A 56938-nucleotide genomic window follows, 5' to 3' on the forward strand; every position below is an offset into this window, starting at 1 on the left:
ATCGGCCTCGCGCATAGCGGCCTCCCGCACCCGCTGCTCCAGCGCCGCCAGACGCTCGGCGTCGGGATGGCGCAGATCTACCGTGAAGGTCACGCTCTCCGGCACGGCGTTGACGGAGCCGGGCGAAGCCTCGATCCGTCCCACGGTGAAGCGCGCTTGCGGATCGCTCGGCATGACTTCGCCATGCAGCGCGGCGAGCAGCCGTGTCGCCGCCGCCAGCGGATCGCGCCGGAAGTCGAGCGGCGTCGTGCCGGCATGGGCGGCCTGCCCGGTGAGCGTGACCTCCAGCCAGACCGTGCCCTGAATGCCCGTCACCACGCCGACCGGCACGTCCTCGCGCTCCAGGATCGGCCCCTGCTCGATATGGAGTTCGAGATAGGCGGCGATCGGGCTGCCGAGCGGCGCGAGCGGAACGCCCGGCAGCGCCGCCAGCGTCAGCGCCAGCTCGTCATCCAGCCGCGCGCCGTCGGGCGCATGGGCCTCTCTCCATTCGGGCGCCATCTGCCCCTGCGCAAAGGCCTGCGAGCCCATGGCGCCCGGCGCGAAGCGGCATCCTTCCTCGTTGGTCCAGCTGACCAGCTCGACCGCGCGACCCGTTTGCGCCCCGACGTCCTCCAGCGCTTCCAGCACCTCGAAGCCGGCGAGCACGCCCAACGCGCCGTCGAAGCGCCCGCCGGTCGGCTGCGTGTCGAGGTGGCTGCCCAGAAGCAGCGGCGGCAGGGCGGGGTCGCCTCCCTCGCGGCGCAGAAAGAGATTGGCCGCCTCGTCCTGGCGCAGCGAGAAGCCGCGCGCGAGGGCGAGGTCCGCCAGGAGCGCGCGCGCCTGCCGATCGCCCTCGGTGAGCGCCTGCCGGTTCACCCCGCCGCGCGGCGTGGCGCCGATCTCGGCGAAGCGCGCGAGGCGCGTGGCGAGCCGCTCGGGGCGGATCGCGGGCCGCCCGCTCATCGCTTGAGACCGGCCGTGAAGCGCTTCACCCGTTCGGGATCGACCGGGTTCCACCAGACGCCCTCGTGCTTGAGAGAGCTGGCGACGATCACTCCGTCCGCGACCGAGAGAATGTCGCCGAGATTGTCCTTGGTGACGCCGCTGCCGACCAGCGTCGGCAGGTTGGCCGCTTCCTTGATCATGCGGATATAGGAAAGCTCCGCCACATGGCCGGTGCGCTGGCCGGTGGCGATCACCACGTCGGCGTCGAAGAACACGAGATCCTTGACCTGCTCCTCCACCGGGCGGTCGGCGACGATGGCGTGAGCGCCGTGCTTCACATGGGCGTCGGCGAAGATGCGGATGCCCTTGGCGCGCAGCTGGGCGCGGTAGCGCATGGCGCGCGCCGCCTCGCCCTCGACGAAGCCCTCGTTGGCGACATAGGCGTTGGCCCATTGGTTGACGCGCACGAAGGAGGCGCTGGCGGCGCTGGCGATGGCGAGCGCGGGAATGGCGGCATTGGCCAGCACGTTGATGCCGATCGGGCGCCCCAGCTCGCGGCGGATGCGGTCGGAGACCACCGACATGTGGGCCGCCGTCTCGGGGCCGATCGCGTCGGGCTTGGAAAAGGGCACATCGCCGTGGTTCTCGACGATCACCCCGTCGCAGCCGCCATGGAGATAGGCGCGCGCGTCGTCGAGGCCGCGCTGGTAGATCGTCTCCACCGCCTCCCCGTCGAAGCGTGGGCTGCCGGGAAGGGGCGCGAGATGCACCACGCCGATGATCGCCTGGGGCCGGCCGAAGATCGCCTGAAGCGTATCCCCGGCGGCTTGGCCGATGGGTTGGCCAATGGGGTGAGATGGGGTGCTCATGCGTGTTCTCTTTCAAGCAATGTTTGAAATTCCGCCGGGCTCGGGCCGCAGCCGAACGTGCCGGGCCGGGTGACGGCAAGGGCCGATGCGGCGACGGCAAGGCTCACGGCCCGCCCAAGCCCCTCGCCCAGCGACAGGCGAGCGGCCAGCGTGCCGCAAAAGACGTCGCCCGCGCCGCTCGTGTCGAGCGCGCGGACCGCGGGTGCCAGAGAATGGCGCGGCATGGGCTCCTCGCGCGTCTGAGCCAGCACGCCGTCGGCGCCCAGCGTCACGATCACGGTTCCCGCGCCCTCGGAGAGGAGCCGGGCGATCATGCGCTCGGGCGCCTCCTCGCCCGTCAGCATCTCGCCCTCGACGCGGTTCACGACGAGGACATCGGCAAGGTCGAACGGCACCGCCTCGCCCTCGGCCAGCGGGCTGGCATTGAAAACGGTGGCGAGGCCCAGCGCGCGGGCGCTGTCCAGCACGGCCCGCGTCGTAGGGCCGAGGAAGTTGCCCTGAAGAACCAGGAAGTCGCCGGCGCGCGCCTCGGCGCGCCAGCCGCTTTCGGCGGCCTCGAAGCGCCGCGCGCAGGCCACGGCGCTGACGATCTGGTTCTCGCCCCCGCTCTCGACCAAGATGGTGGAACGGTCGGTCGGCAGCGGCAGCACCGCGAGCCCCCGGTCGGAGAGCCCGTCCTCGATCAGGCGGCGGCGCACCACGCCGGCCTCGGCATCGTCTCCGACCCCGGCCCAAAGCGTGGTCCGCGCCCCGGCGCGCAGGGCGGCGAGCGCCTGGTTGGCGCCCTTGCCGCCGAGCGCGACCTCGGCCTCGTCGGCGTTCACCGTCTCGCCCGCCCTTGGGAAACGGGCGAGGCGAAAGGTGGTGTCGAGTCCGACATTGCCGACGACATGAACCGCCATGGCTTTTCCGCCTTACTTCGCGGTTGCCCAGTCGAGCATGGCGGCGAAGAGCTTGGCGTAGCCGTCCCAGCGGATGAACTCGCCCGGCAGCCAGTGCGGGCCGACATCCGAGGTCCAGACCACCGAACGGCCTTTGCCATAAGTGCCGGTGACGAGCAGCGGCTGCGAGCCGTATTCGTCGGACACGGTCGCCAGGACCTCGGCGCCGGGCTTCAGCTCAACCTCGTTGTAGCCGAGGAGAACCGGCCAGTCCGTGCCGAGCCCCGCGAGGATCGGGTGCGAGGCCTCGCCGGTGACCACCGGCGCGAAGCCCTCGGGCACCTCGACGCGGTCGTCGAAGCGAAGGCAGGTAACCGGCAGCACGTCCTCGACCGGCGTGCGGGCATAGCGCGCGCCGCCATTGATGCCCTGGAACGAGTAGTAGCCGCCGAACATCAGTAGCGCGCCGCCCTGATCGACATAGTCGCGCAGGAGCTTCAACCGGTTCGGGGTCGTCTTGGAATGGATCCAGGTGTCGGGATGGAGCAGCAGCGTGTTGGCGCCGATGTCCGACAGGATCACCGCGTCATAGGCCTGCAGGGCCTCCATGGTCTGCGGGAAGTCCTTCTGCGCCTGATGGGCCGGCATGAAGGTGATGTCGTAGGGGCTGGTCTTCAACGCCTCCAGCAGTTCGTCCGCGCCCTGGTGGTAGGTCACGGTGGGGAACTGGTCGAAGCCCTTGATATGGGTCGCGGTGGAGACCCAGCTTTCGCCGGCCAGGAGCACCTTCTTGCGGGACATGGGAATTTCCTTAAGGGGGATGGAAGATCAGGCGGCCGAGAAGACGGCCCGCGGATTGTCGGTGAGGATCGCGTCGATCACGGCTTCGTCGACGCCGTGGCGCTTGAGGCGCGGCACGAAATGCCGGAGCACGTGGGCGTAGCCGAAGCCGCCGTAGCGGGTCAGCATCATCTTCATGAACACGTCCTGGCTGAGCAGGATGCGGTCGGAAAAGCCCTCGTCCACCAGCTTTCGGATCGCCCGCGCGTTCTCCTCGTCGGAGGGGGACTGGGCGTCCTGGTCGGCATAGTAATAATCCATGCCGATCATGTCGTATTCCAGGAACGCGCCGCGCCGGGCGAGACTCGTCTGGTAGGGCAGGTCGTCGTGGCTGGGGTTCATGTGGCAGAGAACCGTGTGCCGGAGATCGGCGCCCTCGCTCTCCACCACGTCCAGCACCTCGTGGGCCAATCGCTCCCAGCCCGGCAGGTGGATCGACAGCGGAACGCCGGTGCGGGCCGAGGCTCTCGCCGAGGCGCGCAGCGACTTTCGCTCTTCCGGCGTGAAGTCCTTGGACACGCCGATCTCGCCGATGATCCCGGCCATGATGTCAGGCCGATCCGCCGTGCCGCCGACATCGCGCATAATGAGCTCGGCCACCTCGTCCACGTCCATGCTCTTCAGCCAGTCGGGATGGCTGAACTCGAGATAGAAGCCCGAGCCCATGACGATCTTCAGCCCGCTCATCCGGGCGATGCGGCGCAGCTTCTCGGGCTCGCGGCCGATGCCGAAATTGGTGGGGTCCACCACCGTGTGCCCGCCCAGCGCCTGGAACATCTTCAGCTCGGACAAGGCGAGGTCGCTGTCGTCGAGCGAGACATTGTCCCGGTTCATGTACGGGTTCATGCGCAGCTCGCCGATGATCTCGATGCGAACGGGGCCTTCGTTCAGCACGGGATCGGGCGGGTGGCAGGGGCAGCGCCAGCTCTTGGCGCCGTCGAGCAGGATGTGCTCGTGCATGAGCGTGACGCCCATCTCGGCGACTGGGATCGGCCCGTCCACCGTCATCACATGGCCGGAGCGCACGCCGATGCCGACATCGGGGGAGCGCGCGGCGCGGTCCTGAAAGTCGAGCGCCATCGGATCAGCGCCCGCGCGCCGCGCCGCGGAACAGGCGGAAGTTCAGCCAGATCGCGACGAGGATGATGCAGCCGGTGATGATCGGCGTGAGGAAGGGCGACATGTGCGAGAGGATCAGCCCGTTGCCGATCACCGCGACGGTGAGCGCACCGAGCACCGTGCCGACCATGGTGCCGCGCCCGCCGAAGAGCGAGGTGCCGCCGAGCACCACCGCCGCGATCACGTCGAGCTCGAAGCCCTGGCCGGAATTGGACGAGCCGGAGCCGAGGCGCGCGGCGAGCACGATGCCGGCGAGCGCCGCGGCCGTCGAGGAGAGCATGTAGACGCTGAGCAGCGTGCGGCGGGTGTCGACGCCGGCGCGGCGCACCGCTTCCTTGTTGGCGCCGATGCCGGTGACATAGCGCCCGAAGCGCGTGCCGTTAAACACGAGATAGGCGACGAGAAGCGCGGCCAGCGCGATCCAGGCCGGGATGGGCACGCCCAGGAACCAGCCGCGTCCCATCTCCACGAAGGGGCTCGTCGGCTCGATCGGGATCGAATAGCCGCCGGTGATGAGGAGGGCGACGCCGCGAATGACGGAAAGGCCGGCCAGCGTCACGATGAAGGCGGGGATGCCCTCATAGGCGATGAAGAAGCCCTGCAGCGCGCCGATGGCGCAGCCGAGCGCCAGCATGGCGAGGATCACCAGCGGCCAGGGCACGCCAAGCTGCAGAAGCGCCGCCGACAGGGCGCAGACCAGCGCCAGCACGGAGCCGACCGACAGGTCGATGCCGCCCGTGGTGATGACGAAGGTCATGGACGCCGCGACGATCAGGAGCGGTGCCGACTGGCGCACGACGTTGAGCAGGTTCGGCGCCGACAGGAAGGCGCCCGTCGTAAAGGTGAAAAGCAGGCAGACGAGAATGAAGAAGATCGCGATGGAGCCGACCGCGCCATTGGCGATGAAGCGATCGCGCAGCGTCGCTTTTCGCACGCGCGGAGCGGCGGAGGCGTGCAAGGGGGCGTCGTCGCCGATCGTGCCGCTCGGGTTCATGGCTGGGCTCCCTGCTGGTCTTGGGCCTGATCCTGCGCGCGGGCCGAACGGGCCTGGAACTTGCGGCCGACGATGAGGTTGACGACCTCTTCGATATTGGTGTCCGCGATGCGCCGCTCGGCGACGTTGCGGCCCTCGTACATGACCTGGATGCGGTCGCAGACGAGAAAGAGGTCCTGCAGCCGGTGGGTGATGAGGATGACGCTGACGCCGCGCGCCGACACGGTGCGGATCAGTTCCAGGACGGCTTCGACCTCGGCCACCGCGAGCGCCGCCGTCGGCTCGTCCATGATGAGCACCTTGGGCTCGAAGGACGCGGCGCGGCCGATCGCGATGGACTGGCGCTGGCCGCCCGACAGGTTCTCCACCATCAGCTTCGTGTCGGCGATGACGATGCCGAGCCGCTCCAGCATGGCCTTGGCGTCGGCGTGCATGCGGCGCTTGTCCAGAAGCTGGAGACCGGCGATGCGTCGGCGCGGCTCGCGGCCGAGGAAGAGATTGCCCGCGACGTCCACCGTGTCGCACAGCGAAAGGTCCTGGTAGACCATCTCGACATGGGCGGCGCGCGCGTCGGCGGGGGAGGAAAAGCTGACTGCCCGCCCGTCGATCTCGATTGTGCCGCCATCGGGTACGACCGCACCGGACAGGACCTTGGAAAGCGTCGATTTGCCGGCGCCATTGTCGCCCACGAGGCCGAGGACCTCGCCGGGCGCCAAGCGCAGCGACACGTCGTGCAGGGTCTGGATCGGCCCGTAGCGTTTGGAGATGCCGGTCATGCGGACCCGGTCGGGGATGGCTGTCATGGCCTCGTTCCGGCTGGAGGAAAAGCGAAGGATGAGTTCGCGGGGGCACGGAGCGCCCCGGACGGACAGGCGGGGCAGGGCGCCCCGCCGGCCCCGACGGCTTACTTGAACATGCCCCGGAACTGGTCGACATTGCTCTTGGTGACGATCGTCACCGGCACGTTGATGATGGGCTCGACCGTCTCGCCCTTCTTCAGCTTGGCCAGCGCTTCCACCGCCGCCTTGCCTTCGCCGGCGGGGTCCTGCTGCACCACGGCGGCGACCCAGCCCTCGTCGATCCCCTTCACCGCCTGAGCGGTAAGGTCCCAGCCGAAGACCTTCACGTCGCTCTGCCGGCCCTGGCTTTCCACGGCCGAGACCGAGCCGATCAGCGCCGGCTCGCCGGTGGCGTAGAGCGTGGTCATGGTCGGGTTGGCGGTCATCAGGTTTTCGGCGGCGCCGAGCGCCACGTCCTGCACGTTCTGCCCGTCCACCGTGTCGAGGAAGGTGACCTTGGCGCCGCTCTCGCCGACAGCCTTCTTGAAGCCATCGAGCCGCTGGTTCTGGATGAAAGAGTTCAGCGCGCCGACGACGCCGACGCTGGCCTCGCCCTTCATCTCGGCCTTGACGTAATCGGCATAGTGTTTGCCGATCGCCTCGCCCGCCTTCATGTTGTCGACGCCGACGAAGGAGACGTTGTCGCCGTTCGGGATCTGCGCGTCGATCGCGATCACCGGAATGCCGGCTTTCTTGGCCTCGGTGATGGCCGGCTTCACGCCGTTCACGTCGATGGCAATGAGGATGATGCCGTCGACCTTCTGGGTAACGTAGTTTTCGATCGCCGTGTTCTGCGCGGCGGGCACGTTGTTGGCGTCGAAGATCACGAGTTCGGCGCCCGCTGCCTTGGCCGCCGCCTTGGCGCCGTCGTTGATCTGGTTGAAGAACAAGGCCTGCTGGTTGATCGTCACCAGGGCGAAGGTCTCGGCCTCAGCGGCCGTCGCACCGAGTCCGGCGAGAAGCGTCAGGGCGGCGGCGCCGCCGGCGAGGAACTGGGAGAGGCGCATTCCAGGTCTCCTTCATGGGATGGGGCCGCTGCGGGCGCCCGCGCCCCGATCGGCGCCGCTGTAGAATTCAAGAGACTTGAATTCATGTCAACCGAATTGCTGAGACTTCGCGCATATTTTGCATCTGCACAATAATCTTGCAGTGCAAGGTCAGCGACCGGGCAGCCGCGCCGCGATATCGGGCAAAATCCCGCCCGCGATGCCTCAGAAGGTCGGCGGCGTGTTCACCCAGAAGATGCTGGCTCGCTCCGCTCCCATGTTGCGATAGTGATGCGGCAGGTCGGACCGGAAGGCGAAGGCGTCGCCGACCTTGAGATGGAAGGTCCGGTCCTCGACCATGAGTTCCACCTCGCCGGCCACGATATAGCCGACCTCCTCGCCGGCATGGCTGATGGGCCCATCGCTCCCGCCGCCGCGCTCGATATGGTGGATGTTGCACTGGAGGAGATGGCCGGGCGAATAGGGGATGACGCGCTCCAGCGAAACGCCTTCGCCCTGGCGCGTCGGATCGAGCGCGATAAAGGGACGCTCGCCGGCGCGGAAGATGATTCCCTCGTCGCCGTCCACGTCCTCGAACATGCGCCCGATATTGGTGTCGAGCACGCCGACCAGCTTATGCAGCATGGGCAGCGAGGGGGAGGCCTTGCCGTTCTCGATTTTCGACAGGAGACTTTCCGAGCAGCCCGCGCCGACCGCCAGTTCCTTCAACGTCAGGCCGCGCGTCTGGCGCGCATGCTTCAACCGCACGCCGAGCTTGGCGGCATTGGCCTCGCCTGCCGATTCTCCGGCCCCGCCCTTGGATAGTTTGGTCGAACTCACACGCTTGCTCCGCCCCTGCAATCTGGCCGAGTGGTCAACCCGGCTAGACCCAACATCGCGCGAAATGTCTGGTACGACAAGTGACTAGAAGTAAGTGCAAGCAACTTGAAGCGCAAAAACAGCATGCTGCAGCGCTCTCGGATGGCGCGCGAGCGTTGAAAGCCCGTCCCCAGATATCGGTAAAGGCCCCGTCCGAGCCGGACCTCATGCGTACCGAAGCGAAGGAAACGGATGGCCGAGGCGTGTCGCACGATTGACGCGACGAGATCGGAACGCTGCCTTTCCTACCACCGCAAGGACCACCGACCGAACGAGCCTCTGCCTTTACCGCGCTTGCCCCTCTGCCGGGCAACGGGCATCGTGTCCTCGACGGGCGGCGCGGCGCCGCCGCACTCTTCTCCTTCATCGACCAGGATCGACCGGGCCGCCCCATGCGCATCTTCACCGCCTCGCTCGCCACGGAAACCAACACGTTCTCGCCGGTCCCGACCGATCTCCATGCGTTCAAGGCGGCCTTCTATGCCGGGCCGGGCGAGCATCCCGACACGCCGACGCTGTGCTCCTCGCCCGTGCCGATCCTGCGTCGGCGCGGCCGGGCGGAAGGTTTCACCGTGATCGAGGGTACGTCCTGCTGGGCCGAGCCCGCCGGGCTGATCCAGCGCCAGACCTACGAACACCTGCGCGACACGATTCTGGCCGAGCTCCAGGCCGCGTTGCCGGTGGACGGCGTCGTCCTCGGACTGCACGGCGCCATGGTGGCGCAGGGCTATGACGACCCGGAGGGGGATTTTCTCGAACGCGTGCGCGCCCTGGTCGGGCCGGACGTCACCGTCGCCGCCGAGTTCGACCCGCATTCGCACCTCACCCCGCTGCGGGTCCGGCAGCTCGATCTTCTCGCCGCCTTCCTCGAATTCCCCCACACCGATTTCGAAGAGCGGGGCGAGCTGGTGGTGGATCTCGCCTTGCGCACGATCCGGGGCGAGATCAAGCCAGTGATCTCCACCTTCGACTGCCGCATGATCTCGATCTACCCGACGAGCCGCGAGCCGATGCGCGGCTTCGTGGACCGGCTGAAGGCGATGGAAGGACGGGACGGCATTCTCGCCGTCTCGGTGATCCACGGGTTCATGGCGGGCGACGTGCCGGAGATGGGCACAAGGATCGTGGTTGTCACGGATGGCGACAAGGTCAAAGGTGAGGCGCTGGCGGAGCGGCTGGGGCGCGAACTCTATGCGCTTCGCGGCACCACGGCGATGCCGATCCTCGACACCGAAGCCGGCCTCGACCATGCGGGGGCGATCCGCGTCGCGCATCGCGAGAAGCCCGTGGTGGTCGCCGATATCTGGGACAATCCCGGCGGCGGCGTGGCGGGCGACGCGACGCATGTCCTGCGCCGTATTCTGGAGCGGGGCGACTTGGGCAAGGTGGCGCTCGCCACGATCTGGGACCCGATCGCCGTGTCCTTCTGCCACGCGGCGGGCGAGGGGGCGGAGATCGACCTGCGCTTCGGCGGCAAGTCCGGCCCGCATGGCGGCCAGCCGCTCGACGCGCGGGTGCGTGTCCTCCGCGTCGAGGAAAGCGGCTGGCAGAGCTTTCGCAACAGCCGCGTCACGCTCGGCCGCGCCGCCACGATCCGCCTGATCGGAACCGAGATCGACGTGATCCTCATCACCAGCCGGACGCAGACCTATGAGCCCGACATCTTCAGCAATATGGGCGTCGACTTCGCCGCCAAGGACCTGCTTCTGGTGAAGTCCACCAACCATTTCCACGCCGGTTTCCAGCCGGTGGCGAGCGAGATCGTCTATGTCGCCTCGCCGACCTCCTACCCGACCGACCCCGCCACGACGCCCTACCGTAAGGCCAGCCTCCAGCTCTGGCCCCGCCTGAAGGACCCGCTCGGCCTCGACGGCTGACGGGGAACGCGCGGGTTAGGCCTCCGTCACCGCCAGGACCACGAGGCGAGGGGCCGTGCAGAGAAACAGCTGAAGCCGGCGGCCGGAGCGGGTCGTCGCGCGCCGCAGCGGGAGATCGACGGCGATGTCGCCATAGTCGAGGATTTGCCCGTCCAGGGGATAGACAGCCTTGTAGACGGCTTCCTTGGCGCAGAACACGAGGCGCGCCGCCAAGAGGTCGGCGGGTTCGGGAAGCCGATCGGCCCCCGTCACGACGAGCGCGAGCAGATCGGGCGACAAGGGCTCGGGCGGCTCGACATCGACGCCGAGCGAGCCCACGGCATCGATCCGGCCGAGCGCCGCCACGGCCATCGTCTCGTCATGGGCGAGCGAGCCCGTCAGCCCGCCTGGCCAGATCGGCGCGCCGGAGGGCGCGCGGAGAATGGCGGCTTCGCCCAGCCCATGCGCCTTCAGCAGTTGCCGCGCCGCCCAGCGCACCGCGCCGCTCGCATCCCGCCGAGCAGGCTGTCTAGCGGTGATCGAGCCGGCCTCTTCGGGCAGGAGATGCGCGGCGTCTCCCGCGCGCAGCGCGCGGCAGGCGAGCCGAATGCCGGGCGGTGCGAGGCGGTCGAGCGCCGCCTGGAGCGCCGCCGCGTCGGGATTGGGAAAGGCGCCCGGCCCGGCGCTCACGTCAGATTTCGGGCCAGACGAGCCGGGCGATCATCTCGCCGTCCTCGTCCAAGCCTTCCTCGACGAAGCCTGCCTGCCCATACATGTGCCGCGCTGCCGCATTGCCGGGGTCGTAGCAGATCGAGATTTCCTGGATGTGCGCCAGGGCGCGGATTTCGCCGAGCACGGCCTGGAGGGCGGCCTTGCCGAGGCCCCGTCCCTGCTCGGCGCGGTCGATCATCAGCCGATAGATGCGCGCTTCGGTATCGCCGGAGGGCGCCTCGTACATGAGGAAGCCGACCAGCCGCTCGGCCGAGCCCGGCCCCTCGCTCAGCCAGAGCGCGCGCGGGCGGGCGTCGGGGTCCTCGTCGGCCTCCTCCAGCGAGGCGGCGTTGCTGGCGACGAAACCGGCCTGATCCGGCGCCACGGCGAGCGCTGCCAGCCGATCGCGATCCGCCGGCGCAACGGGCGCGAGGCGGATCGGAGCGATAGGGGAGGCCGTGCTCAAAGGGCCGCCTGCCTTGTGCCGCGGCTGCGCACCGGGGCGGCGAAGCGGTGGAGCTTGGCCGGGTTGCCGCGCCAGATCGAGCCGGGTTCGAGCACCTCGCCCTTCATGACGAAGGAATCGGTGTCCACCATCGATTCGTCGCCCATCACCACGCCGTAATGGACGAAGGCGGCGGGGCCGAGCGTGCAGCCGTTGCCGATGCGGATGGCGTCGGACTTGAAGGCGCCTTCCTCCAGCGAGTGGGCCTGGATGACGCAGCGCTCGTTCAGCGTCGCGTCGTCGCCGATGGATACCAGCGAACGCTCTGTGAGGTTGGCACCGGCGTCATAGACCCGCCGGCCGACCTCGCAACCCAGCAGCTTCAGCATCAGCGGCCGGAAGGGCGTGCCGGGGAAGAGGTTGATGATCGGCGAGTCCGACAGCTTCCAGTGCCGCTCGTGGCGCCAGAAGGAGCGGTCGTAGATCGTCGTCATGCGCGGCTTGAGGAGACCGAAGCCAAGGCTCGCCCGCTCGATGAAGACATGCAGCGGCACCTCGATCACCATGACGAGCAGGGCGCCCAGGAAGAGCGCCGTCGCACCCCATTCGTCGTAATAGTTCAAGGCCCGGTCGGCGATCACCAGCGCGATGAACAGCTCCAGCCATTGGGTGGCCAGGAAGAACAGAGCCGTCAGAGCGTTGTGGCGGTTCTTTTCCCGCACCCGCAGGCGGCGGTCGCTTTCGCTGACGCCGGCGATCAGCTCCTTGTCGCGGGTCACCATGCGCGGGATCTCGAAGGGCGGCGAGCCGAGCAGGCCGACATTCTCGCGCACCGGACCGTCGATCGGCACCATGACCTTGGTGCCGAGCAGACAGTTCGCCCCGGTGCGGCTATCGGGTGGGAAATAGATGTTGTTGCCGAAGTAGTTGCGCTCTCCGACCTTGGTGTGGTGCAGCCGGAACGAGGAGGCGGACTTGTGCATGTTGATCATGAACAGGCCGTCCGACACCATGGTCTGGCTGCCGATCTCGCAGAGAAGCGGGTTCTCCTGGCTCTGGTTGCTGCCGAAGTTCGAGCCGGTCTGGGTGACGGAATTGAGCTTCCAGCCGAGGGCCCGGATGTAGTGGACGGCGGCCGAACTGTCGCCGAACAGGAGGTTGAGCAGGCGCGAATTGGTGCAGAACTCCACGGCGTTCTGCACGAGATAGTGGAAGCCGTAGAGCGTGTAGGTCCGCCCCGGCTTCAGCACCAGCTTGGCAATGCGCGGCAGCAGGAGGGCGGCGGCCAGCGAGACGGCGAGCGTGCCGAGCAGCGTGACCGTCGTGCCGATCGCGACGATGCCGATCGTCTCCTGATAGTCGTCGCTGACATTCTGCCAATAGGAGTGGAACAGAAGCGGGAAGGGCGTGACGATGGCGAACAGCCCGACGAGCTGCACCACCTCGAACAGGATGCGCCGGATCTCCGACAGGGACCGGCCGCGCACCTTGCAATAGTCGGCCGTGGTCGGCACGGCGGGCGAGCCGTGCCAGTGCTCGCCATCGGGGATGGTCTGGCCGCGCTGGAGCGAGGAGGAATGGCCGAGCTGCGAGCCCTTGCCGATCCGCGTGTCGATGTCGAGCACGCAGCCGACGCCGACGAAGGCGCCGTCGCCCACCTCGACCGGGCCGGTGTGGATGTAGCCGGCGCGGGCGTGATAGCCCAGGATCACCGACTCCTTGCGCAAGATCGCATTGTCACCGATGACGATGAGGTCCGTGCAGACCGGGATCGTGCGGCATTCCACGATCGTGTTGTGGCCGATGCGCGCACCGAGCAGCTTGAGATAGAGGCTGTAGAGCGGGCTACCCCGGAACAGGACGACCGGCGCGGTGCGGATCAGCGTCTGAACCACCCAGAAGCGGTAGTAGCGAAGGCTCCAGATCGGGAAGGCCTCCGGCTTCCAGCGCCCGATCAGCAGCCATTTGGTGGCGACCGCAAGGCCCGACATGCCGAAGAACAGGCCGGCCGAAAGCGCGACGCATCGCAGATACAGCTGAATCGGCTGGTCAAGCGCGACATAGACCCAGTCCAGCCCGCGATCGAAGACCCACAGGCCGAAATAGCCGTAGATCGCGTAGAACAGAAGCTGCGCGCCGCCGCAGGCCCAATAGGCGAAGTCCGAGGCGCGATGGGTGAGCACGGGCTCGCGCGTCGCCTCGACCATGTCCTCGGGCGTGCGCAGATGCTCCGCCAGACGGGCGACCGTCGGGTAGAGATAGATGTCGCGCATCGAGGTGGTGGCCCAAGCGGGCTTGGCGCGCACACGAGCGCAGAAGCGCGCCATGAGCAGCGAATTGGCGCCGAGATCGTCGAAGAAATGATCCTCGACCGAGATTTCCTCTAGGCCGAGAATGGTCTTGGCGGTGTCCACCAGGAAGCGCTCGTCGTCGTTGCGCGGCGGCGTCACCGGCCGGTCGGAAGCGAGCGCGCCGGCCCGGGGCTTGGGAAGCTGGCGAAGGTCCACCTTGTTGGCGACCGTCATCGGCAGCGCCGCCAGTTCCTCCAGATAGGTCGGCACCATGTAGTCCGGCAGGCGGCGCTTCAGCTCGGCCGAAAGCTCCCCCTTCGCCAGCGAGCAGGAGCCGGCCTTCGGCGCGTAATAGGCGACGAGCTCGGTGCGGCCTGGCTGCAGTTCGATCGCCGTGACGGCGGCCTGGGCGATGCCGGGCTGGTCGAGCAGCACGGCTTCGATCTCGCCGAGCTCGATGCGATAGCCCCGGATCTTCACCTGCGTGTCGATCCGCCCGTGATACTCGATCTCGCCCTCCGGGCTGATGCGACCGAGATCGCCCGTGCGGTAGATCCGCTGCGAGGGATTGTCGGCCAGACCCAGGAAATCGGGAATGAATTTCTCGTCGGTGAGGTCCGCCCGGTTGAGATAGCCGGCGGCAAGGCCGATGCCGGCGATGCCGATCTCGCCCATCTCGCCGGGCGTCGCGAGCTTGGGCGCCTCCGGGTCCAGAAGCACGATCGTGTAGCTCGGCAGCGGCGCTCCGATCGTCACCGGCCGGTCGGAGCACAGCCGCGCCATGGTTGCGGTGACGGTCGCCTCGGTCGGTCCGTAGGTGTTGAGGATTTCGCGGCCGGGCTTTTCCCAACGCTGCACGAGGTTCTGCGGGCAGGCCTCGCCGCCCACCAGAAGCAGGCGCAGGCTCGGCACCTCGCTCTCGATGGAGGAAAGCAACGTCGGGCTGCAGGCCATGCATGTGATGTCATGGGCGCGCAGGAACTCTGACAGTTCCTCGCCGACTAAGGTCAGCTTGCCTGGCGCAGGATAGATCGTCGCCCCGGCGCTGAGCGGCACCCAGATCTCCTCGGTCGAGAAGTCGAAGGCGATGGTCATGCCCTGGTAGACGCGGTCGCCCGGCCGGTAGCCATAGGCAGAGGCGGCGACCTCGACGAAATTGCGGATGCTGGGGTGCCGGATCACCACGCCCTTGGGCTTGCCCGTGGTGCCGGACGTATAGAGAATGTAGCAGCTGTCGTCGCTCAAGGGCCCAAGCGCCAGGGGCGCGGGGTCTTGCGCGGCGATCTCCCCTTCGCTCTCGCCCAGCAGGAAGGGAGTGACGGGCAGCTGGCGCACGATGGCCGCGTAGTCAGACACCGTGACGATCAGCCGGATCGCCGCGTCCTCAACGATCAGCGCCATGCGTTCGGGCGGGAAGGCGGTGGCGAGCGGCACGAACACGGCGCCGGCCTTCATTACCGCCAGGATCGCGACATAGGTCATGGCCGAACGGTCGAGCAGAAGTCCGACCCGGTCGCCCGGCGCCACGCCCCGGGCGGCCAGGACGCGGGCCATCTGGTTGGCGCGCGCGTCGATCTCGGCATAGGACCAGGTGCGGCCCTCCGACACGACGGCGGGCGCCGAACCGAAGCGCGCGGCCTGTCGCGCGAAGAACGTGTCGAGGCGCCCGTCCACCTCGGCGCCGGTTGGGAACGGGGCGCCGATCAGGATCGAGCCCGCCGGAGCGGCGGGCGTTTCGGCATAGCGTTCGCCGGCGAAATTCGCCAAGTCGGTCTCGAATCTTTGCATCGAATATTTCGCAGGTCTCGTCACTGATCAGGACGGAGAGGGGGGTGGCATCGCGGTGCTTTTGGCTGGAGCGCTCGCCGGGAGCGACATTCCATGGCAACCAAGGCAATCTTACGAAGCTCTCCCGATTTCCGTCGGCGCGCCGGTCGAGAATGGACGGCTGGGCGGAGGACCCATCTCTCTTCGGCGGGGCGAGGTCAAGCGATTTTGAACGCCTGCACGGGGAGCCGGGCGGGCGGGGCAAGCCCATGCATCCGGCGGACATCGCGGGGCGGGCGACGCCACAAGGGCTTAGCGGCAGACGCCGTTCGGGGCGAGCCCGGCTGGCGGATCATCACATTCCAATACGGCCCCTTCACGGAGCGAGAGAGCGCCGAGGAAGGGCAGAAGTTTTACCGGCAACCGAGACGCTCTGCAGCAGAACGCCGGAAGGCCACCAGCACTAAGAAAGCGGAGAGGCGCATCGCGCCCCTCCGCCGCAGGCTCAGGGCTTCAACAGCCACTCGTGCTCGGGCGCGTTGTGGAAGCGCCAGGTGCGTTTGGGGCCGGCCATGACGTTGAGATAGTAGAGGTCGTAGCCGTGGATCGTGGCGCAGGGGTGATAGCCCTTGGGCACCAGCGTCACGTCGCCATCCTCCACCGCCATGGCCTCGTCCAGCTCGCGCCGGCCGGACGCATCGGCGTCGGTGTAGACGCGCTGGAAGGCGAAGCCCTGGGGCGGGTTGAGCCGGTGGTAATAGGTCTCCTCCAGCGAGGATTCACGCGGCAAGTCGTCGGCATCGTGCTTGTGCGGGGGATAGCTCGACGTGTTGCCGGCGGGCGTGACGACCTCCACCACCAGGAGCCCGTCGGCCTCGGCCGTTTCGGGCAGGATGTTGGTGACGTGGCGCACGTTGTTGCCGCGCCCGCGCACCTCCTGCGTGTTGTCGTCCTCGCCGATCAGCCGCGGCGGGCGGGCGCCGGCCGTGCCGGGGGCGGTGCAGACGGCGAGTTCCAGATCGGTCTCGGCCGTGACGCGCCACTCCATACCGGCGGGCACATAGACCGAGGAGGGCTTGCCGTCGAAGGGCGACATGCGACGACCGACGCTGCCAAAATCGCTTTCGCCTGCCGAGATGGCGGCCTTGCCGGAGACGAGCACGAGGCAGCTCTCGCGCCCGGCCTCGCCGCCCGAAACACTCTCGCCGGGCTTCAGCTTGTGGAGCGCGAAGCCGACATAGGTCCAGCCGGCGCTTTCGGGCGTGACGTCGACGACACGGCCCGCCGTGCCGGAGGGTTTGACCAGAAGCTTGGACATGGCTCGCTCCTTCAGCGCTTCAGGCCGGATTCGGCCAGGAAACGGGTCAGGTTGTCGTAACCCATCTTCACATAGGTGGCGGGATGGGCCTTGTCGGGGTCCTGCTCGGCCTCGATCACCACCCAGCCGGAATAGTCGGGAAGCGCTGTGAAGACCGATACATAGTCCACCGACCCGTCGCCCGGCACGGTGTAGACGCCAGCCAGAACCGAGGTCAGGAAACTCCAGTCTTCCTGCGCCGCCTGACGGGCGACGTCGAGGCGCACGTCCTTCACATGGACATGGACGATGCGGTCCTTGTAGCGGCGCGCGAGATCGGCGGGATCGGCGCCGCCCCAGGTGGCGTGGCCGGTGTCGAGCAGCAGCGTGAAGGCCGGGCCGGTGCCGGCCATCATCCGGTCGATTTCCTCGCCCGTCTGAATCACCGTTCCCATGTGATGGTGATAGGCGATGCGCAGCCCTTCGCCCTTCAGAAGCTCGGCAAAGCGCGTGAGGCGCGGCAGGAAGCGCTGCCATTCCTCTTCGTTGAGGACCGGGCGAGCGTGAAGGGGCGTGGTCTCGTCGCCATGCACGGTGCGGGTGCATTCGCAGACGATGAAGATATCGGTGCCCGCGCCCTTCACGAGATCGATATGCTCGCGCGCCGCCTCGAACTCGGCCTCGGCGTCGCGGTCGAGCAGGAAGGTCGAGTACCAGCCGCCCACGAAATCCATGCCGTATTCGGCGAGCTTGGCTTTCAGCGCGGCGGGCTCGCGCGGAAACTTGTGGCCGAGTTCCATGCCCTCGATGCCGATCGCGCTCGCCTCGCCGAGGCACTGCTCCAGGCTGATATGGCCGCCGATGTCCTGCCGATCGTCATTGCTCCAGCAGATCGGGTTCGCGCCGATACGGATCATGCTTCCTCCTTGAGCGTCGGGCGCCCTGTCGCGGCCCGATCGTTTCATTCCAGTTCCGGCCGCCCGGGCGGCCTGCCGAGACAGACGTCTCAGGCGGCTTCGGTGCGCCGCGCGGCGCCGCGCCAGGCGGCGACCAGGGCGCCGAAGCGCTTGGCCATATCGACGATGGCGGCCTCGTCGTCGATCTCGCCGCGCAGCCAGCGCCGGGCGGCGTTGGCGAAGATCGTGCGCCCGACCGCGAAGCCCTTGACCATGCCGACATCGGCCACGGCCGCGAAGGCATCCCGCAACTCGGCCTCCGGCGCGTCGAGTCCGAGCAGGACGATGCCCCGGCAATAGCGGTCGTTGGCAGAGATCGTGGATTCGATCCGGCGCCAGGCCGCCGTCGATGTCTGCGGCTCCAGCTTCCACCAGTCGGGCTTGATGCCGAGATCGTAGACATGCTGGACCACTTCGGCCACCGTCGTCTCACCGAGCGCGCCGTTCTTGCCGGAGATGATCTCGACAAGAAGCTCGCGGCCCACGGTGCGCGCGGCGTCCCAAAGGCGCAGGAGCTCGCGGTCCTGCCGGCTCTTCAACTCGGCCGGGTCGTCCGGGTGGTAGAAGCAGAGGCACTTGATGACCTGATCGACCGGCCATTCCGTCAGATGGCTGCCGAGATCGGCCATATGGTCGAATTCGAGCGGGCGCGAGCCTGGCTTCTCCACCGGACGCCCGATCCAGAAGCCCTTGGCCGCCGCGCGGTAAAGCGCCTTCTGGCCGTAGATTCCGTCGAGCAGCATGCCGAAGCCCGGCTCGTCGCCGGCCACGCGCGAGGCGGCCTCGACGGTCAGCACCTTGAAATCCTCGATCCGCTCGCGCGGGGCGCCGGCGGCGTCCGCCATGTCCTCCAGCTGCATGCGGTGGTCGCAGGCGAGCGCCATGAGACGCTCCGGCCCCGGACGGCGCGTCGTCGCCCAGTGGATGTGGTTCAGCCCCTCGTCCTTGCGCAGGCGGCGCTCGATGCGGCTCTTGGCGAGAAAGGCGTCGAGCTCGTCCGAAGTCGGATATTCCGGCGAGCAGAGAAGGCGCGACACGGCGAACGCGCCGCAGGCATTGGCCATGGTGGCGCATTCCGCCGCCGACTTGCCGCGCAGCCAGCCGGCGAGCAGGCCGGACATGAAAGCGTCGCCCGCGCCCAGAACGTTGAACACCTCGATCGGGAAGCCGCGCCCGGCGACGCCGTCCTCCAGCGAGGCGATCGGCCCCTCGAAGACGATGCAGCCCATGGCGCCGCGCTTCAGAACCAGCGTCGCCGAGGACACGGCGCGGATCGCCTGGAGGGCGGCCAGCGGATCGCCGACGCCGCCGGCGATCATCACCTCCTCCTCGGTGCCGACCACGAGGTCGCAATCGGGCAGGATGGCCTGCATCTTGGCCGACACGAAGTCCGAGGCGACATATCGCTCGAAGCCGGCGGCATGGCCGGCGAGGCCCCAGAGATTGGGCCGGTAGTCCACGTCGAACACGACCTTGCCGCCGTTCGCCTTGGCGATGCGGATGGCCTTCAGCTGCGCGGCTTCCGTGTTGGGCTTGGAGAAATGGGTGCCGGTGACGACGATCGAGGCGGCCGAGGCGATCAGCGGCTCGGAAACGTCGTCCTCGCACAAAGCCATGTCGGCGCAGTCGGAGCGGTAGAAGATCATGGGGGAGACGCCCTCGTCCTCGACGGCGAGCAGCACCAGCGCCGTCAGGCGCTCGGGGTCCACCGCGACGCCCGCCGTCTCGACGCCCTCGCGCGCCAGCTGCTCGCGCACGAAGCCGCCCATCTGCTCGGCGCCGACGCGCGTGAGCAGCGCCGACTTCAGGCCGAGCCGCGCCGTGCCGACGGCGATATTGGCGGGGCAGCCGCCGACCGACTTGGCGAAGGAGGCGATGTCCTCCAGGCGCGAGCCGATCTGCTGGCCGTAGAGATCCACCGAACAGCGGCCGATCGTGACCACATCGAGCGCCTTGGCCATGAGCCTCTCCCTTATGCCTCGTGCCGTCGAACCCGCCATGCCCCGCCCGGCGAGGCCGGGGCGAGGGGCGGCGGGCCGCGTTCCCATCGCGTCAAGATGAAGCATGAGGCAACAATATCGTCAATATGGAATTTCAATTCCAAATTTTATGAGAAGACTCACATGCCCTCCATCGCCGGGCGCGGGCCGCCGGCGCGGCGACGCTCGGCCACGCCGACGACCAGCGTCATGGCGAGCGCCAGACTGGCGGCGAGAGAGCGGAACCCCTGGAAATCCGCCTCCACCACCTCGAACCAGAGATGGCCTTCGGAAACGAGTGGGCTGAACGGGCTGTCGGTGATGACGACGAGCGGCGCGCCCTGTTCCGCCACCTGACGGGCGTAGGCGACGGTGGACGAGGCATAGGGCGTGAAGGAGATGGCGATCGCCGCGTCGCGAGCCGTCGCGAAGGACGCCGTCTCGGCATCGGTGCCGACCGCCGAGCCGATCAGGACATTGCGGATGCCGAGCTTGCCCAGCGCGTAGCTGACATAGGCGGTGACGGGAAAGGAGCGCCGCTGCGCGATGAGATAGATCGTCTCGGCCTCGGCCAGGATGCGAATCGCCTCGTCCATGGCGGCGACGTCGAGCCGATCGTGCATCCCAGAGATCGAGCGCGTCGAGGCTTCGCAGAACCCGTCGAACAGGGCGGCCGAACGGGAGGCGTCGCCATTACGCTGGCGCAGCGACAGAAGCCGCTCGTCATAGTTCGAGACCTGGTTGCGCAGCCGCTCGCGAAACAGCGCCTGGAGATCGGAAAAGCCGGCGAAGCCCAGCGCTTGGCTGAAGCGGATGAGGGTCGAGGGCTGCACCCCCGCCTTGTCGGCGATGCTCGTCACCGTGCCGAGCGCGATCTCGTCGGGCTGGGCGAGGGCGAAGGAAGCGACCTGCTTCAGCCGCTTGGGCAGCTTCACCGCGCCGCTCGCCAAGCGCTCGCGCAAGGCGGCGAAGTTTTCCGGCGCGCTGGCCGGATCGGCTCGAACCTGTTCGTCGCTCACCGTCATTGCCGTCCGCTCCCCATTTTGCCGATTGCACAGAAAGCGCACTCCCTGCCGCTTGACACGCTTCCCGCACGCAGAATACAAATTTCCATATTGGTATAAAAGGGCATACACATTCCAAATTCGCTTTTGGCCGGGATGGGGTCGGGGTGAAGGGCGAGGCGGGGAGGTTTCGGGTCTTGGAATTCGCTGTCAATCATATGGTCGCGCCCGGTTTGGGCGTCGAAGCCTTCTTCGAACTGGCGCAGCGTCTCGGCCTGACGGCGGTGGAGATCCGCAACGACTTGGCCGGCGTCGCGCTGGCTGATGGCACGCCGGGCCACGAGGTCGGCGCCCTCGCATCCGCCAAGGGGCTACGCATCCTGTCGGTCAACGCCCTTCAGCGCTTCAACGAATGGACCCCGGTCCGCGCCGAGGAAGCCAAGTCTCTTGCCGCAGAGGCGTCAGCCGCCGGGGCGGAGGCGCTGGTTCTCTGCCCGGTGAACGAAGAGGGCTTCTGGAGCGACGACGCGACGCGGCTCGCCGCGCTGCGCGAGGCTTTGAGCGGCTTGGCGCCGATCCTGGCCGACGTTGGTCTGATCGGCCTTGTCGAGCCGCTCGGCTTTGCGGAATGCTCGCTGCGCCTGAAGAGCGAGGCGGTCGCCGCCATCGACGCGGTCGGGCAGGGCGAGCGCTTCAAGCTCGTGCACGACACGTTCCACCATTTCGTCGCCGGGGAGACGGCGCTGTTTCCCGAGCGCACCGGCCTCGTCCACATTTCGGGCGTGGAGGACAAAGCCGTGCCGCGCGAGGCGATGCGCGATCCGCACCGTGTCCTCGTCGGCCCGGGCGATCTCATCGACAATCTGGGACAGCTGCGCGCGCTGGCGAAGGGGGGCTATCGCGGCCCGGCGTCCTTCGAGCCCTTCGCGGCCGAGGTCGCAGGCAGCGCGGACATCGCGGGCGATCTTGGCGCCAGCATCGCCTTCGTGGCGGACGGGCTCAAGGCGCAGGCCGCCTGAGTCATGAATCGGTCGTCGGCGGGGAGGCCGGCGGCGGGGGTTAAGGAAACATCGGGCGCCGCAAAAGACGGACAGCCCGAACATGGGAGGAAGTGCCTGATGAACCGCATTCTGCTCACGCTCGCCGCGTCGGTCGCCATGATGGCCTCGGCCCAGGCCGCCAATATCGGCGTGTCCATGGCCCTGTTCGACGACAACTTCCTGACCGTCCTGCGCAACGGCATGCAGGACGCGGCCAAGAAGAAGGAGGGCATGACCCTCCAGGTCGAGGACGCCACCAACGACATCGGCAAGCAGCTCAACCAGATCCAGAACTTCATCGCCCAGAAGGTGGACGGGATCATCGTGAACCCCGTCGACACCGACGCGACGGCGCAGATGACCAAGCTCGCCAACGATGCCGGCATTCCGCTCGTCTACGTCAACCGCCAGCCGGCCGATGTCGAGAAGCTTCCCGCCAAGACCGCCTTCGTGGGTTCGGACGAGAAGAAGTCGGGCACGCTGGAGATGCAGGAAGTCTGCAAGCTCATGGGCGGCAAGGGCGACATCGTGGTGATGATGGGCGAGCTCTCCAACCAGGCCGCCCGCCAGCGCACGCAGGACGTCGAGGACGTGATCGCCAAGGAGCCCTGCACCGGCATCAAGATCCTCGACAAGCAGACCGCCAACTGGCAGCGCACCCAGGCGACCGACCTGATGACCAACTGGATCTCCGCCGGGCTGAAGCCTGCCGCCGTCGTGTCCAACAACGACGAGATGGCGATCGGCGCGATCCAGGCGCTGAAGGCTGCCGGCATGAAGGACGTGATCGTCGCGGGCGTCGACGCCACGCAGGACGGTCTCGCCGCCATGAAGGCGGGCGACCTCAAGGTCACCGTCTTCCAGAACGCCGCCGGCCAGGGCGCCGGCGCGATCGACACGGTGGAAAAGCTCATCAAGGGCGAGAAGGTGGAGAAGGTGGTGGACGTGCCCTTCGAGCTCGTCACTCCCGCCAACATGGCGACCTACGCCGCCAAGAACTGACGGCCCGCCCTCGACGGCTGAGGCCTTAAGGGTTCTGACCTGAACGACCGGGGCGTCGCCACGACGCGGCGCCCCGGCCTCCGCTCCACCCGCGACAGGACACGTTCCATGAAGACGAAGCTTCTCGGTGCCGCACTGGTCGCGGCGCTTCTCGCCTCCACCACGGCGCCCACGCTGGCCGAGACGATTGGCGTCACGCTGGCGCGGGCGGATTCGGTGTTTCTCACCATCCTGCGCCAGGGCATGGAGGGCCGCGCCAAGGCGATGTCCGGCCTCACGCTCCAGGTCGAGGACGCGCAGAACGACCCGCAGCGCCAGCTCGATCAGGTTCGCAACTTCATCGCCGCCGGCGTCGACGCCATCGTGGTGACGGCGGTGGACGGCGACGGCACCCCGGCCATGACCAAGCTCGCGACCGAGGCCAAGATACCGATCGTCTACTCCGTCCACCCGCCGGCCGATCTGGAAACCCTGCCGGAAAAGACCGCCTTCGTCGGCTCCGACGAGAAGCAGTCCGGCACGATGCAGACGCAGGAAGTCTGCCGGCTGCTCGGTGGCAAGGGCGCGGCCTATGTGCTGATGGGGCCGCTCAACAACCATTCCTCGATCGTGCGCACGCAGGACATCGAGGATGTCCTTGCGACGCCGGCGTGCAAGAGCATTTCGATCGTCGATCGCCAGGCCGCCGGCTGGGACCGGATCGAAGCCCAGAACATCATGACCAATTGGCTGTCGTCCTCGGCCGAGTTCGATGCCGTGATCGCCAACAATGACGAGATGGCGATCGGCGCGATCCAGGCCATCAAGGCGGTCGGGCGCGATCCCAAAACCGTGGTCGTGGCCGGCATCGACGCGACGCCCGACGGGCTCGCCGCGATGAAGGCCGGCGATCTCGACATCACCGTCTTCCAGAACGCCACCGCGCAAGGCGCGGCCTCGGTGGATGCGGCCGCGAAGCTCGCCAAGGGCGAGGCCACCGAGCGCAAGATCTGGGTGCCGTTCGAACTCGTGACGCCCGAGACGATGGGAAAATACGCCAAGGCCCAATGACGACGCATGCGGCGGCGGGCCGGGCCCGCCGCTTTCACGATCCTTGCGGGAGGCACCGAGAGATGGCGGCTCACACGATCAGTCCGACGACCATGCGCGCGGTGCGCGAAAGCGGCGCGGTGCCCGGCTCGGACTACCTTCTGGAGGTGGACGGGGTCCGCAAGGTCTTTCCCGGCGTCGTCGCCCTCGACAACGTCCAGTTTCGGGTCCGGCGCGGCACCGTCCATGCCCTGATGGGCGAGAACGGCGCCGGCAAGTCGACGCTCATGAAGATCATCGCCGGCATCTACACGCCGGACGGCGGCGGGGTGCGCCTGCGTGGCCAGGAGATCCGGCTGAAGGGCCCGCTCGACGCGCTGGAAAACGGCATCGCCATGATCCATCAGGAACTGAACCTGATGCCCTTCATGACGGTGGCCGAGAATATCTGGATCCGGCGCGAGCCGCTGAACCGCTTCGGCTTCGTGGACCATGGCGAGTTGCGCCGGCGCACGGAGAAGCTGTTCGCCGACCTTTCGATCGACCTCGACCCCGAGGCCGAGACGCAGACGCTCTCGATCGCCAGCCGGCAGATGGTGGAGATCGCGAAAGCCGTGTCCTACCAATCGGACGTTCTGATCATGGACGAGCCGACCTCGGCGCTGACCGATCGCGAGGTGGAGCACCTGTTCCGCATCGTCCGGCAGCTTCGCGAACAGGGCAAGGGCATCGTCTACATCACCCATAAGATGGACGAGCTGGCCGAGATCGCCGACGAGGTCTCGATCTTCCGCGACGGCAAATATATCGGCACCGAGGACGCCAAGACCGTCACCCGCGACGACATCATCCGCATGATGGTGGGCCGCGAGCTGACGCAGATGTTCCCGAAGGAAGAAGCCGAGATCGGCGAGACCGTTCTGTCGGTGCGCAATCTCTCGCTGGGGCGCGTCTTCCAAGACGTGTCCTTCGACCTGCGTGCGGGCGAGATCCTGGGGCTCGCCGGCCTCGTCGGCTCGGGCCGCTCCAACATCGCCGAGACGCTGTTCGGCGTGACGCCCGCGACATCGGGCACGATCGAGCTCTTCGGCCAAAGGGTCGAGGTCGCCAATCCCGGCGTCGCCATGCGCCATGGCATGGCCTTCCTGACCGAGGACCGCAAGGACACCGGCTGCTTCCTGCCGCTCTCGATCACCGAGAACATGCAGATGGCGGTGATCCAGGATCGCTTCACCGCCGGCGGCTTCGTGCGCCAGGGCGAGGTGGATCGCACCTGCGAGGAAATGTCGAAGGCGCTGCGCGTCAAGACGCCCGATCTCGACGAGCGGATCGGCAACCTGTCGGGCGGCAACCAGCAGAAGGTGTTGATCGGCCGCTGGCTTCTGACCAAGCCGAAGATCCTCATTCTGGACGAGCCGACGCGCGGCATCGACGTCGGCGCCAAGGCCGAGATCCACCGCCTCGTCTCCAAGCTCGCGGGCGAGGGGCTGGCCGTTCTCATGATCTCGTCGGAACTGCCCGAGGTGCTGGGCATGAGCGACCGGGTGATGGTGGTCCATGCCGGGCGCGTGACCGGCATTCTCGACCGCGCCGAGGCGACGCAGGAGCGCGTCATGGACCTCGCCTCCTCCTGACGGGGGCGACACAGGAACAGCGGCGGCGCGACGCCCGGCCGGGAGAGCCGAGGAACCCGCGCATCGCCAAGACAACCGGGAGAGAACCGATGACCCTCAACGAAGCGACGCAGGGCGGCGTGCCGCCTGCTCCCGCGGTGGACAAGCCCGCGCGGCGACGCCGCAAGCTGCCGACCGAAGTCTCGATCCTTCTCGTGCTGATCGGCATCGCGCTGATCTTCGAGGCTTTGGGCTGGGTGCTGATCGGCCAGAGCTTCCTCGGCAACACGCAGCGCCTCGTGGTCATGATCCTGCAGGTCTCGGTGATCGGCATCATCGCCGTCGGCGTGACGCAGGTCATCATCACATCGGGCGTCGACCTCTCCTCTGGCTCGATCGTGGCCTTCACCGCCATGGTCGCGGCAAGCCTTGCCCAGAACCCCGACTATGCCCGCGCCGTCTACCCTGCGCTGACCGGCCTTCCGGTGATCGTGCCGATCGTGGCGGGTCTTCTCGTCGGGCTCGGCGCCGGGCTCGTGAACGGCGCGCTGATCGCCTATACCGGCATTCCGCCCTTCATTGCCACGCTCGGCATGATGGTGGCGGCGCGCGGCGCGGCCAAGTGGTACACGGGCGGCCAGCCCGTCTCCATGCTGTCGGACAGCTATTCCGCGATCGGCGCCGGCGCCATGCCGGTGGTGATCTTCCTCGTGGTCGCGCTGATCTTCCACATCGCGCTGCGCTACACCCGCTACGGCAAGTTCACCTATGCGATCGGCGCCAACCGGCAGGCGGCCATCGTCTCGGGCATCAACGTCAACCGCCACCTCCTCACCGTCTATGCCATCGCCGGCACGCTGGCGGGTCTGGCCGGCATCGTCACCTCGGCGCGCGCCGTCTCCGGCCAGGCCGGCATGGGCGTGTCCTACGAACTCGACGCCATCGCCGCAGCGGTGATCGGCGGCACGTCGCTCGCCGGCGGCGTCGGGCGCATCACCGGCACGGTGATCGGCGTCATCATCCTCGGCGTCATGACCTCGGGCTTCACCTTCCTTCGCATCGACGCCTACTACCAAGAGATCGTGAAGGGCGTCATCATCGTCGCCGCCGTGGTGGTGGACCAGTATCGCCAACGCAAGCGGGGCCGGGCATGAGCTTGAAGACAACGATCGGCGTCGGCCTCATCGGCACCGGCTTCATGGGCAAATGCCACGCGCTCGCCTGGAACGCGGTGGCCGCGACCTTCGGGGAGACGCTCCGGCCGCGCCTCGTTCATCTCGCGGACGCCAACGCGGACCTAGCCCAGACCAAGGCCGCCGAGTTCGGCTTCGCCAAGGCCAGCGGCGACTGGCGCGCCCTGGTGGCGGACCCGGAGGTGGACGTCGTCTCCATCGCCGCGCCCAATCCGTTCCATGCCGAAATGGCGTGTGCGGCCTTCGAGGCCGGTAAGCATGTCTGGTGCGAGAAGCCGATGGCGACCAGCCGCGAGGACGCACGCGCCATGCTGGAGGCGCAGCGCCGGTCCGGCCGCGTCGCGGCGCTCGGCTACAACTACATCCAGAACCCCGCCATCCGGCAGATGGAAGCCTTGATCCAAGACGGCGTGATCGGCACGATCAACCATGTGCGCCTCGAGATGGACGAGGACTTCATGGCCGACCCGGACGCGCCCTTCGCCTTCAAGAACGGGGCGGGCTCCGGCTATGGAGCGCTGGACGACTTCGCCGTGCATCCGCTTTCTCTGCTCTGGCGCCTCGCCGGTCCGGTGGCGAGCGTCATGACCGATCAGGCCAAGCCCTATGCCGCCCGCGAGGGACGTCCGGTCGAGACGCACGAGATCGCGACCTCGCTCCTACGCCTTGCCAACGGCGCCTCCGGCCTGCTGGTGGCCAACCGGGCGGCCTGGGGCCGCAAGGGGCGGATCGCGGTGCAGGTTTTCGGCTCGCAGGGCACGATTGCCTACGACCAGGAGCGCATGAACGAGTTCCAGCTTTTCACCCGCGAGGGCGACGAGCGGACCCAGGGCTTCCGCACGATCCTCACCGGCCCCGTTCATGCGCCCTACGGCGCTTTCGTGCCGGCCCCCGGCCACGGACTCGGCTTCAACGACCTGAAGGTGATCGAAGCGCGCGAGCTGCTGGCCGCCATTGCCGGGCAACCGGCGCGCCTCGTGTCCTTCGAGACGGGCTTCGCCATCGAGGAGACCGTCCACGCCATGGCGCGCTCGCACGAGACGCGCGCCTGGGTGGACGTCGCCGCCCCGGCCGGTCACTAGTTCTCGACCCATCCACAACAGTTTCCAGACAGACGAAAGACCTTCCATGAGTTTGAAGATCGGTGTGATCGGCACGGGCGCGATCGGGCAGGAGCATATCGCGCGCCTCAACGGCAAGCTCGCGGGCTCCAGCGTCGTCGCCGTCAACGACATCAATTCCGAGAACGCCCAGGCGGTCGCCGCACGGCTCTGCCCCTCGGCCAAGGTCCATGCCACGGGTCAGGACCTCGTCAACTCGCCCGATGTCGACGCCGTTCTCGTCACCTCCTGGGGGCCGAGCCACGAGGAATTCGTGCTGGCGGCGATCGAGGCCGGCAAGCCGGTCTTCTGCGAGAAGCCGCTGGCGACCACGGCCGAGGCGTGCCTTCGCATCGTCGAGGCCGAGATCGCCAGCGGCCGCCACCTCGTGCAGGTCGGCTTCATGCGCCGCTACGACGCGGGCTATCGCCTCCTGAAGGAGGTCGTCACCTCGGGCCAGATCGGCGATCCGCTGATGCTCCACTGCGCCCATCGCAACCCGTCCGTTCCCGCCCATTATGTCGGCGACATGGGCATCACCGACACGTTCATCCACGAGATCGACGTGTTGCGCTGGCTGGTGGACGACGACTACGTCTCGGCCCAGGTCATCCAGGGCAAGCGCTCGCGCCATGCGCTGAACGGGCTGGACGACCCCTATATCGTCGTTCTCAAGACCAAGTCCGGCGTCGTGATCGACACCGAGATCTTCGTGAACTGCCAGTTCGGCTACGACATCCAGTGCCAGATCGTCGGCGAGGACGGCACGGCCAACCTGCCCGAGCCCGCGACCGTGCCGATGCGCAAGAATCAGATGGCCGGCCAGTCCATCATGATGGACTGGAAGCTGCGCTTCATCGACTCCTACGATGTCGAGTTGCAGGAATGGGTGCAGGCGACGCTCCAGGGCAAGGTGACCGGACCGACCGCGTGGGACGGCTATTTCGCCGCCGTCACCTCGGACGCCTGCGTCGAGGCCAAGCGCACGGGCCAGATCGTTGCCATCAACACGGACGCCAGGCCGGACTTCTACCGCTGAGGCGGCGGGGGTGAAGAGCAGGCATGGCCGAGGAGACATATCGATGACGTCAAAGACGATCCGGCTGACGGTGGCGCAGGCGCTGGTGCGCTTCATGATGGCGCAGAAGACGGTGATCGACGGGGAGGTGCTTCCCATCTTCGCCGGCTGCTGGGCGATCTTCGGCCATGGCAACGTGGCGGGCATGGGCGAGGCGCTCCACGGCGTGAAGGACGAGTTCCCGACCTATCGCGCGCACAACGAGCAGGGCATGGCGCATGCCGCCATCGCCTTCGCCAAGGCAAGCTTCCGCCGCCGCTTCATGGCCTGCACGACCTCGATCGGGCCGGGCGCGCTCAATCTCATCACGGCGGCGGGCGTCGCGCATGTGAACCGCCTGCCGGTCCTGTTCCTGCCCGGCGACGTCTTCGCCAACCGCCTACCCGACCCCGTTCTGCAGCAGGTCGAGGATTTCGGCGACGGCACGGTCTCGGCCTCCGACTGCTTCCGCCCGGTGTCGAAATATTTCGACCGCATCCAGCGGCCCGAACAGCTGATCCCCGCGCTCGGCCGCGCCATGCAGGTGCTGACCGATCCCGTGGATTGCGGCCCGGTCACGCTCTCGCTCTGCCAGGACGTGCAGGCCGAGGCCTACGACTTTCCCGCCGCGCTGTTTGCCGAGAAGGTCTGGAACACCCGCCGGCCCCGGCCGGACGAGGACGAGCTGGCGCACGCCGTGTCGCTGATCCGCGCGGCGAAGAAGCCGATGATCATCGCCGGCGGCGGCGTCCTTTATTCCGAGGCGACGCGCGAGCTCCTGAGCTTTGCCGAGACGCATGGCGTGCCCGTCGCGGTGACGCAGGCCGGCAAGTCGGCGATCGACGAGACGCACGACCTGGCGCTCGGCGCGGTCGGCGTCACCGGCACTTCGGCGGCCAACGCGCTGGCGGCGGACGCCGATCTGGTGCTGGCGGTCGGCACGCGGCTGCAGGATTTCACCACCGGCTCCTGGGCGCTGTTCCGCGCCGAAGAGCTCGCCATCGTCGGGCTCAACGTCGCGCCCTACGACGCGGTGAAGCACGGCGGCGTGCCGCTGGTGGCGGACGCCAAGGTCGGCCTCAAGCTTCTGTCCGAAGCCTTGGGCGATTGGAAGGCCGAGGGGGCCCAAGCACAACGCGCCCATGACGAGCGTGTGCGCTGGTTCGAGGCGGCGGGCAAGGCGCTGGCCGCGACCAATGCCGAGCTTCCCTCCGACGCGCAGGTGATCGGCGCGGTGGCGCGGGCGCGCGGCACGGCGGACACGATCGTGGTCTGCGCCGCAGGCGGCCTTCCGGGCGAGTTGGAAAAGCTCTGGGCGCCGACCGCTCCGGGCGGCTACCACATGGAATACGGCTTCTCCTGCATGGGCTACGAGATCGCCGGCGGGCTCGGCACCAAGATGGCGCGGCCCGACAAGGACGTGATCGTCATGGTCGGCGACGGGTCCTACATGATGCTGAACTCCGAACTCGCGACCTCGGTCATGCTCGGCCAGAAGATCACGGTCGTCCTTCTCGACAACCGGGGCTACGGCTGCATCAACCGGCTGCAGATGGAATGCGGCGGCGCCAACTTCAACAATCTCCTGGAGGACTGCCGGCAGGAGGTGGTGCCCGAGATCGACTTCGTCGCCCATGCGCGGGCCATGGGCGCCGTGGCCGAGAAGGCGGGCTCGATCGCCGAGCTGGAAGCTGCGCTGGAGCGCACGCGCGGCAACGATCGCTCCACGGTCATCCTCATCGACACGCATCCGCTGATCACGACCGAGGCCGGCGGCCATTGGTGGGACGTGGCGGTGCCCGAGGTCTCGACCCGCGCCGAGATCGGCCCCGCGCGCGCGAAATACGAGGCGAACCGCGCCTTCCAGCGCGCGCTCAACTGACCGCAAGCGGAAGGCAGAACCGATGAAGATCGCGCTCGACCCTTACATGCATCGGCACCTGTCGCTGCCCGAGCTCTGCCGCAAGACGTCCGAGCTCGGCTACGACCATATCGAACTCAGCCCCCGCGAAGACTTCCTGCCCTGGTGGGTGCGCCCGCGCGCCCACAAGGAGCGGGTGGCGGAGTTCAAAAAGGCACTGTCGGACCACGGCGTGAAGCTCGCCTCGGTCCTGCCCATGTATCGCTGGGCGAGCCCGCACGAGGACGAGCGGCAGGCGGCGGTCGGCTACTGGAAGGAGGCCATCCGCGCCACGGTGGAGATGGGCTGCGACACGATGAATTCGGAGTTCGGGCGCGGCCCCTCGCCGGATCGCTCGCACCGCTCCAACTGCTGCGGCGGCCATTTCAGCCACGAGCATTCCGAGGCCGCCTGGTGGCGTTCGATGGAGGAACTGGTCCCGGTCTTCGAGCGGGAGGGCGTGCAGCTCAACATGGAGCCGCACCCCGAAGACTGGTGCGAGACGCTGCATCCCGCCATCGACATGCTGAAGACGATCGGCTCGAAGAACGTCAAGTTCCTCTACTGCGCGCCGCACACGTTCTATTTCGGCGACGACATGGCGCGGATGATCCGCGAGGCCGGCGATCTCATCGCCCATGTCCACGTCGCCGACACTTACAACCACAAGGCATCGTCCGGCCTGCGCTACATCGTCAACCCGCCGGGTGCCAAGGTGACGATCCACCAGCACATGGACATCGGCCAGGGCGAGATCGACTGGAACGTCTTCTTCGGCTCGCTCGCCGGCGTCGGTTTCGACGGGATCGTGACGGCCTGCGTCTTCGGCTGGGAGGAGCGCGCCGACGCCTCGGGGCGCTTCATGCGCGAGCGCATTCAGTCCTATGTCGACAAGCATTTCGCCAAGAGTGCGGCCTGAGCGGGCCAGCTTTCCGCAACAGGGGATAACCCGGAATTTCTCTGCGCCCCGCCGGTTCTTCAGGGACCCGGCGGGGCGTTCGCACGTTGCCTCTGCGATCAGTTGCGGAGGGAATGCGATGCGGACGTCCTTGTCGGTCTTGACGGCTTTTTTCCTGGCGTCCAGCGCAGCGGCCTTCGCCGCTCCCCTGGCTCCGCCCGACCTGTCGGAAGGCGCCGTGAACGCGGCCGTCCTGTCCGACTGGCAGGGGCGGCAGGAGGCGATGAAACAGGCGGAAGCTCAGCCTGCCGAACCTGAAAAAACGGAGGCCAAGCCGGACGCGAGCGCGCAGCCTGCCGGGAACGCCAAGACCGCGAGCCCCGATCCGAAGGATTTGCCCGACCCGTTCCTGATCCGCCTCCAGGTTCTGCTCGACCGCGCCCATGCCTCGCCCGGCGTGATCGACGGGCGGGCCGGCGGCAACACCGACAAGGCCATCCGCGCCTATGAGGACATGAACGACCTCAAGGGGAACGGCCAGGTGGACGAAGCGCTTTGGAAAGCGCTGTCGAAGGACGACGCACCCGCCGTCAAGACCTACGAGCTGACGCGGGAGGACGTGGACGGGCGCTACGTCAAGGACATGCCGAGCGACTATGCCGAGATGGCCAAGCTCGACTGGCTGGGCTATCGCGACGCGGCCGAGATGCTGGCAGAACGCTTCCACATGGACGAGAAGCTGCTCCGCGACCTCAATCCCGGCGCGGACTTCACGAGCGTCGGCACCAAGCTCCTCGTCACCGACCCCGGCGCCGATCCCGAGATGAAGGTTGCGCGCATCGTCGTGGACAAGTCGAAGGGCGAACTCATCGCCTATGATAAGGAGGGAGGCATCGTTCTGGTGGACCCCGCCACGATCGGCTCCGAGGATACGCCTTCGCCGAGCGGCACGATGAAGGTGAAGGGCAGCGCGCGCGAGCCGACCTACGAATACAATCCCGCAAAGAACTTCCAGCAGGGCAAGAACCGCAAGAAGCTGACGCTTCCCGCCGGCCCCAACGGACCGGTCGGCATCGTCTGGATCGACCTGTCGAAGCCGACCTACGGCATTCACGGCACGCCCGAGCCCTCGCAGATCGACAAGACCGCCAGCCACGGCTGCGTGCGCCTGACCAACTGGGATGCGCAAGCCCTTTCGCGCCTCGTCCTGCCGCTGCAAACGGTGGTCGAGTTCAAGAACTAGGCGGCTTTGCTCAGGTCGGGCGGCGGGTGGGAACGTCCCACACCTCGCCCGCCAGCATGGGGCGGAAACGACCGGCTCCGATTGCCTTTGCCTTCAGGGCCGTGGCCAGAACCCGGCCCGGCTCGTCGATCGGCTCGTCGGTAAGCTGGAAGGTCGACCAGTGATGGCCGGCGGCGAACTCGGCCTTTGCGAGCACCATGCCCTCGACGGCTTCGTTCGGGTCCTGGTGCTGGCCCTCCATGAACCAACGCGGCTTGTAGGCGCCGATCGGCAGGATGGCGAGGCGGAAGCCGCCATGCTTCTCGGCGGCGGCGCGGTAGTTGATGCCGCGATGAAAGCCGGTGTCGCCGACATGGTAGATCCGGCCCGCCTCGGTCTCCACCACGAAGCTCGCCCAAAGGGCCATGCGCCGGTCGCGCGTGCCGCGCGCCGACCAGTGATGCGCGGGCTCGACATGTACCACGGCACCGGGAGTCTCGATCCGGTCGCCCCAATCGCCGGTGCGGATGCGCATGCCCGGCACGGCGTCTAGCACGATGCGGTCGTTGCCGAGTGGCGTGACGACCAGCGGATCATGCGCGGCTTTCAAGCGCTTGAGCGTCGCGGTGTCGAGATGGTCGTAGTGATTGTGGCTGAGAAGAACGAGATCGATTCTCGGCAGGGCCTCGAAGGCGATGCCGGGCGGGAGGACACGCTTGGGGCCGATGAAGGAAAAGGGCGAAACGCGCTCGGACCAGACGGGATCGGTCAGGATGTTGAGACCCGCGATCTGTACGAGCAGCGTCGCGTGACCGACCATGGTGACCCGCAAATCCTCCACCCGCGCCTTCGGCACAGCCTGTGGAAACGGGCTCTGGACCGCCTTCGGCCAGCGGGCGCGATCCCGGCCGAACTGCCAGCGCAAGACGTCGGCGAACGGCCGGGGCTCGATGCCGCCGGGGTTGAAGAAGCGCGTCCCGTCGAAATGATCGCTGACGGGACCCGTGTAGTAGCGATTTCCAGCCATGGCGCTCCTCGTGCCCAACCCGACAAAGGCGGCGAGGGCTCCAACGCCCAGGACTTGCAGTGCCCGTCTTCGATCCATGCCGGCGAGCCTAGACGGCGGGCGCGAGAACGCAAGTCGGCCTGACGAGTGCAAACCGCGGTTTTTTCGCCGGACTGCAGCCGGCTGCGCCCGAAGCGGACGACGGGGCGCTCGCGCGCTTCGTAAGCGGGGGCTCTCTCCTGCGATGACGAGCCAGGTTCCCGGGGACCTCGCATGGTAGAGGCCAAGCTAAGTGGATGAGGTGACGGCGCTGTTGCCGCAGCGCCCTCGGAAGGCCACCGACAATTCCCGGTCAAAGGTCGGACGGCACGACCTGGAACCAGGCGCTCAAAATCCATCGGCTCGGTGTGTTCGCTCTCACCTCGGATCGCTTCGAAGAGTTGCAATCGCCCAGCGACTAGTCGCGCGCCAAACAACACTTGCCGTAACGTAAGAACGATCGAAGCAAGCCGTGACATTCGGCAAGCAGTCGTAGGGCGTCCGCAAGCATCCACTCCGCACGTTCGCGCCGAGTAGTTAACCATTTCTTAAAAAATCACCCAAACGGGTGAATGTCAGGTAAAATCTGACAAGGGAGCACGCTAAGGTTAGCGAAGTGTTAACCGCTGGAGCCTCCCGTGAGTTCGTCCTCCGTTATCCTCGACAATCAAAGCCTCGTGACGCCGGCGCAGCTGCGCGACCATCACGGCGGGTTCGACACGCCCACCGACGAGCGGTGGGTCCTGCGTGCGCGCGACCAGCTTCGCCTCACCTTTTCGATCGCCCTGGGAAAGATCGGCGAGGAGCAGCCCTGGTCGCAGGTGCTGAACTGGCTCTCGCTGGAGCTGCACTCGCTGCGCCGCGCCTATCCCGACGCCGTCTGGCGGAAGATCGTGCCGATCGCCCAGGCGCATCCGCTGACCGACCTTCTCCGGCTCGATCCCTTCACGGACTGGTCTTTCCGCAAGCCGCGCGGCTATTCCGGCGACGCGCAGCTTCTGGACTTCATCTACGGCCATGCCAGCCAGGACGCGGCCATCGCCAAAGCCAGCACGACCGGCGCGGCCATCTTCGAATGCACGCGCCGTTCGGCCTCCTCCGCCGCCGTTCGCGAGCGCCGAGACCTTCTGGCCGCCCATGTCGACACGCTCGCGGCCGAGCAGGCCGGGGAGGTGGAGATCCTGACCATCGCCGCCGGCCATCTGCGCGAGGCCGCGCTTTCGACCGCCTTCCAGTCGGGCCGGATCGGGCGTTGGGTGGCGCTGGACCAGGACCCGGAAAGCCTCGCCGGCATCGCCGCCGACTATGCCGGCACCTCTGTCGCGCCTGTCGAGGGGTCGGTGGCGGGCCTCCTGCGCGGGGCCTATGGGCTCGGCACGTTCGACTTCGTCTATGCCGCCGGCCTCTATGACTACCTGCCCCGCGCGGTGGCGGTGAAGCTGACGCGCCGGTGCATGGCCATGCTGAAGCCCGGCGGCCGCTTCCTCTTCGCCAATTTCTCGGACCGCACCAAGGACGACGGGTTCATGGAAGTCTTCATGAATTGGGAACTCCTCCTGCGCTCCGACGAGGAAATGTGGGACATCGTCAATGCCAGCACCGACCGAAATACGGTGGAGGCCAGCGTCGTGCCGGGCGAGAATGGCGAGATCGCCTATGGCCTGATCCGCAAGCTCTCCTGACTTGAGCACGTGCCGACAGGACGGCGTTCATACCGACCCGCTGAACGCCGTTTCGCCCTCCGTGCGAAAGCGGTCGAACACGGCGGCGACGAGGCGCACGAAGGGCCTGCCGGCGGGGGTCATGGTCACGCGGCCGCGCTCCAGCACCACCAGCCCCTCGGCGGCGAGCGGGCGCAGGAGGGCGAGTTCGTCTCCGAAGCGCCCTGCCGTTTCGCCGAGATCGACGGTGAAGGCGCACATGAGGCGTTCGATGATCCCGGCGCGCTCGCGGTCGTCGCCGCCATCGGCATGGCCGCGCCGCGTTGCCAAGGTGCCAGCGGCGATGCTTGTGCGCCAGCGCCCGACATCGCTTTCATTCTGCGCGAAGCCGCCGGGCAGGCGGGAGATGGACGAGGGGCCGAAGCCGAGAAGCAGCGGATGCGGGTCGTCGGTATACCCCTGGAAGTTGCGGTGAAGGCGGTTCTCGCGCGCGGCCTCAGCCAGCGGGTCGTCGGCGCGCGCGAAATGATCGATGCCGACGCGCTCGAACCCGGCGGCCTCCAGCGACCGGGCGATGAACTCGGCTTGGCGCAGCCGCTCCTCGCCCCCTGGCAACGCCGCCTCGTCGATCAGGCGCTGGTTGGCGCGGCGGGCCGGCAGATGGGCGTAGCCGTAGAAGGCGACGCGGCTGGGCGCCATGGCAAGAACCATGGCCAGCGTCTCGCCGAGGCTCACCTCGCTCTGGTGCGGCAGGCCGTAGACCAGATCGAAGTTGAGCCGCGAAATGCCGGCCGCGCGCAGCGCCTCGGCGGCCCGTTCCACCTGGGCCGGCGGCTGGATGCGGCCGATCGCCGTTTGCACGCGCGGGTCGAGGTCCTGCACGCCGAGGCTGGCGCGGGTGACGCCGAGGCCCGCCAGACCCACGGCGAAGCCGGGGTCCACGGCGCGCGGGTCGAGCTCGATCGCATGTTCGCCGTCCGGCTCGATCTCGAAGTGCCGGGCGAGTTCGCCCAGCACGGCGGCAAGACCGTCGAGGCCGAGGACGGACGGCGTGCCGCCGCCCCAGCTGATGCGGCCGAGGCGCGCGGGGCTGCCGAGATGCCGGGCGACCAGCGCGATCTCGGCCTGAAGCGACAGGCGAAAGGCGTCCACCACCTCGTCGCGCCGCACCGCCTTGGCGTGGCAACCGCAATAATGGCAGATCTCGCGGCAGTAGGGCACGTGGAGATAGGCCGAGACGCTCTCGCCCGCCGGGATGGCATTGAGCCAGCGCGCCGCATCGACGGGGCCGACCGCGGCGGTGAAGTCCGCCGCGGTGGGATAGGACGTGTAGCGCGGCACGCGCGCGGCCGCGAGGCGCCGGGCCGGGCTCACCGGGCCGGGTCCCCGGAGCCGGGCCGGCTGGCGGGATCGCCGGCGAGGGCCGACAGGCGCCGGTCCTCGCGCATCTCGAACCACATGGCGTTGAGGATGGCGAAGGCGCAGGCGAGACCGACGCCGAGAATCCAGGAAAAGTACCACATCTCAAGTGTCCTTCGGGGCCGTGGGGTCAGTAGGCGTTGGGGTTGCGGCCGATCGACTGCGCGTTCACCGGCCCGCTCATCACCCGGTAGACCCAGGTCGTGTAGAGAAGGATGATCGGCAGGAAGACGAGCGTCGCGATCAGCATCACGAAGAGCGTGAGATGGCTCGACGAAGCATCCCAGACCGTGAGGCTGCTGTCCGGCACGAGCGAGGACGGCAGGAGGAAGGGAAAGAGCGACAGGCCAGCCGTCGAGATGATGCCGAAGATCGCAGCGCTGGAGGCGAGGATCGTCGCCACCTTCAGCCGCGTCCGCAAGCCGACGAAGGCGGCGAGCGAGCCGAGAAGGCCGAGCGCCGGGGCGATCAGCATCCAGGGGTGGCGGCCGTAGTTCGCGACCCAGGCGCCGGCCTCGCGCGACACCGTCTTGGCGAGCGGGTTGGAGGGAGCGAGCGCGTCCTGCGCCGAGGTCACGACATAGCCCTCGATCCCGAAGGCGACCCAGAGCCCGCCGAGCGCGAAGAGCGCGGCGGTGGCGAGCGCTGCCCATCCTCCATAGCGGCGCGCCCGCTCGGCCACCGGCCCCTGGCAGCGCGCCGAGATCACCGCCGCGCCCTGCGCCACGCACATGCCGACGCTGACGAGACCGGCGAGCAGCGCGAAGGGCGTGAGAAGGCCGAAGAAGGAGCCGGCATAGGAGGGGCGCAGCGTCGCGTCGAGCCCGAAGGGCACGCCGAGAAGAACGTTGCCGACCGCCACGCCCGAGATCAGCGCCGGAACGAAGCCGCCGACGAAGAGCACCCAGTCCCAGGTCTCGCGCCACCGCTTGTCCTTGATCTTGCCGCGAAACTTGAAGCCGACGGGCCGCAGGATCAGCGCCAGCAGGATCACGATCATTGCGAGATAGAAGCCGGAGAAGCTCGCGGCGTAGAGCGCCGGCCAGGCGGCGAAGATCGCGCCGCCGCCTAGGATCAGCCAGACCTGGTTGCCTTCCCAGGTCGGGCCGACGAGGTTGATGAGGATGCGCCGCTCTTCGTCGGTGCGCGCCGCGAAGGGCAGGAGCGCGCCGACGCCGAGGTCGAGGCCGTCCATGATGGCGAAGCCGATCAGGAGGATGCCGAGCAGCGCCCACCAGACGAGCCGCATGGTCTCGTAGTCGAGGGGAATGTTGGTCACGGTTCGTCTCCTTGGGATCAGCGCTGTTCGGGGGCGGCGGCGGCGCCGGCCGGGATGGCCCGCGAGCCGCCAAGGCCGTCGATCAGGGCATTGGCCGCCGAGGGCCCCGCCTTGATGGTTTTCAGCATCAGCACCACCATGACGATGGCGAGCGTGGTGTAGAGGGTGAGGAAGAAGCCCAGGCTGATGGCGAGATCGGTCATCGTCAGGCCGGAGGCGGCGTAGAAGGTCGGCAGCACGCCTTCCACCGCCCAGGGCTGGCGCCCGTATTCGGCGATGAACCAGCCCGCCTCGATGGCGATCCAGGGCGTCGGCAGCGAGACGAGGGCGATCCAGAGCAGAGTGCGGCTTTCGCCGATGCGGTGGCGCGAGGCGAGTGCGAAGGCCACGGCGAAGAAGGCGATGAGATAGAAGCCGCAGACCACCATGAGGCGGAAGCTCCAGAAGAGCGGCGCGACGCCCGGCACCGTGTCGAAGGCGGCCTGTGTGATCTCCTGCGGGGTCGCATTGGCGATGTCGTCGCGGTAGCGCTTGAGGAGGAGGGCATAGCCGAGATCGCGCCAGTTGGCGGTGAAGGTCGCGCGCGCCTCACCGTCGCTCGCGTCGGCGCGCACCCGCTGGAGCGCCTCGTAGGCGACGATGCCGTTGCGGATGCGGCCCCCGGCCGTTTCCACGAGATCGAGAATGCCGGGGATTTCGCCCGAGAGCGAGCGCGTGGCGATAAGGCCGAGCGCGTAGGGCACCTGCACTTCGAAGGAGTTTTCCTTGTCGCCCGGCACGGCGAAGAGGTTGAACCCGGCGGGCGCGGGCTCGGTGTGCCACATGGCCTCCATCGCCGCGATCTTCATCTTCTGGTGCTCGGTCGCGGCGTAGCCGCTCTCGTCGCCGAGCACGACCACCGACAGCGCCGAGGCAAGGCCGAAGGAGGCCGCCACCGCGATCGAGCGCTTGGCGAGCTCCACATGCCGGCCGCGCAGGAGGAACCAGGCGCTGACCGAAAGGACGAACATGGCGCCCGTGACATAGCCGGCCGAAACCGTGTGAACGAACTTCGCCTGCGCCACGGGGTTGAAGATCACGGCCATGAAGTCCGTGATTTCCATGCGCATCGTGTCGGGATTGAAGGTCGCGCCGACCGGATTCTGCATCCAGCCGTTGGCGATCAGGATCCAGAGCGCGGAGAAATTGGCGCCGAGCGCCACCAGCCAGGTGACGCAGAGATGGCCGATCCGCGACAGGCGGTCCCAGCCGAAGAAGAAGAGGCCGATGAAGGTCGCCTCCAGGAAGAAGGCCATCAGGCCCTCGATCGCCAGCGGCGCGCCGAACACGTCGCCGACATAGTGCGAGTAGTAGCTCCAATTCATGCCGAACTGGAATTCCATGACGATGCCGGTGGCGACGCCCATGGCGAAGTTGATTCCGAACAGCGTGCCCCAGAACAGCGTCATGCGCCGCCAGATCTCGCGGCCGGTCATAACGTAGACGCTTTCCATGATGGCCATCATGAAGGACAGGCCGAGCGTCAGCGGAACGAAGAGGAAATGGTACATCGCCGTGGCCGCGAACTGGAGCCGCGACAGCTCGACGACCGTCATGTCGATCATGATGCTTCACCCGAAGGTTGGCGACCGGCCCCGTGCCGGTGCTCGAAACCGCTCTAGCGCCCGCCCTCGCGGTGCGCCTTGATTTGAATCAATGCGCCCTTCGCGCCCCGGCCCTACGCCGTTCCCCGACGAAGAGGGAACAGGCGGCGATGGCGCAGGAGACGGAAAAACGGGCGGAAGGGCGCTGGATGCGGAGCCTTCGTCCGGCGGGCGGTTGGCCGCTCGCGCTCGGCATGGCGGTGCCGCTCGTGTCGGGCGCACTGCTGGTCTGGCAGGCGCTGACGCTTGCGCGGGTTCTCGGCCGGGCGGTGGGCGAGGGCGCGCCGCTCACCGCGCTGACGCCCGACATCGCGCTTCTATGCGCGCTGCTTCTCGCCCGCGTGCTGCTCGGCCTTCTGGGCGAGGCGGCGGCCGGGGCGGGCAGCGAGCGCATCAAGCTGGCGCTGCGGCGGGCGCTGTTTCGCCGGCTCCTCAGTGAGCGGCCGGACTGGAGCGCAAACCGGGCTTCCGGCGCGCTGGCGGGCGCGTTGGTCGAGCAGGTGGAAGCGCTGGACGGGTTCTTCGCCCGCTTCCTTCCGGCGACGCTCGCGGCCGCGGTTCTGCCGATCGCCTTCGCCGCGGTGGTGATGCCGGCGGATTGGGTGGTCGGTCTCCTGTTTCTCCTGACCGCGCCCCTGATCCCGCTTTTCATGGCGCTGGCCGGCTGGGGCGCGGAGGCCGCGAGCGCGGCCCAGGCCGAGGCGCTGGCGCGCCTGTCCGGCCGCTTCGCGGACCGGCTGCGCGGCCTCGTGACCCTCGCGCTGCTCGGGCGCGGCGAGGCGGAAGCGGAAGCGGCGGAGCGCTCCACCGACGAACTGCGCCGCCGCACCTTGCGCGTCCTGCGCCTTGCCTTCCTGTCCTCGGCGGTGCTGGAATTCTTCGCCGCGCTTGGCGTCGCGGGCGTCGCGCTCTATGTCGGGCTCACCTATCTCGACCTCGTGAGCCTGCGCGCCTCGCCGCTGACGCTGGAAGCCGGGCTCTTCTGTCTCCTGATGGCGCCGGAGGTCTACCAGCCGCTGCGGACCCTCGCCGCGCATTATCACGACCGGGCAGGGGCCAAGGCCGCCGTCCGCGAGATCGCGGCTGTGTTCGAACACCTGCCGAATCTGGGCGAAGCGCAGGAACTGCCGACGCAGGCCCGCCTCCTGCCCGGCGGCGCGCTGGGGATCGAGGCGAGCGCGCTTTTTATACGCGCGCCCGGAGGCGACCGCACGATCCTTGCGGGCGCCGATCTCACGCTCGCGCCCGGCGCCCATGTCGCCTTGATGGGGCCGAGTGGCATCGGCAAGTCGACCCTTCTGGAGGCCTTGGCGGGCCTGCGCGAGACGGAGGGCACGCTGCGGCTTGGCCCCGTGCCGATCAAGGCCGTTTCACGCGAAGAGCTTTGCCACCGAGTTGCCTTTCTGCCGCAGCGCCCGAATCTCTTCACCGGGACGATCCGGGACAATATCCGCTTCGCCGACCCTGAGGCTTCGGACGCGCAGGTCCGGCGAGCCGCCGAACGCGCGCGGGTTCTGGCCTTCGCGGGGGCGCTGCCGCTAGGGCTGGAAACGCCGATCGGCGAGGACGGGCTCGGCCTGTCCGGCGGCGAGCGGCACCGCGTCGCCCTGGCCCGGCTTTATCTCCGCGATCCCTCGATCGTCCTTCTGGACGAGCCGACCGCCCATCTCGACGCCGTGACGGAGGCGGAAGTTTTGCAGGAACTCCTGCGCTTCACGGAAGGGCGCACGCTTCTCGTCGCAACCCATTCGGCTAAGGTCGCCGCCGCGCTTGGCCGAGCCCTGCGGCTGGAGGGCGGGCGCCTCCTTCCCGTTCCCCATCCGCTCGCTCCGCTGGAGGACGCCGCATGAGCGCGCTTCTTTTCTTCCGCCCGCTCTTTTCGCCCTATGCCGGGCGCTTCGCCCTGGCGCTCGGCCTGTCGCTCCTGGCGCTTCTGGCGGGCGTCCTGCTGCTCGGCACCTCCGGCTGGTTCCTCAGCGCCGCCTCGCTCACGACACTGGGGGCCGCGTTCAACCTCTTCGGCCCGTCGGCGGCGGTGCGCGGCCTGTCGATGATGCGCATCGGCGCGCGCTATGGCGAGAAGCTGATCGGGCATGACGCGACGCTGCGGGTGCTGGGCACGATCCGGGCCTGGACTTTCCGCCAGATGATCCCGCGCGTGTCCGTGCTCGACCGGGCGCTGCGGCGCGGCGATCTCGTCTCGCGCCTCACGGCGGATGTCGATGCACTCGACACCGCCTTCCTGCTCGCGGTCGGCCCGCTTCTGGCGCAACTGGCGATCGGCGCGCTGGGAACGCTCGCCCTCCATTTCATTCTGCCACCGGCCGCACCGATCTATCTCGCCGGTTGGGGCGCCGCCTCGCTTCTCGCGCCGCTTCTCATCGCCCTGGCGGGCAAGCGGGGCGGGGCGGCGATCGCGCAGGGCACGGCCGAGCTGCGGATCGCCGCCCTCGACGGGGTGGACGGCCATGCCGATCTCCTGGCCTTCGGCCGCCGCAAAGACGCCGAGGCGCGCTTTTTTGCCCATGCCGAGGCGCTCGGCCGCCTCCGGCGCCGGCAGGCGCTTCGCGCAGCGATCGGCTCGGCCGCCGTGCAGGGCTGCGCCGCGCTGACGCTCGTTGGCGTCCTCGTCGCGGGCCTCGGCGCCCTGGAGCAGGGCGCGATTTCGGGTCCGCTTCTCGTCGGCCTGCTGCTCGCCGTTCTCGGCAGTTTCGAGGCGAGCGCGCTCACCATGCGCGGCGTCGCCCGGCTCGGCCATGCCGCCGGAGCGGCACGGCGCCTCCGCGACCTCGCCGCGCTGCCGGTCGCGCTTCCCGACGCAGCCGAGCCCCGCCCGCTGCCGGAGGGAGCGACGCTTCGCTTCGAGGGTGTGAGCTTTGGTTTCGACCCCGAACGCCCCATCCTACGGGCTCTCGATCTCGATATGGCAAGCGGCGAGATCGTGGCGATCCGCGGCCCCAGCGGATCGGGCAAGAGCGCGCTTCTGCAGCTACCGCTCCGGCTGGCCGATCCGCAGAGCGGCCGCGTCCTGATCGCGGGCGAGGATATCCGCCATGTCGCGCGCGCCGAGCTGCACCACCGCGTCGCGCTTCTGGAGCAGAACGCACCGGTCTTTCTCGACACGCTGCGCGGCAATCTCCTTCTCTCGCGCGCCGATGCATCGGACGCCGAACTTCGGGAGGCGTTGGAGCGGGTGCGGCTGGGGGCGCTGCTCACCGCCCTTCCCCTCGGCCTCGACACGCCGCTCGGCGAAGCCGGGCGCACGCTGTCGGCCGGGGAGGCGCGGCGCCTCTGCCTTGCCCGCACGCTTCTGTCGCCCGCCGCGATCCTGGTTCTAGACGAGCCGACCAGCGGACTCGACCGCGACACGGAACTCGCCTTCCTCGCCGATCTTCCCGCCGCCTGCGCGGGGCGCACGGTGATCCTCTCCACCCATGCCGAGCTTCCCGCTGGCGCAGCATCGCAGACGCTGCGGCTGACGGAGGGTCGGCTGGTTCAGGCCCCGTAGCCGGGCAGGCCGGCCACAGCGGCCAGCGCCATGGCGTCCGGGATTTCGATCGACTGCGGGCTGGGCATGGCGATCAGGCCGCGATTGCGCAGCTTGGTGAAGGAGCGGCTCACGGTCTCGATCGTCAGGCCGAGATAGTCGGCGATGTCGCCGCGTGTCATGGGCAGGGCGATCGGGCTTGCCGGCAGGCGGTGCTCCACCGCGCGCGCGGACAGAAGCACGAGGAAGCTCGCGAGCTTTTCCACCGGCGCCAGCCGCCCGAGAATGAGCTGGTTCTCTCGCGCCTGGCGCAGCGCGGCTCGCGTGAAGCGGTGCAGCCGGTCTTGAAGCTCGGGAAAGCGCTCGGTCAGCGCCTCCATCTGGCGCACGGGAAAGGCGCAAAGCGCGGAGGGCTCCACCGCCTCGGCGCTGGCGGAATAGATGTCGTCGTCGGCAAGGCCGAGATAGTCGCCGGGCATGAGGAAGCCGGTGATCTGGCGCCGCCCGTCCGGCAGGGCGACGGACAGGCGCAACATGCCGGAGGTCAGCGTGAAGACGCTGGTCTTCGCCGCGCCTTCCTCCACCAGCATCTCGTTGGCCTCGAGCCGGCGCGCGGTCATGATACGCTCCAGCGCTCCGACCTCGTCGTCGTTCAAGGCCGCGCAGACCGCCATGGTGCGCACCTCGCACTCGGCGCAGGCCCCGCAGGGTGCGCGATACGCGGCTGACGCGCTTCGAATCTCGACCCGTTCCGTCATCACGGCCGCACTATGCGTTTCGTCCCCCCGCGAAGGCAAGGCGCGCGAACGATCGCGGGCAAGCCAGGCGACGGGCCGATGTCAAAACAAAAACGCCCCTGCCGGGGGAGGACCGGCAAGGGCGTCATGGGTAAGCCGAAGGTTGGGAGGAACCGTTCGGCTCGCACGTCGCGACCGGGGGAGGACCGGCCGGGACGGATGGGGAATGGGTCGGAGCATTTCCAGGCAAAGCGGATACGCTTTGCCGTCGGACAATGCGGCAAAATCAGAAACCTAGCGCACCGACTGGCGGGCGAGAGCCGGGATGTCGGAGCGCGAGATGCCGAGGTCGGAGAGTTCGCCCTGTGACAGGCGGTTCAGCTCAGTGGCCGTGTTGCGATACTGGCGCCAAGCGTTGAAGGAGCGAGCGATGTTCATAGGAGTTTCCTTTTGGGTCCGGCCTCTCGTCGGTGGTGGCCGGCGTGGTCGTTTTCTTTCGATGACCGGACCATAGGCTCCGGCAGCGAAGATGAGGAGCGCAAAGCTCGAAGGGGAGCTCTGCGCTCGTTCGCTATCGGTGACTCGCAGCACGGATATGCAAGAAACGCATAGCTAACCCGTTTTAGCCACCTCGGTTGAGCGAAGGCGAGAAGGGCAGGAGGCTGAGGATTTCGAACAGCATCTGCGCGCCGGCCTGGGCCGTGTTGGTGGTCGTGTCATATTGCGGAGCCACCTCCACCACGTCGCCGCCAACGAGATTGACGCCCTTCAGTCCACGCAGCAGAGCTTGCGCCTCGCGCGTCGAAAGCCCGCCGATCTCCGGCGTGCCGGTGCCCGGCGCGAAGGCGGGGTCGAGACTGTCGATGTCGAAGGAGAGATAGGTCGGCCCGTCACCGACGACCGCGAGCGCCCGCTCGATCACGGCGGCAAGGCCCAGCTCCTCGATCTCCTCGGCATGGATCACGGTCATGCCGGAGGCGGCCGAGAACTCCCAGAGATAGTCCGACGAGCCGCGAATGCCGATCTGGATCGTGCGTCGGGGGTCGAGCACGCCTTCCAACACCGCATGGCGGAACGGGCCGCCATGGTGGAAGCGGCAATGGTCGAACGGGCCGGACGTGTCGCAATGGGCGTCGATATGGATCATGCCGACGGGGCGATCGCGCCCCACCGCCCGCAGGATCGGCAGCGAAATGGAATGGTCGCCGCCGACGCTGAGGGGCACCACGCCCGCCGCGACCACAGCCGCGATCGTGGCCTCGATGTCCTGATGCGACAGGTCGAGATGAAAGCGGCTGCGGAAGGGCACGTCGCCGCAATCCGCCACGCTGAGCTCGCGCCCCGGCATGGTGCGCAGCACATGGTTGTACGGCCCGATGCGCTCGATGGCGCGCAGCGCGCGCGGGCCGAAGCGGGAGCCGTTGCGATTGGTGACGCCAAGATCCATCGGCATGCCGATCAGCGCGACGTCGAGTCCCGAGAGGTCGGGCGCCGCCCAGTCCACTTGGCGGAAGGGCGCGTCGAGCAACGTCGGCAGGCCGGCATAGGGCGCGACGCGCGTTCCCTTGGCGTCGAACAGGCGCGAGGCGACCTCGGCGAAATGCGGATCGTAGATCCGGCTTTCGTTGTCGCCGCCGAAGCGCGTGCGCAACTCGTCCAGCGTCTCGTCGGTCATGCCATCATCCTTTCGTCGGAAAAGAGCGTGTCGGCCTCGCCCAGCCGATCCGCGAAGCGCTCCAGCCCCGCCGCGTCGACATTGGCGAAGGCGACGCGCAGGAAACGCGATTGCCCGGGGCCGAAGAAGGAGCCGGGCAGAACGAGGAGCCCCAGCCGCGCGGCCAGCGCCTTGGCCACCTCGACATCGGACCGGCCGGGGAAGGGGTGTTCCAGAAAGGCGAAATACGCGCCCATCTGGCGAATGCGCCAGTCCGGCCGCGCGGCCATCGCCGTTCGAAAGCGGTCTGCCTTGTCCAGCACCGCGCGCGTCTTTTCCGCCCGCCAGTCCGCGCACTCGGCGATGCTGGGCGCCAAGGCCACCTGGGGCGGGCGCGGGGCGCAGATCTGCATGCAGTCGAGGATGGTCTCAGCCGCTGAGAGAAGCGCCGGCCCCGCTGTCATCGCGCCCAGCCGATAGCCCGGAATGGCGAAGGATTTGGAGAAGGAGTAAAGGCCGATCAGATGCTCGCGCCACTCCGGCTCGGCAAACAGCCCATGCGGCGCCGCGCCGCCGACGAAGTCGCGATAGGTCTCGTCGAGGATCAGATAAAGCCCGCGCCGGCGGCAGAGGTCGAACAGCGCGCGGATCGTCTCGGGCGGATAGATCGCCCCGGTCGGATTGTTGGGCGAGACCAGAACGAGGGCGCGCGTCGTTTCGTCGATCACCGCCTCGGCGCTCGCCGCGTCCGGCACGAAGCCATTCTCGGCGGTGGTTTCGAGCGGGCGCGCCTCGATGCCGAGGAGATCCAGCGTCATCTGGTGGTTGAAGTACCAGGGCGTCGGCAAGAGGATCGAGTCGCCGGCCTTGGCCACCGCCATGGCGGCGGTGAAGAAGGCCTGATTGCAGCCTGCCGTGATGGCGACATCCGCCGCTTCGACGCAGGCGCCGTAGAAGCCCGAACTCTCCTCGGCATAGGCGGCGCGCAGGGCGTCGTCGCCGAGGATCGGCCCGTAGCGCGCGGCCTCCGCCCCGGCGCCCTCGTTGGCCAGGCGCCGCGACAGCGCTTCGGGCGGCGGATCGCCCGGCACGGCCTGGCTGAGATCGACCGCCGGCCCCCGCGTCCCGTCATAAGCGGCAAGCCAGGCCTTCGCCACGGGAATGGGCGGCGGCAGAACCGAGCGGACGAGAGGGTTGGGCTTTGGAGGCGGGGAGGAGGGCGGCCGGACGGCCATGGGCATGAGCTCCGCTGCGAGGATCGGCGGACCGAACCGGAGACGCGCATCCTGCGCGAGGGCCGGGGCCGGAATCAACCGCCGGCCCCGCGAAACCGCTCGGAGCGGCTCTCAACCCAGCGCGGGAAGGGCAATTGCGGAGGCGGCCTCCACCACGGCGCCGGAGCGCACGAGTTCGATCGCGGCCTCCAGATCGGGATGGAAATGCCGGTCGTCGGTCAGGGTCGGCACATGCGAGCGCAGCAAGCGGCGCACCGCTTCCAGCGCCGGGCTGGAGGAGAGCGCCGGGCCGAGATCGCAGCCTTGCGCTGAGGCCAGAAGCTCGATCGCGATGACGCCGAAGGCGTTCTCCACCATGGGCAGGAGCCGGCGCGCGCCGTGCGCGGCCATGGAGACATGGTCCTCCTGGTTGGCGGAGGTCGGGATCGAATCGACGCTCGCCGGCATGGCGCGCTGCTTGTTCTCCGACACCAGCGCGGCTGCCGTCACCTGCGGAATCATGAAGCCGGAATTCAGCCCGGGACGCGGCGTCAGGAAGGCTGGCAGGCCTGAGAGCGCGGGGTCCACCAGCATGGCGACGCGCCGCTCGGCGATGGAGCCGATCTCGCAGACCGCCATGGCGATCATGTCGGCGGCGAACGCCACGGGCTCGGCGTGGAAATTGCCGCCCGACAGCGCCTCGTCGGTGTCCGCGAAGATCAGCGGATTGTCCGACACGCCGTTCGCCTCGGTTTCCAGGGTCGCGGCGGCTTGGCGCAGGATGTCGAGCGCGGCGCCCATGACCTGCGGCTGGCAGCGCAGGCAATAGGGGTCCTGCACGCGCGGATCGTCCACCCGGTGCGACTCGCGAATGGCCGAGCCCGCCATCAGCGCGCGCAGGGCGGCGGCCGTCTCGATCTGCCCGCGATGACGGCGCAGGGCGTGGATGCGCGGGTCGAAGGGCGTGTCGGAGCCGCGCGCGGCGTCGGTCGACAGCGCGCCGGTGACGAGGGCGGAGTGAAACAGGCGCTCGGCCTCGAACAAGCCGGCCAGCGCGTTGGCGGTGGAGAACTGCGTGCCGTTGAGCAGCGCCAGCCCTTCCTTGGCCGAGAGCGTGATGGGGGCAAGGCCCGCCCCGGCCAGCGCCGCTTCGGCCGGAACGCGCCGGCCCTCCACGAAGAAATGGCCGACGCCGATCATGGCGGCGGTCATGTGCGCGAGCGGCGCCAGATCGCCCGAGGCGCCGACCGAGCCTTGGCTTGGAACGACGGGCACGAGGTCCTTTTCCAGAAGCGCGCCGAGAAGATCGATCGTGGCGCGCGAGACGCCCGACGCGCCCTGGCCGAGGCTGGCGAGCTTCAGCGCCATCATGAGGCGGCAGACCGCGAGCGGCATGGGCTCGCCGACGCCGGCCGCGTGGCTGAGCACGATGTTGCGCTGGAGCGTCGCCAGATCCTCGCCGCCGATCCGCACGCTGGCGAGCTTTCCGAAGCCCGTGTTGATGCCATAGACCGGCTCGCCCCGCGCCAGGATGCGCGAGACCGCCTGCGCCGAGGCCTCGACCGCCGGCAAGCAGGCGGGGTCGAGCCGGGGCACGGCGCCGCGATGGATGGCGCGCCAGTCGGCCAGCGTCGCGCGGCCGGGGGTGAGGAGAAGCGTGGTCATGGATCTCTCCGACGAAGCGGGACGGGCGGACAAGGCGGCCGGATCGCTTGGCGTGGGGTGCGGGCCGCGCCAGGGCACCCCGTCCTCCCGCGTGATCGGCGGCCGCTCGGATGGAAGCAAAAAGCTATGTCAGGATTCTCGACATGTATAGACATATTTTCCGCTATGGTGCCGAGGCCGAACTCTGACGGAGCTCGCATCTGTCAGGGACGACAGCGCTCTCGATCCGGTCTAGACTGCTTCTCACTCGACACGCCTCTGCGCCGTCGCACTGGCGTTGATACGATCGTCTGCCGCTCCGATTCGCTGCGATCCGGCTCGCTGCAGTGCCCACTCATTGGGCGAAAAAAAATCTGCACAGCAATTGACACACCCCATCACAGCCGATGTTATGTCTAGGCTTATTGGCGGCCGCCCTTCGCGTCGCCCGTCCCTTCCTTCCCATCCCAGCGGGAGACCGGCATGAACAAACGCTCGCTTTTGAAGGCCGCCTTCGCGCTCGGCTTCTCGCTCTCTCTGCCCTTCGCGGCGCATGCCGAGGACGCGCTGGCCCGCGTCAAGGCGGCGGGCGTCCTGAAGGTCGGCACCGAGACCGCCTTCGCGCCCTTCGACTTCATCGACGAGGCGGGCGAGCACGCTGGGCTCAATGTCGACGCGTTCGAGGAGATCGGCAAGGAGCTGGGCGTCAAGGTTCAATGGGTCGAGCTGCCGTGGGACGGCGTGCTTCCCGGCCTCGAAGCCGGCCAGTTCGACGTCGTCGCCGGCCCCGCCACCATCACCAAGGCCCGGCTCGAGCGCTATCGCTTTCTGTCGCCGATCGCCGAGGCGACGGTGGCGCTCCTGAAGGCCAAGGGCGACGACAGCATCCAGAAGCCCGAGGACATCGCCGGCAAGCTGGTGGGCGCCGGCAAGGCGACCTCGCAGCTGGCGCAGGTCCAGGCCTATGGCAAGACGCTGCCCAAGCCCGTCGAGACGCGCGAATATGTCGGCTTCAACGAAGCCTATGCCGATCTCGCGGCCGGGCGCATCGCGGCCGTCGCCAACTCGCTGCCCAACATCGCCTATGTCGCGGAAAAGCAGCCCGACATCTTCGCCGTGGTCACGCCCGCCTTCGGCCAGAAGAGCTATTTCGGCTTCATCGGCACCAAGAAGGCGGACGACCAGCCGCTGCTCGACGCCATGCAGGCCGCCCTCGTCAAGATGAAGGGCGACGGTCGCCTCGGCGAACTCCAGAAGAAGTGGTTCGGCGTGACCTTCGAGACGCCCGACGTCGCGCCCGAGCCCGCCTTCTGATCTCGGACCGGGCCGCGCCTTGGCCTTTTCGGCTCCCGGCGCGGCCCGCTTCGCCTTCGAGGACATCCCATGTCGATGAGGCTTTTCGAGCTCATGCTCTGGGCGGCGGGCAACACGCTGTTCCTCAGCATCGTGTCGATCGCGATCGGGCTCGCCATCGGGCTTCTGATCTGCGCCGCGCGCCTGTCGCCGAGCGCCCTCCTGCGCTGGCCAGCGGTCGCCTTCATCAGCTTCTTCCGGGGCGTTCCGCTCCTCGTCCAGCTGCTTCTGATCTACAATCTCCTGCCGGTTCTCGGCCTCATGGTGCCGAGCACCGTCGCGGCGCTGATCGGCCTGTCGCTCTGCACCGCCGCTTATCAGGCGGAGAATCTTCGCGGCGGCTTCGCCTCCGTTCCCCGGGGTCTTCTGGAAGCGGCCGACATGGTGGGCCTCAACGCCTGGCAGCAGTTTCGCCGCATCCGCGCGCCGATCGCGCTCCGGCTCACGCTTCCCGCCCTCGTCAACGAGGCAATCCTCATCCTGAAGGCCTCCTCGCTCGTCTCGGTCGTCGGCGTCATCGAGTTGACGCGCATGGCGCAGAACCTTTCGGCCAGCACCTACAAGCCGCTTCTCTTCTATGCGGTGGCGGGCGGTCTCTATCTCGCGATGAACTGGACCCTGGCGGGCGCGGGCTCGCTCACCGAGCGGCTGGTGCGGACGGGGCGGGCATGAACTTCGATTTCGCCCTCATCCTCGCCCAGTTGCCGGCGATCCTGTCCGGCCTGCGCCTCACCGTTCTGATCTGGGTCGCCTCGACCTTCGGCGGCCTCCTTCTCGGCTTCCTTATCGCCACCGTGCGCCAGTTCGGTCCGGGCTGGGCGGGCGCGCTCCTGCGCGTCGTCGTGGAAATCCCGCGCGGCACGCCCTTTCTGGTGCAGATCTTCCTTCTGTATTTCGGCGGCCCGGCCATCGGCCTGCGGCTCGACCCCATCCCCGCCGGGCTGATCGGCCTCACCATCTACGGCGCGGCCTATTTCTCGGAAATCTTCCGCGCCGGATTCCGCGCCATTCCGCCCGGCCATGTCGAGGCCGCCGAATGCGTCGGCCTCACGCGCCGGCAGATCGTCCTGCGCATTCTCCTGCCGGAGATGACCATGCTGGTCCTGCCGCAATGCGTGAACATGACCATCCTTCTGGTCAAGGAAACGGCGGTCCTCTCCATCATCACCGTGCCGGAAATGACCATGGTGATCGGGGCCATCGGCTCGCAGCAATATGCCTTCGTCGAGGCCATGTTCCTTCTCGCCCTCTTCTACTGGCTCCTGGTCGAGATCTGCGGGTGGCTCGGCCGCTTCAGCGAACGTCGGCTTTCCAAGTTCAGGTTCTCATGAGCACGCGCATGCCCGCCATCGCCGTCCGCAACCTCACCAAGCGCTTCGGTCAGACCGAGGTGTTGAAAGGGATCGACCTCGAAGTTCCCAGCGGTTCCACGACCTGCCTGATCGGCCCTTCGGGCTCGGGCAAATCCACGCTTTTGCGCTGCATGGCCTTTCTGGAGGAGGCGACGAGCGGCACGATCCATGTCAATGGCGCGCCGCTGGGCTTTACCGAGGATGGAAGCGGTCGGCGCGTGCGCCTGCCGCAGTCCTCGATCCGCGAGGTGCGCGGCCATATCGGCATGGTGTTCCAGCAGTTCAATCTCTGGCCGCACATGACCGCGCTCGGCAACGTCTCGGAAGCCCTGAAGCGCGTGCGCGGGTTGAAGCGCGACGACGCCGAGGCGCGCGCCATGGAGCAGCTGCGCCATGTCGGCCTTGGCGAGCGCGCCGGGCACTATCCCTCGCAGCTCTCGGGCGGCCAGCAGCAGCGCGTCGCCATCGCCCGCGCCCTGGCTCTGCAGCCCGCCATCATGCTGTTCGACGAGCCGACCTCCTCGCTCGACCCGGAGCTGACGGGCGAGGTGCTGAACGTCATGCGCGATCTCGCCGCCGAGGGTATGACCATGGTCGTGGTCACGCACGAGATCGGCTTCGCCGCCTCGGTCGGCCAGCAGATCGCCTTTCTCGACGGCGGCAAGCTGCTGCTCGTCGGCGCGCCGGGCGAAGTCTTCGCCCATCCGCGCCACCCGCGCCTGACGCAGTTCCTGGAAACCTATCTCGATCGCGGCGCGGCCATGCTGCTGCAGGCGCCGTGAGCGGCGCGGACCTTGCTCCAGCGCGCATGACATCGGCCACGCGCCCTTCGCTGCACCAGACCATCCTTGCCGATCTGCGCGGCCGCATTCTCTCGGGCGAGTGGCCGCCGGGCACGCAGCTTCCCTTCGAGCAGGCGCTCGCCGCGCAGTTCGGCTGCTCGCGCATGACGGTCAACAAGGTGATGGGCGAGCTCGTCTCGGCCGGGCTGATCGAGCGGCGGCGCAAGGCCGGCAGCTTCGTGCGCCGGCCCCAGTCCTATTCCGCCGTGATGGAAATCGCCGACATCCGCCGCGAAGTGGAGACGCTGGGCCTCGCCTACGGGTTCGAGATGATGCGGCTCGAGCGCCGCGAGGCTTCGGGCGACGACCAGACGCGGCTGGGCCTTGCCGAGCCGCATCCCGTGCTCTCGATCCTTTGCCGCCACTTCGCCGCGCGCCAGCCCTTCTGCCTCGAAAACCGGCTGATCGATCTCGCCGTGGTGCCGGACGCGGCGGAGACGGATTTCGCGGCCGAGCCGCCCGGCGCCTGGCTCATGGCGCGCGTGCCCTGGACCAGCGCCGAGCACACGATCCGCGCGGCGGGCGCCAATGCCGCTACCGCCTCAGCCCTTCTCCTCGACCCCGGCACGCCCTGCCTCGTCATCGACCGGCGCACTTGGAACTCGGAGGCGAGCGTCACCGCCGTCGAGATCACCTATCCCGGCGAGGCGCACGAGCTCGTCGCCCGCTTCACGCCCTCGCCGGGAAGCTGACTCGGATCAACGCCGGATGACGACGCCCGGGTTCATCAGCCCGGCCGGATCGAGGCTGGATTTCAGGAGCCGCATGAAGGCGAGCTTGCCGGGGTCGGCGGTCGCTTCCATTGGGCCGATGCGCTTGGTGCCGACGCCGTGCTCGGCCGAGAAGGAGCCGCCGCGCTGGCTGACGTCGCGATAGAGCGCGTGTTCGACCTTCGCCATGAGGTCGGGCTCCAGCGGGCCGGGGCAGTTCAGGATCAGGTGGAGATTGCCGTCCGCCAGATGGCCGAAGACGAAGGGCGCGAAGCCTTGGTCGATCGCCTTGAGGTCGGGCAGCAGCCGATCGAGATAGGCCGGAATTTCCGACTGCGGCAGCGACACGTCGAAGGACGGGGCGGCGGGATAGGTGTGGTAGACGAGGTCGGTGTCCTCGCGCAGGCGCCAGAGATCGCGCTCCTGCCGAAGGGACTGGGCGATCAGGCCCGACGCCTCGGGAAAGCGCTCCACCACCGTTTCGAACAGGGTCTCGAACGCGGCCGGAAGGGTGCCGCCCTCGGCGCCGCCGATCGATAGGAGGAGATAGATCGACGCGGTGCGGTCGATCGCCTCGCTCTCCCAGCCGAGCGCCCGCGCCGTGTGGTCGAGAAAGGGTTTCCACATGGCCTCCGCGCCGCGCAGGGCGACGCCCGGAAGCGCCAGCGCGAGGCGGATCACCTCCAGCACCGCCTCCACCGAGGGCAGGCCGAACAGCGCCGTGGCGTTCGCCTCCGGCAGCGGGTCGAGCTTCAGGACGGCGCGAGTGACGATGCCGAGCGTGCCTTCGCCGCCGATCAGGAGATGCTTGAGATCGTACCCGGCGGCGGTCTTCACCACGCGGGTCAGGTCGCTCATCACGGTTCCGTCCGGCATCACCGCTTCCAGCCCGAAGACGCGATGGCGCATGACACCGTTGCGGAAGGCCATGATGCCCCCGGCATTGGTGGAGATCATGCCGCCGACGGTCGCCGTGCCGCGCGAGGGCAGGTCGATGCCGGGCTCCAGCCCGTGAGCGGCGGCGGCCTCCTGCACCGATTGCAGCGTGGCGCCGGAGCCTGCCGTGACGGTGCGCTCGATCGGGTCGAGCCGCTCGACCGCGTTGAGCCTTGCGGTCGAAACGACGAGTTGCCCCGGCGCCGACACCGAGCCGCCGACAAGGCCCGTGCGCCCGCCCTGCGGCACGATGGCGACGCCCGCCTCGCGGCAGAGGCGCACCACGGCCGCGACCTCGTCGGTCGAACCGGGCAGGGCGAGGCAGCCGCTCTTCAGATTGTCCTTGTTCCAGCCGGGGTCGATCGCGGCGAGCGCTTCGCCCGTTCGCACATGGGCGGGGCCGAGCAGGGCGCGCAGCCGATCCTCGAAACCGGCGGGAAGGGCCGGGGCGGCTGCGATGATCGGGTCTGGCGTCCGGTCTGGCATCAGGTCTGGCTCCAACGGATGAGGGCGAGGAGAAATCGCTCATTATCGGCCGAGGTGCCGATCGTCACGCGCAGATAGCGCTCGAAGCCGGGCTCGCGCCAGGGTTTGACGATGATGCCCTTGGCTAGAAGCGCTGCCGACGCCGCGGCGCTGTCGCCTCCGCAGTCCATGAACAGGAAGTTGGTGTGGGACGGAGCCGTGCGAAAGCCCGCCGCTTCCAGCTCTTGCGCCAGCGCCGCGCGGCGCGCTTCCAGGCGCCGGACGGAGGCGCGCATCCAGTCCTGGTCCGCCAGCGCGGCCAGCGCCGCGATCTGGGCCGCGCCGTTGACGTTGAACGGCGTCTTGGCCGCCGCGATGGCGCGGGCGAGCGCCGCACTGGAGGCGATGGCATAGCCGACGCGCAGGCCCGCCAGCCCATAAGCCTTGGAAAAGGTGCGCAGGATCGCGAAGGGCAGGCCGGCGCGTGAGAAAATACGCCGGGCGTCCGGCAGCGCGTCGCCGCCATATTCGAAATAGGCCTCGTCCAGCACGAAGAGCGTGCCGCGCCCGCGCGCCGCCTCGGCCAGCCGCGTCAGGGCGGCTTCATTCAGCGCGGGGCCAACCGGGTTCCAGGGCGAGGAAAGGAAGACGAGCGCCGGCCCCCGCGCCAGCGCCGCCGCCAGGGCGTCGAGATCGAAGCCGAAATCGGGGCGCATGGCGATCTTGCGCACCCGCGCGCCGACCGCCAGCGGCTCGATCTCGTGCAGGCCGAAACTCGGCGCAACCGTCAGCACCTCGCGCCCCGGCTGCAGAGCCGCGCGGGAGATGGCGGCGATCATTTCCTCCGAGCCGTTGCCGCAGACGATGCGGTCGGGCTCTTCGTCCAGAAAGGCACCGAGCGCCGCGCGCAGGGCGGTGCAGGCCGGGTCGGCGTAGCGCGAGGGATCGTAGCCCGCGAGCGCTTCCAGAACGCGCGGCGAGCAGCCGTCGGGATTCTCGTTGCTGGCCAGCCGCGCGATGTCCTCCCGCCCGCTGGCCTGGCGCGCCGCCGCAAGGCTGAGCCCCGCATTATAGGCCGGCAGGGCCGCCACATGCGGGTTCAGCTGAAGCGGGGCCTCGGCGGCAGGTTGGGCAAACTCGCTCAAGAAGGGCTCCGATCGGTTCGGGAAGGGCAGGGTGCGCATCGGCTCGGCCCTTCGGTGGTGGAGACCTTTTGCGGGACCTCCTGTCGCGGGCGAGGCGCCGATGGCTGGATGCGAGGGCGCGGCGTCGAGGATCGACCCGCCCGGGTCTCGGACTGGCGGCTCAGATGTCGAGGGTGACGTCGCCGCGCGGCCGCGTGCAGCAGAGGAGAACCTGGCCGGGCGCGGGCTCGTCCAGCGGCTCCTCGGTATACTCGACCTCGCCCGACAGGAGCGCGGCGCTGCAGGTCATGCAGACGCCCGAGCGGCAGCTGAAGGCGGGCGAGAGGCCGGCGCCTTCCGCCAGTTCCAGAAGCGAGCCCGCGCCCTCGCGCCAGACCGCAATGCCGCCGGAGCGGGCAAAGGACACGAGCGGGCCTTCGCCAGCGGAGGCGCGTTCCGGCGCGACCGGAGCGGGCGCCGGGGAAGGAGCGGGGGCTACGCCAAGCAGCGAGGCGGGGCCGAAGAACTCGGTGGCGATCCGCTCCGGCCGGACGCCGAGGCCCAGCAGCGTCGCATACTGCGCCTGCATGAAGGGCGTCGGCCCACAGAGATAGACGTCGTAATCGTCCAGCGGCAGGAGCGACTGGAGAAGCGCCCGCGTCACGAGGCCCGAGGCGACATGGCGGCCGCGCGCCTCGTCCTCCGCCGTTGGCGCGCGGTAGACGAAATGGGCGCTTATGCCGGCGCGCGCAGCCGCCAGCGCCTCCACCTCGTCGGCCAGCGCATGGTTGCGCCCGTCCTCGCAGGCATGGACGAAATGCACCCGCCGGTCGGATCGCTCGGTCAGATGGTGCAGCATCGCCAGCAGCGGCGTGATCCCGACGCCGCCCGACAGGAGAAGGACGGCGCGTCCGCTCGTCTCGTCCAGCACGAACTCGCCGCGCGGCGCGCTGGCCCAGACCTCGTCGCCGGGCAGAAGGCGATGGTGGAAATGGCCCGACCCCAGGCCCGCGCCGTCCGCCCCGCGCGCACAGGGCTCGCGTTTCACGGAGATGCGGTAGGTTCGCCCGTCCGAGGGGCCGGAGATGGAATAGTTGCGCAAAGCCCAGCCGCCCGGCGAGGTGGCGTCCGGCAGGCGGAACACGAGGAACTGCCCCGGCGCGAAGGGCGCCCAGCCGCCGGGCTCCACCGGCTCTAGGAGATACGAGGTGATGGCCGCGCTCTCGCGCCGCGCGTCCAGCAGGCGCAGACGCCGGAAGCCGGCGGCCGCAGCCAAGGGGGCCTCGCTCATTCGGCCGCGACGGAAGCGGGGGCGAGGGACGCCGCCGCAGGAGCAGGAACGGCATTGGGCGCTAGCGCGGCTCGCTCGGCCTCGATCAGCTGCTGCATCCGGCGGCGGAAACGCAAGGGGCCGACATCGATCTTGAGATCGAGATTGGGCGTCTGCTTGTTGGCCATGCCATGGTCGACCGCCTCCAGAACGACGCGGTCCTCCTCGAATGCGCCGCGCACCGACTTGGCGAAGCGGGCGGAAACCTCGGCGTCGTCCGGCGCGAAGTTTCGCATCTGGAACCAGTAATATTTGGTGTGACCTTCGTCGACCGGGGTCATGAAGTTGTAGCTGTCCATCAGGAACACGTCCTCGTGCAGCGGCTCGTCCTCGCGATAGCTGTTGGCCG

49 protein-coding genes (1 of these 49 cut by a window edge) are annotated in these 56938 nt (G+C 68.4%); 19 read left to right on the forward strand and 30 right to left on the reverse strand.

Annotated elements, in window-relative coordinates:
* From AUL32_RS19150 to AUL32_RS19190, 9 genes are all read right to left on the reverse strand, one after another.
* A partial coding sequence (locus AUL32_RS19150; RefSeq protein ID WP_062118582.1) for a hydantoinase/carbamoylase family amidase occupies positions 1-945 on the reverse strand: 945 nt, incomplete at its 3' end.
* The gene (locus AUL32_RS19155) at positions 942-1796 is read right to left on the reverse strand and encodes a BtpA/SgcQ family protein (protein ID WP_062118583.1); all 855 of its coding nucleotides are present in this window, start codon (positions 1794-1796) and stop codon (positions 942-944) included. The genes AUL32_RS19155 and AUL32_RS19150, both read right to left, overlap by 4 nt.
* Positions 1793-2698, reverse strand: a complete 906-nt coding sequence (locus AUL32_RS19160; protein ID WP_062118586.1) for a PfkB family carbohydrate kinase — start codon at positions 2696-2698, stop codon at positions 1793-1795. The genes AUL32_RS19155 and AUL32_RS19160 overlap by 4 nt, the downstream gene beginning before the upstream one ends.
* A gap of 12 nt (positions 2699-2710) precedes the next feature.
* Positions 2711-3478, reverse strand: coding sequence for a glutamine amidotransferase (locus AUL32_RS19165; RefSeq protein ID WP_061978164.1), 768 nt, complete (start codon positions 3476-3478; stop codon positions 2711-2713).
* Positions 3479-3505: 27 nt separating this feature from the next.
* Positions 3506-4597 carry a phosphotriesterase family protein gene (locus tag AUL32_RS19170; protein ID WP_062118588.1) on the reverse strand — a complete coding sequence of 364 codons (1092 nt, stop codon included), beginning with the start codon at positions 4595-4597 and terminating at the stop codon, positions 3506-3508.
* Positions 4598-4601: 4 nt separating this feature from the next.
* A complete protein-coding gene (locus AUL32_RS19175; protein ID WP_062118590.1) occupies positions 4602-5630 on the reverse strand; it encodes an ABC transporter permease in 1029 nt (342 codons plus the stop codon).
* A complete protein-coding gene (locus AUL32_RS19180) occupies positions 5627-6433 on the reverse strand; it encodes an ATP-binding cassette domain-containing protein (protein WP_062118593.1) in 807 nt (268 codons plus the stop codon). The genes AUL32_RS19175 and AUL32_RS19180 overlap by 4 nt, the downstream gene beginning before the upstream one ends.
* 101 nt (positions 6434-6534) lie before the next feature.
* Positions 6535-7476: an ABC transporter substrate-binding protein gene (locus AUL32_RS19185; RefSeq protein ID WP_061978161.1), complete on the reverse strand. Its 942-nt coding sequence runs from the start codon at positions 7474-7476 to the stop codon at positions 6535-6537.
* Positions 7477-7680: 204 nt separating this feature from the next.
* Positions 7681-8295, reverse strand: a complete 615-nt coding sequence (locus AUL32_RS19190; RefSeq protein ID WP_061978160.1) for a cupin domain-containing protein — start codon at positions 8293-8295, stop codon at positions 7681-7683.
* 431 nt (positions 8296-8726) lie between these two features.
* On the opposite strand from AUL32_RS19190, the gene AUL32_RS19195 reads away from it, so the two are divergent.
* Positions 8727-10211, forward strand: coding sequence for a M81 family metallopeptidase (locus AUL32_RS19195; RefSeq protein ID WP_062118596.1), 1485 nt, complete (start codon positions 8727-8729; stop codon positions 10209-10211).
* A gap of 15 nt (positions 10212-10226) precedes the next feature.
* Here AUL32_RS19195 and AUL32_RS19200 read toward each other — a convergent pair whose 3' ends face one another.
* From AUL32_RS19200 to AUL32_RS19230, 7 genes are all read right to left on the reverse strand, one after another.
* Positions 10227-10880 (reverse strand): 4'-phosphopantetheinyl transferase family protein, encoded by a 654-nt coding sequence (locus AUL32_RS19200; protein ID WP_062118599.1) that lies wholly within the window; start codon positions 10878-10880, stop codon positions 10227-10229.
* Position 10881: 1 nt separating this feature from the next.
* The gene (locus AUL32_RS19205) at positions 10882-11367 is read right to left on the reverse strand and encodes a GNAT family N-acetyltransferase (RefSeq protein ID WP_244497983.1); all 486 of its coding nucleotides are present in this window, start codon (positions 11365-11367) and stop codon (positions 10882-10884) included.
* Positions 11364-15425, reverse strand: a complete 4062-nt coding sequence (locus AUL32_RS19210; protein WP_082659847.1) for a Pls/PosA family non-ribosomal peptide synthetase — start codon at positions 15423-15425, stop codon at positions 11364-11366. Before AUL32_RS19210 ends, AUL32_RS19205 begins: the two co-directional genes overlap by 4 nt.
* A 484-nt stretch (positions 15426-15909) precedes the next feature.
* Entirely contained in the window at positions 15910-16722 is an 813-nt protein-coding gene (gene iolB, locus AUL32_RS19215) for a 5-deoxy-glucuronate isomerase (protein ID WP_062118602.1), read from the reverse strand.
* An 11-nt stretch (positions 16723-16733) separates the two neighbouring features.
* The gene (iolE, locus tag AUL32_RS19220; RefSeq protein WP_062118605.1) at positions 16734-17618 is read right to left on the reverse strand and encodes a myo-inosose-2 dehydratase; all 885 of its coding nucleotides are present in this window, start codon (positions 17616-17618) and stop codon (positions 16734-16736) included.
* Positions 17619-17707: 89 nt separating this feature from the next.
* Positions 17708-19618: a bifunctional 5-dehydro-2-deoxygluconokinase/5-dehydro-2-deoxyphosphogluconate aldolase gene (locus AUL32_RS19225; protein WP_156421536.1), complete on the reverse strand. Its 1911-nt coding sequence runs from the start codon at positions 19616-19618 to the stop codon at positions 17708-17710.
* 158 nt (positions 19619-19776) lie between these two features.
* A complete protein-coding gene (locus AUL32_RS19230) occupies positions 19777-20661 on the reverse strand; it encodes a MurR/RpiR family transcriptional regulator (RefSeq protein WP_062118608.1) in 885 nt (294 codons plus the stop codon).
* 197 nt (positions 20662-20858) lie between these two features.
* Here AUL32_RS19230 and AUL32_RS19235 point away from each other — a divergent pair, with 197 nt between their 5' ends.
* The 10 genes from AUL32_RS19235 to AUL32_RS19280 all read left to right on the forward strand — a co-directional run bounded on the left by AUL32_RS19235 (position 20859) and on the right by AUL32_RS19280 (position 32715).
* Positions 20859-21659 carry a TIM barrel protein gene (locus AUL32_RS19235; RefSeq protein WP_062118792.1) on the forward strand — a complete coding sequence of 267 codons (801 nt, stop codon included), beginning with the start codon at positions 20859-20861 and terminating at the stop codon, positions 21657-21659.
* 99 nt (positions 21660-21758) lie between these two features.
* Positions 21759-22682: a sugar ABC transporter substrate-binding protein gene (locus tag AUL32_RS19240; protein WP_061978154.1), complete on the forward strand. Its 924-nt coding sequence runs from the start codon at positions 21759-21761 to the stop codon at positions 22680-22682.
* Positions 22683-22790: 108 nt separating this feature from the next.
* Entirely contained in the window at positions 22791-23732 is a 942-nt protein-coding gene (locus tag AUL32_RS19245) for a sugar ABC transporter substrate-binding protein (protein WP_062118610.1), read from the forward strand.
* 62 nt (positions 23733-23794) lie between these two features.
* A complete protein-coding gene (locus AUL32_RS19250; RefSeq protein WP_156421537.1) occupies positions 23795-25345 on the forward strand; it encodes a sugar ABC transporter ATP-binding protein in 1551 nt (516 codons plus the stop codon).
* An 89-nt stretch (positions 25346-25434) separates the two neighbouring features.
* Positions 25435-26478 carry an ABC transporter permease gene (locus tag AUL32_RS19255; protein ID WP_062118613.1) on the forward strand — a complete coding sequence of 348 codons (1044 nt, stop codon included), beginning with the start codon at positions 25435-25437 and terminating at the stop codon, positions 26476-26478.
* Positions 26475-27599 (forward strand): Gfo/Idh/MocA family protein, encoded by a 1125-nt coding sequence (locus tag AUL32_RS19260; protein ID WP_062118616.1) that lies wholly within the window; start codon positions 26475-26477, stop codon positions 27597-27599. Before AUL32_RS19255 ends, AUL32_RS19260 begins: the two co-directional genes overlap by 4 nt.
* A gap of 46 nt (positions 27600-27645) precedes the next feature.
* Complete coding sequence (locus AUL32_RS19265) at positions 27646-28656, forward strand: Gfo/Idh/MocA family protein (protein ID WP_062118620.1); 1011 nt, start codon at positions 27646-27648, stop codon at positions 28654-28656.
* A gap of 43 nt (positions 28657-28699) precedes the next feature.
* Complete coding sequence (gene iolD, locus AUL32_RS19270; protein ID WP_062118622.1) at positions 28700-30556, forward strand: 3D-(3,5/4)-trihydroxycyclohexane-1,2-dione acylhydrolase (decyclizing); 1857 nt, start codon at positions 28700-28702, stop codon at positions 30554-30556.
* Positions 30557-30578: 22 nt separating this feature from the next.
* A complete protein-coding gene (locus AUL32_RS19275; protein ID WP_062118624.1) occupies positions 30579-31493 on the forward strand; it encodes a sugar phosphate isomerase/epimerase family protein in 915 nt (304 codons plus the stop codon).
* A gap of 118 nt (positions 31494-31611) precedes the next feature.
* Positions 31612-32715 (forward strand): L,D-transpeptidase family protein, encoded by a 1104-nt coding sequence (locus AUL32_RS19280; protein WP_082659849.1) that lies wholly within the window; start codon positions 31612-31614, stop codon positions 32713-32715.
* A 10-nt stretch (positions 32716-32725) separates the two neighbouring features.
* Here AUL32_RS19280 and AUL32_RS19285 read toward each other — a convergent pair whose 3' ends face one another.
* Positions 32726-33721 carry an MBL fold metallo-hydrolase gene (locus AUL32_RS19285; RefSeq protein ID WP_062118626.1) on the reverse strand — a complete coding sequence of 332 codons (996 nt, stop codon included), beginning with the start codon at positions 33719-33721 and terminating at the stop codon, positions 32726-32728.
* 656 nt (positions 33722-34377) lie between these two features.
* On the opposite strand from AUL32_RS19285, the gene AUL32_RS19290 reads away from it, so the two are divergent.
* Positions 34378-35421 carry a class I SAM-dependent methyltransferase gene (locus AUL32_RS19290; RefSeq protein WP_062118628.1) on the forward strand — a complete coding sequence of 348 codons (1044 nt, stop codon included), beginning with the start codon at positions 34378-34380 and terminating at the stop codon, positions 35419-35421.
* A gap of 27 nt (positions 35422-35448) precedes the next feature.
* Here the strand turns inward: AUL32_RS19290 and hemN are convergent, their stop codons facing one another.
* From hemN to AUL32_RS19310, 4 genes are read right to left on the reverse strand one after another with little or no spacing between them, the layout of a single operon-like run.
* Positions 35449-36774 (reverse strand): oxygen-independent coproporphyrinogen III oxidase, encoded by a 1326-nt coding sequence (hemN, locus tag AUL32_RS19295; RefSeq protein WP_062118630.1) that lies wholly within the window; start codon positions 36772-36774, stop codon positions 35449-35451.
* Positions 36771-36923 carry a cytochrome bd-I oxidase subunit CydX gene (gene cydX / locus AUL32_RS19300; RefSeq protein ID WP_061978144.1) on the reverse strand — a complete coding sequence of 51 codons (153 nt, stop codon included), beginning with the start codon at positions 36921-36923 and terminating at the stop codon, positions 36771-36773. Before cydX ends, hemN begins: the two co-directional genes overlap by 4 nt.
* 26 nt (positions 36924-36949) lie before the next feature.
* A complete protein-coding gene (gene cydB, locus AUL32_RS19305; RefSeq protein ID WP_062118800.1) occupies positions 36950-38068 on the reverse strand; it encodes a cytochrome d ubiquinol oxidase subunit II in 1119 nt (372 codons plus the stop codon).
* Between the two features lie 47 nt (positions 38069-38115).
* Entirely contained in the window at positions 38116-39702 is a 1587-nt protein-coding gene (locus AUL32_RS19310; protein ID WP_062118632.1) for a cytochrome ubiquinol oxidase subunit I, read from the reverse strand.
* Between the two features lie 149 nt (positions 39703-39851).
* On the opposite strand from AUL32_RS19310, the gene cydD reads away from it, so the two are divergent.
* Entirely contained in the window at positions 39852-41591 is a 1740-nt protein-coding gene (gene cydD / locus AUL32_RS19315; RefSeq protein ID WP_062118635.1) for a thiol reductant ABC exporter subunit CydD, read from the forward strand.
* Positions 41588-43249: a thiol reductant ABC exporter subunit CydC gene (gene cydC / locus AUL32_RS19320; protein WP_062118643.1), complete on the forward strand. Its 1662-nt coding sequence runs from the start codon at positions 41588-41590 to the stop codon at positions 43247-43249. The genes cydD and cydC overlap by 4 nt, the downstream gene beginning before the upstream one ends.
* Here the strand turns inward: cydC and AUL32_RS19325 are convergent.
* From AUL32_RS19325 to hutH, 5 genes are all read right to left on the reverse strand, one after another.
* Complete coding sequence (locus AUL32_RS19325) at positions 43237-43986, reverse strand: Crp/Fnr family transcriptional regulator (RefSeq protein WP_062118646.1); 750 nt, start codon at positions 43984-43986, stop codon at positions 43237-43239. The two genes, cydC and AUL32_RS19325, sit on opposite strands and share 13 nt — an antisense overlap.
* 273 nt (positions 43987-44259) lie before the next feature.
* Positions 44260-44403: a DUF1127 domain-containing protein gene (locus AUL32_RS24670; RefSeq protein WP_082659851.1), complete on the reverse strand. Its 144-nt coding sequence runs from the start codon at positions 44401-44403 to the stop codon at positions 44260-44262.
* 184 nt (positions 44404-44587) lie between these two features.
* Positions 44588-45640, reverse strand: a complete 1053-nt coding sequence (speB, locus tag AUL32_RS19330; RefSeq protein WP_062118649.1) for an agmatinase — start codon at positions 45638-45640, stop codon at positions 44588-44590.
* On the reverse strand, positions 45637-46854 hold the full coding sequence (locus AUL32_RS19335; protein ID WP_156421540.1) for an aminotransferase: 1218 nt from the start codon (positions 46852-46854) through the stop codon (positions 45637-45639). Before AUL32_RS19335 ends, speB begins: the two co-directional genes overlap by 4 nt.
* Before the next feature lie 111 nt (positions 46855-46965).
* Positions 46966-48498, reverse strand: a complete 1533-nt coding sequence (gene hutH, locus AUL32_RS19340) for a histidine ammonia-lyase (protein WP_062118652.1) — start codon at positions 48496-48498, stop codon at positions 46966-46968.
* A 462-nt stretch (positions 48499-48960) separates the two neighbouring features.
* Here hutH and AUL32_RS19345 point away from each other — a divergent pair, with 462 nt between their 5' ends.
* The 5 genes from AUL32_RS19345 to hutC all read left to right on the forward strand — a co-directional run bounded on the left by AUL32_RS19345 (position 48961) and on the right by hutC (position 52716).
* On the forward strand, positions 48961-49791 hold the full coding sequence (locus AUL32_RS19345) for a transporter substrate-binding domain-containing protein (RefSeq protein WP_061978138.1): 831 nt from the start codon (positions 48961-48963) through the stop codon (positions 49789-49791).
* A gap of 69 nt (positions 49792-49860) precedes the next feature.
* A complete protein-coding gene (locus AUL32_RS19350; RefSeq protein WP_062118655.1) occupies positions 49861-50502 on the forward strand; it encodes an amino acid ABC transporter permease in 642 nt (213 codons plus the stop codon).
* Entirely contained in the window at positions 50499-51161 is a 663-nt protein-coding gene (locus tag AUL32_RS26075; protein WP_062118658.1) for an amino acid ABC transporter permease, read from the forward strand. The genes AUL32_RS19350 and AUL32_RS26075 overlap by 4 nt, the downstream gene beginning before the upstream one ends.
* Entirely contained in the window at positions 51158-51964 is an 807-nt protein-coding gene (locus tag AUL32_RS19360) for an amino acid ABC transporter ATP-binding protein (protein WP_280137592.1), read from the forward strand. Before AUL32_RS26075 ends, AUL32_RS19360 begins: the two co-directional genes overlap by 4 nt.
* Positions 51965-51990: 26 nt before the next feature.
* Positions 51991-52716: a histidine utilization repressor gene (hutC, locus tag AUL32_RS19365; RefSeq protein ID WP_062118661.1), complete on the forward strand. Its 726-nt coding sequence runs from the start codon at positions 51991-51993 to the stop codon at positions 52714-52716.
* Positions 52717-52722: 6 nt separating this feature from the next.
* On the opposite strand, the gene AUL32_RS19370 is transcribed toward hutC, so the two are convergent.
* From AUL32_RS19370 to AUL32_RS19385, 4 genes are all read right to left on the reverse strand, one after another.
* Positions 52723-54156 (reverse strand): FAD-binding oxidoreductase, encoded by a 1434-nt coding sequence (locus AUL32_RS19370; RefSeq protein WP_062118664.1) that lies wholly within the window; start codon positions 54154-54156, stop codon positions 52723-52725.
* A complete protein-coding gene (locus AUL32_RS19375; RefSeq protein WP_062118810.1) occupies positions 54156-55280 on the reverse strand; it encodes an aminotransferase class I/II-fold pyridoxal phosphate-dependent enzyme in 1125 nt (374 codons plus the stop codon). The genes AUL32_RS19370 and AUL32_RS19375 overlap by 1 nt, the downstream gene beginning before the upstream one ends.
* A gap of 160 nt (positions 55281-55440) precedes the next feature.
* Positions 55441-56535 (reverse strand): 2Fe-2S iron-sulfur cluster-binding protein, encoded by a 1095-nt coding sequence (locus AUL32_RS19380; protein WP_244497985.1) that lies wholly within the window; start codon positions 56533-56535, stop codon positions 55441-55443.
* Between the two features lie 11 nt (positions 56536-56546).
* Positions 56547-56938: the end of an aromatic ring-hydroxylating dioxygenase subunit alpha gene (locus AUL32_RS19385; RefSeq protein WP_082659855.1), read on the reverse strand. 697 nt of this gene lie beyond the right edge of the window; only the last 392 of its 1089 coding nucleotides appear in the window; its start codon lies beyond the right edge, outside the window; the stop codon is at positions 56547-56549.

Origin of the sequence: Aureimonas sp. AU40 (genome assembly GCF_001463785.1) — a bacterium.
Lineage (GTDB): Bacteria > Pseudomonadota > Alphaproteobacteria > Rhizobiales > Rhizobiaceae > Aureimonas.

What these genes read in the sequence shown, in the direction of transcription:
- AUL32_RS19260 (WP_062118616.1), top strand. Translation starts at nt 26,475, where the DNA reads ATGAGCTTGAAGACAACGATCGGCGTCGGCCTCATCGGCACCGGCTTC.
- AUL32_RS19175 (WP_062118590.1), bottom strand. Translation starts at nt 5,630, where the DNA reads ATGAACCCGAGCGGCACGATCGGCGACGACGCCCCCTTGCACGCCTCC.
- AUL32_RS19180 (WP_062118593.1), bottom strand. Translation starts at nt 6,433, where the DNA reads ATGACAGCCATCCCCGACCGGGTCCGCATGACCGGCATCTCCAAACGC.
- AUL32_RS19285 (WP_062118626.1), bottom strand. Translation starts at nt 33,721, where the DNA reads ATGGCTGGAAATCGCTACTACACGGGTCCCGTCAGCGATCATTTCGAC.
- AUL32_RS19345 (WP_061978138.1), top strand. Translation starts at nt 48,961, where the DNA reads ATGAACAAACGCTCGCTTTTGAAGGCCGCCTTCGCGCTCGGCTTCTCG.
- cydC (WP_062118643.1), top strand. Translation starts at nt 41,588, where the DNA reads ATGAGCGCGCTTCTTTTCTTCCGCCCGCTCTTTTCGCCCTATGCCGGG.
- cydD (WP_062118635.1), top strand. Translation starts at nt 39,852, where the DNA reads ATGGCGCAGGAGACGGAAAAACGGGCGGAAGGGCGCTGGATGCGGAGC.
- AUL32_RS19280 (WP_082659849.1), top strand. Translation starts at nt 31,612, where the DNA reads ATGCGGACGTCCTTGTCGGTCTTGACGGCTTTTTTCCTGGCGTCCAGC.
- AUL32_RS26075 (WP_062118658.1), top strand. Translation starts at nt 50,499, where the DNA reads ATGAACTTCGATTTCGCCCTCATCCTCGCCCAGTTGCCGGCGATCCTG.
- hutC (WP_062118661.1), top strand. Translation starts at nt 51,991, where the DNA reads ATGACATCGGCCACGCGCCCTTCGCTGCACCAGACCATCCTTGCCGAT.
- AUL32_RS19250 (WP_156421537.1), top strand. Translation starts at nt 23,795, where the DNA reads ATGGCGGCTCACACGATCAGTCCGACGACCATGCGCGCGGTGCGCGAA.
- AUL32_RS19335 (WP_156421540.1), bottom strand. Translation starts at nt 46,854, where the DNA reads ATGGCCGTCCGGCCGCCCTCCTCCCCGCCTCCAAAGCCCAACCCTCTC.
- AUL32_RS19350 (WP_062118655.1), top strand. Translation starts at nt 49,861, where the DNA reads ATGTCGATGAGGCTTTTCGAGCTCATGCTCTGGGCGGCGGGCAACACG.
- AUL32_RS19265 (WP_062118620.1), top strand. Translation starts at nt 27,646, where the DNA reads ATGAGTTTGAAGATCGGTGTGATCGGCACGGGCGCGATCGGGCAGGAG.
- iolB (WP_062118602.1), bottom strand. Translation starts at nt 16,722, where the DNA reads ATGTCCAAGCTTCTGGTCAAACCCTCCGGCACGGCGGGCCGTGTCGTC.
- hutH (WP_062118652.1), bottom strand. Translation starts at nt 48,498, where the DNA reads ATGACCACGCTTCTCCTCACCCCCGGCCGCGCGACGCTGGCCGACTGG.
- AUL32_RS19235 (WP_062118792.1), top strand. Translation starts at nt 20,859, where the DNA reads ATGGTCGCGCCCGGTTTGGGCGTCGAAGCCTTCTTCGAACTGGCGCAG.
- AUL32_RS19245 (WP_062118610.1), top strand. Translation starts at nt 22,791, where the DNA reads ATGAAGACGAAGCTTCTCGGTGCCGCACTGGTCGCGGCGCTTCTCGCC.
- speB (WP_062118649.1), bottom strand. Translation starts at nt 45,640, where the DNA reads ATGACCGACGAGACGCTGGACGAGTTGCGCACGCGCTTCGGCGGCGAC.
- AUL32_RS19160 (WP_062118586.1), bottom strand. Translation starts at nt 2,698, where the DNA reads ATGGCGGTTCATGTCGTCGGCAATGTCGGACTCGACACCACCTTTCGC.
- AUL32_RS19360 (WP_280137592.1), top strand. Translation starts at nt 51,158, where the DNA reads ATGAGCACGCGCATGCCCGCCATCGCCGTCCGCAACCTCACCAAGCGC.
- AUL32_RS19165 (WP_061978164.1), bottom strand. Translation starts at nt 3,478, where the DNA reads ATGTCCCGCAAGAAGGTGCTCCTGGCCGGCGAAAGCTGGGTCTCCACC.
- AUL32_RS19230 (WP_062118608.1), bottom strand. Translation starts at nt 20,661, where the DNA reads ATGACGGTGAGCGACGAACAGGTTCGAGCCGATCCGGCCAGCGCGCCG.
- AUL32_RS19195 (WP_062118596.1), top strand. Translation starts at nt 8,727, where the DNA reads ATGCGCATCTTCACCGCCTCGCTCGCCACGGAAACCAACACGTTCTCG.
- iolD (WP_062118622.1), top strand. Translation starts at nt 28,700, where the DNA reads ATGACGTCAAAGACGATCCGGCTGACGGTGGCGCAGGCGCTGGTGCGC.
- AUL32_RS19225 (WP_156421536.1), bottom strand. Translation starts at nt 19,618, where the DNA reads ATGGCCAAGGCGCTCGATGTGGTCACGATCGGCCGCTGTTCGGTGGAT.
- AUL32_RS19185 (WP_061978161.1), bottom strand. Translation starts at nt 7,476, where the DNA reads ATGCGCCTCTCCCAGTTCCTCGCCGGCGGCGCCGCCGCCCTGACGCTT.
- AUL32_RS24670 (WP_082659851.1), bottom strand. Translation starts at nt 44,403, where the DNA reads ATGAACATCGCTCGCTCCTTCAACGCTTGGCGCCAGTATCGCAACACG.
- AUL32_RS19310 (WP_062118632.1), bottom strand. Translation starts at nt 39,702, where the DNA reads ATGATCGACATGACGGTCGTCGAGCTGTCGCGGCTCCAGTTCGCGGCC.
- iolE (WP_062118605.1), bottom strand. Translation starts at nt 17,618, where the DNA reads ATGATCCGTATCGGCGCGAACCCGATCTGCTGGAGCAATGACGATCGG.
- cydB (WP_062118800.1), bottom strand. Translation starts at nt 38,068, where the DNA reads ATGCGGCTCGTCTGGTGGGCGCTGCTCGGCATCCTCCTGATCGGCTTC.
- AUL32_RS19170 (WP_062118588.1), bottom strand. Translation starts at nt 4,597, where the DNA reads ATGGCGCTCGACTTTCAGGACCGCGCCGCGCGCTCCCCCGATGTCGGC.
- AUL32_RS19155 (WP_062118583.1), bottom strand. Translation starts at nt 1,796, where the DNA reads ATGAGCACCCCATCTCACCCCATTGGCCAACCCATCGGCCAAGCCGCC.
- AUL32_RS19325 (WP_062118646.1), bottom strand. Translation starts at nt 43,986, where the DNA reads ATGACGGAACGGGTCGAGATTCGAAGCGCGTCAGCCGCGTATCGCGCA.
- AUL32_RS19210 (WP_082659847.1), bottom strand. Translation starts at nt 15,425, where the DNA reads ATGCAAAGATTCGAGACCGACTTGGCGAATTTCGCCGGCGAACGCTAT.
- AUL32_RS19255 (WP_062118613.1), top strand. Translation starts at nt 25,435, where the DNA reads ATGACCCTCAACGAAGCGACGCAGGGCGGCGTGCCGCCTGCTCCCGCG.
- cydX (WP_061978144.1), bottom strand. Translation starts at nt 36,923, where the DNA reads ATGTGGTACTTTTCCTGGATTCTCGGCGTCGGTCTCGCCTGCGCCTTC.
- AUL32_RS19275 (WP_062118624.1), top strand. Translation starts at nt 30,579, where the DNA reads ATGAAGATCGCGCTCGACCCTTACATGCATCGGCACCTGTCGCTGCCC.
- AUL32_RS19370 (WP_062118664.1), bottom strand. Translation starts at nt 54,156, where the DNA reads ATGCCAGACCGGACGCCAGACCCGATCATCGCAGCCGCCCCGGCCCTT.
- AUL32_RS19240 (WP_061978154.1), top strand. Translation starts at nt 21,759, where the DNA reads ATGAACCGCATTCTGCTCACGCTCGCCGCGTCGGTCGCCATGATGGCC.